Below are 57,671 nucleotides of genomic sequence, written 5' to 3' on the forward strand. Positions count from 1 at the left end.
TTTCGCCGGGCGGCAAGCGGCTCTATCGCACGGGGGATCTGGCACGCTGGAAGCACGACGGGACGCTCGAATTCCTCGGCCGTACCGATCATCAGGTCAAGATTCGGGGTCACCGCATCGAACTCGGTGAGATTGAAGCGCGTCTGGCGGCATGTGCCAACGTCGGGGCGGCGGTGGTCGTCGCGCACGAAGGGGCGTCCGGCACGCAACTGGTCGGATACGTGTCGTTGACAGGCGGAGTAGCGGATGCCGATGCGCTGCGGCGGGAATTGGCCGCGCAATTGCCGGACTACATGGTGCCGGCAATCATCCTCACATTGCCCGCGCTGCCGCTGACCCCCAACGGCAAGATCGACCGCAAGGCCCTGCCTGCACCGGATGTCGCATCACGACAATTCGCAGCCCCGCGCGCTGGCGACGAGGCGTTGCTCGCGGACATCTGGCGTGACGTGCTGGGCGTCGAGCGCATCGGTCGTGACGATAACTTCTTCGCATTGGGCGGCCATTCATTGCAAGCCATGCAGGTCGTTTCGCTGGTGGCCACGAAGCACGCGCGGGCGCTCGCATTGCGCGATGTTTTCGCTGCGGCGACGTTGTCATCGCTCGCCGAACGCCTTGGGCAAGCCTCGCCGGACAGCGATGCTCCGTTTGGCACTCCGCGAACGCCCGCCGTCATCGCGGCAATTCCCCCGCGAGCCGACCGCCAGCGTGCGCCGCTCACGCAGGGTCAGGCGCGTCTCTGGTTCCTTTGGCAGCTTGATCCGTCGAGTGCCGCGTATCACATGACAGGGGCGTTCCGTCTCGATGGGCAACTCGACACGCGGGCGCTGGAACTCGCCGTGGCCGACGTCGTCAAGCGTCATGACGTGCTGCACAGCCACTTCGAGGCAGTCGACGACACGCCGTGGCAGGTTGTAGATGCCGCCGATGCGTTCGGCTGGGCAGTCGAAGACCTTGAACACAGTGGCGCCGCGCTCAATGAGCGTCTTCAGGCACTGTCCTCCCGACCGATCGACCTGACGCATGGGCCGATCCTTCGGGTGACGCTGCTGCGTCTCGGCGCCACCTCGCATGTTCTGCACTTCGTGACGCATCACATCGTTGCCGACGAGTGGTCGGTCGGGGTACTGGCGCGGGACTTCGGCAATGCCTACACGGCACGGCTGGCGGGCGACGAACCCGCCTTCACGCCACTGGCAGCGCAGTACGGTGACTTTGCCGCATGGCATCGCGAATGGCTCGACGACGCGCGCGAGTCGGCACAACTGGCTTATTGGCGAGGCCGTCTGGGTGAGGAGCACCCGGTACTGGAATTGCCGGTGGCACGCAAACGGACCGGCTTGCGCGCCGATCGCGGGGCACGCATCACCGCCGAGTTGCCGGGCGATGTGAGCCATCGGGTCCGTGCGCTGGCGCGCCGTCATGGCACGACACCGTTCACGGTGCTGCTGAGCGCGTGGCAACTCACGCTCTCCCGTTATGCGGCGCAGAAGGACGTACGCGTGGGCGTGCCAGTGGCCGGACGTGTACACCCGGCCACCGACGATCTCGTCGGCTTCTTCGTCAACACGCTCGTTATCCGCAGCGAGTTGAACGGCCTGCAAACCCTCAGCGACCTGCTCGCGCAGACGCGCGACCGCATGATCGAAGCGCAAGCGCATCAGGACGTGCCGTTCGCGGGCGTTGTCGAGGCACTGCAAACACAGCGCAGCTTGAGCCACACGCCGCTGTTTCAGGTGATGTTCAATTACGGTGCCCGTGCCGACAAGCCGACGTCGTTACCGGGGGTTCAATTTGGGCTGCTGGCCAACGAAGCCGCCACCGCCCGGTTCGATCTGGTCCTCAACGTCTTTGAAGATGATGCGTTTGGTCTGTCGCTGACTTACGCGTGCGACATTTTCGAACGGGACACCGTTGGCGAGATGCTCTCGGGTTACCGCGCCGTGCTCGACCGGCTGGTCCGGGACGAAGCGATGCCGGTACCGCCGGAGGTTGCGCTGGGCGACGTGCGTCTGATCGACGCCCCCGAGCCTGTCAATGCTAAGCAGGGATGCAGCAGTGCAGCCGACAAGCCGTGGCGCCCGGTCACGCAGACGTTGATCGAAACGGCGCGCTCGCACGCCGGCAAGAACGCTGTTCACTGTGAAGGCGAATACCTGACGTACGCCGAGCTCGACGCATGGTCAGAGCGGATTGCCCGGCGGCTCATCGCCTCCGGCGTGAAGCACGAGGAACGGGTGGGGCTGTGCCTGCGGCGGTCTGCGGCGGTAGTGCCCGCGCTAATCGGCGTGCTGCGGGCCGGTGCCGCGTTCGTGCCGCTCGACCCGGAGTATCCGGCCGACCGTCTGGCTTACATGATGGAAGATGCGGGCGTCTCCCGCGTGTTGACTGACGCCGACACCCGCGAGGCGCTGGCAGCGCTGTTTGTGCAGCGCGATGCGATTGATATCGACCAACTCCGGCCGACACAGGGTAAAAGTGAAAACGATTCGCGGCGGGGTATCGATGTGCTCGCTGCCATACACGGCGACCAACTGGCTTACGTCATCTACACGTCGGGCTCGACCGGACGTCCGAAGGGTGTGGCCGTCAGCCATCGCAGCCTCGCGCTGCATCTGAATGACTTCATCACGACGTACGGCATTACTCCCTCGGATCGCCAGTTGCAGTCGTCAACCATCAACTTCGACGTGGCGCTGCATGAAATGCTGCCTTCGCTCATGCGGGGCGGCAGCATCGAAATGCGCGGTGCGAAGCCGTGGGATCTCGCGACCACCAATCGCCAACTGGTCGCGCAGCAAGTGACGTTCGCCCGGATTCCAACGGCGTACTGGCAGCAATGGCTGCACGAGCCGCCTGACCCGGCGTCGCTCGCCTTGCGTCAAATTACCGTCGGCGGTGAAGGCTTGCCCGGTGATGCTCTGCGGCAATGGCGCAACGGACCGCTCGCTCACATCCGCCTGGACAATCTCTACGGACCGACGGAGACCACCGTCGCCTGCATGTATCGGCCCACGCAGGACGCGGATTGTGCGCAATCCATCGTGTCCATCGGCGGCCCGTATCCGTCGCGCGACGTCTATGTCTGTGACGACGCGGGCAATGCGCTGCCTGCCGGTGCGCTCGGCGAGCTATGCATCGGCGGTGAAACACTGGCCCGGGGCTATCTTGGCCGCGCGTCGCTCACGGCTGAGAAATTTGTTCCGGACCCACACCGTAACGACGGCGCACGCCTATACCGATCCGGCGACCTTTGCCGTCAGCGCCCGGACGGGACCATCGACTTCCTCGGCCGTATGGACCAGCAAGTGAAGCTGCGTGGTTTCCGGATTGAACTGGGCGAGGTCGAGTCTGCGCTGCGCAGCGTTCCGGGCGTGCGAGAAGCCGTAGCCGAACTGCGCGGGCAGGGCGACGAGCGGCAACTGGTGGGCTACGTCACCGGTGATTCCTCGCTGGCCGATACCGGCTCGCTGCGCGAAGCGCTTCAGACACGTTTGCCCGGATTCATGATCCCGGGGGCGTTCGTACGGCTTGATGCGTTGCCGTTGATGCCCAACGGTAAGCTCAACCGCGCCGCGTTGCCGGAACCGACCGTGCGCAAAGCAGACGAGACGGCCCAAGGGCCGATGACACCTACGGAGTCGATGTTGTTCGACGTCTGGCGCGACACCCTCGGGCGCGACGGCTTCGACCGGCACGACAACTTCTTCGCCATCGGTGGCGATTCTCTTGCGGCGCTCAAGGTCGCCACTAACGCGCAACGTCGCGGCTTCGCCCATTTCTCACTGGAAGGGTTGTTCGCGCATCCGACGATTGCCGGGCTGGCGTCGTGGCTGGACGAGACCACGCAAGGGCGACCGGCCAATATCGTCACGCTCAACCGTTCTTCGGCGACCACGCAACTGTTCGCGATTCACCCCGGATACGGCCTCGTCGGCGAGTATCGGCCGCTGGCCAGCGCGCTGGATGACGTGGCACAGGTGCACGGCGTGCAATCCCCGATGTACACGGACGCCACATGGGCCCCCGCTTCGCTTCGGATGCTCGCAGAGGACTACGCGACGGCGATTCGCCACGTGCAGCCCAATGGCCCGTACCGTTTGCTGGGCTGGTCGAGCGGCGCGGCCATCGCGCGTCACGTGGCGGGCGTACTCGTGGAACAAGGGGAGTCCGTCGACTTCTTAGGCAGCGTGGATGGCGAAGCACCCCAAAATGCTGCATCGTCTGCTGAACCCGCGACTACCGTCGATATCACACAGGCCATGCAGGTCAATGACGCAGAGATCGATCGTTTGCTGGCCGCCATGCACTCCGACGCCGGGCGTTGGCAGGGTGTAGTGCCTGAAGGCGACGACGCACGGCAATGGCCCGCCACCGTACTGCGCATCGGCAAGCACTTCGACGCGGTGTCGGCGAGCGGGCACGACGCGGCGCCATTGCCGGTGCCGATGCACCTTTGGCTCGCACGCCGCGACGGTGACACGACGAATGCACTCGATGCAATCGCCGCAACTCGTGCGTGGCGGGAACAAGCCGGACACGTCACCGTCGAGACCTTCGATACCGATCACACCGGCATCGTGCGTCATCCGGATTTCATTGCGTCGCTGCATCGTGCGATCAGCTCGCTGCATCAACAGAACACCTCGGCTGGCAATCACTCATGACATTTCGCTTCAACCGTCCGGATCGTCATCGCCATGCCAGCGCACGCATCGTGCTGGGCGCGCTCTGTCTTGCCGTGCTGGGTGGCTGCGCGGCAGACGCGTCGCACTCGCCAGCGGTGGCAGGTAGTGCGGAGCCACAGCGTTATCGCGCACAAATCGAGCGGACGACGGACGGCATGCCGCATATCGTCGCCGATGATTGGGGAAGCCTAGGCTGGGGCGCCGCGTATGTGCAGGCACAGGACGACCTCTGCACGATGGCGCAGTCGTTCGTCACGTATCGGGGCGAACGATCGCGCTACTTTGGCGCAAAGGGCACACAACCGACCGATTCGACGCTGGGTGACATCGACAATCTGGATTCCGATGTCTTCTTCCGACTGGTGGCCGACGACGCGCGGCTACAGGCCTACCGCGAGGCCCAGACGCCGCAATTCCGTGAACTGGTCGATGGCTTTGCCGCGGGCTACAACCGCTATCTTCAAGACTGGCAACGCAACAAGACCGCGCCGTCGCACGCGGCTTGCCGCAGCGAACCGTGGGTGACGGCTATTTCACCAGACGACGTCTACCGGCGTTTGTTCGCCGCCAATCTCGCGGGCGGCATGGCGCGATTCGCAGGCCGAGTGGCGAGCGCGATGCCGCCGGGAAAAACGTCAGGGGTACTGCAACCGCAAGGCAGCACATCGCCGGTCGAGAAGCTTGCATTGCGTGAAGGGGAGCTCGACGTCGGCGGCGGGCGGGGTATCGGCAGTAACGCACTCGCGTTCGGCGCGCAGGGCAGCGCAGGCGCGCAGTCAGTATTGCTCGGCAACCCGCACTGGTTCCTCGAAGGACCCGACCGTTTCTATCAGATGCGATTGACCGTGCCGGGCCAACTCGACGTCAGCGGCGTGTCGTTTCTGGGCGTTCCCGTGGTCATGATCGGCTTCAACCACGACATCGCGTGGACGCACACGGTGTCCGCCGCGCGACGTTTCGGCTTGTTTCAGTTGTCTCTCGCGCCGAACTCGGACACCACTTATCTGGTCGACGGCAAACCTGTCGCCATGACACCCGTCACCATTACGGTCCCGGTCCGTGAGGCCGACGGCACAGTGCACCCCCGAAGCCGCACGCTCTACCGCACGGCGCTGGGGCCGGTCGTCAATCTCGGTGCGATGTCGCCCGCGTTGCAGTGGCGGGCCGGTGCGGATGGAAAGCCCGGTCAGGCGTTCGTGATTCGAGACATCAATGCCGACAACTACCGGGTGTTCGCGAACTTCCTTGCGTGGGGCCGTGCGACGTCGCTCGACGATTTCGTCGGAATTGCTCGCAGGGAGGCCGCAACGCCGTGGGTCAACACGGTCGCGATTGGCCGCGACGATCCGCGAGTGTGGTTTGGTGACGTCGGCGCGGTGCCGAACGTGCCCGACGCGCTGGCAGCACAATGCACACCGCCGCTCGGCAAGGCGTTCGCCGCGCAGGCGCCGGGCGTGCCGTTCCTTGATGGATCACGTTCGGCCTGCGGCTGGCAGTCCAGCCCGAAGGCTGCCCAAGCGGGGGCGTTGCCCGCCGACGCGATGCCGCAGTTGTTCCGCCACGATTACGTCGCGAACATGAACAACACGCACTGGATCGTCAACCCCGCGCAGCCACTGACCGGCTTTGCCGCTGTGACAGGCGGTGAGCGCTCGGAAATGGGGTTGCGGCCACGGCTGGGCTTCCGACTGGCCGACCAACGCATTCATGGCAGCGACGGCCTCGGCGCGCCCGGGGCAACGGCCGACAGCGTCGCACGCGCTGCGCTCGACGCACGTTCGATGTCCGCGCTTCTGTTCAAATCGCAGGCGGTGGCAAGCGCCTGCAAGCCCGACGGCGGTCGTCAGATTGTGTCGGTACAACCCATCGAAAAGGATCGCAACGCAACGCCAGCGCGAGATGTCGACATTGCCGAAGCGTGCCGCGTGTTGCAACGCTGGGACAACACCGCTGGTCCGTTCGCGCAGGGTGCCGTGCTGTGGGATGCATGGTGGGCACAAATCAAATCGGTTCCGGAAGACAAACGGTTTGCGGTGCCGTTCGACCCGCAGCGTCCGCTCGACACCCCCGACACGCTGAATGTCGACGGCAAGACGCTCGCCAACTGGCTCGGCATTGCGGTGTTGCGGCTGCGGGAGGGTGGTTTCACGCCGGACGTGGAAACCGGCTCCGCTATGTACGCAGTGCGCAACGGTGTGCGGATTCCGTGGTTCGGCGGCTGCGACGACGAGGGCTATTTCACCTCGGGCTGCAATAGCGACGCCCGCATTGAGAACGGTGCGCTCAAGATCGACGCGCACGCGTTCTCGAACAGCTATCTGCAAGTGGTCACGTTCGGTGCGAACGGCGGACCGGTGGACGCGCGCACGCTCATGGCGGGCTCACAGTCGGATGACCCGGCCTCGGCGCACTTCGCCGACGGCACGTTGCGCTACAGCAAGCAGGCATGGGTTGCCCGTCCGCTCGACACCACACGCACCGTTGACGGCGCACTTTGGCTCGACAGTACACAAGCAACACCGACATTGTTGTCGAATATGCCGAAGGGGAAAGACATCCCGGCGCGTTGGGGAGCCTTGTCAAAGCAGGGGATGCCAGCGCGCGAAGCCAGTGAACTGCTTGGCACGTCCGAAGCGGAACTCGTGGCCGCAGAGCAGGGTAGTGGGGTCGTCCCCCTGCGTGTCGCGCCCTCGGATTTGCGGGCAATGCTCGCCAGACTTCACCGATTGGGGCGCATCGAGGTGATGGTGCGCACGGAGCATGGCATTGCCGAGCAGGTCATCCGTTCGCCGAAGCCCCTCTTTGACGCGAGCGGCAAGGCGACCGGTGCACTGGACATGACGGTCGATGCGTCGCGCTGGGCATCCGCGTATGCCGTCACACGCTACTACGGCCCGAAGCGCGAACCCTATCGTCAACTGCAATTCTTCGACACGCAGGGGCGAAATATCGCCAAGATCACGTCCGTGGACGAGCAACACGTGACGGACTACGATGCATTCGTCGCCGCATTTCGTGCGCCGGGCACGCAGGGCCACGTCGTAGCCCCGCCCGGACGCACTGCGCCCGCCACGTCGCCGGACCAAGCGGCATATAACCTGTGCCAGCGCATGGATCAGGACGGGCGTCGAGCCAGACTGGCCTTGGCCGACGCGCTCGATGCCGCCAAGTCTGGCGGCTGGCCGGTGCGGATCGACGTCAGCAACGACGGGGCGTCGTTGGCGCAAGCCGGGCGCATCGAGCAAGTCAGGAATATCGGCGGCGGATGGCTGAGCGTACAGATTCGGGATTTCACGCTGCACGTGCGCGCGTTGGGTATTGCCGCGAGATGTGATGACCTCGGCAAGAACGACGGACAAATCACGTTGCTGGACAGCAGAGGCGTGCCGTCCGTCTCACTGTCGCTTACGCGGCAAGCCACCGAACAACAGCACCAACGCTGGCTTGCCCTGTGGCAGGAAAACCCTACGGCCAGCGGCAAACAAGCTATCTCGCAGAACGCCCCCACTAGATAACCCCCAATGACATTACCGCTCGCGCCGGTCTTATCGAACGCCGCTCGCGGACAAGAACCACTGGAAAGTTGCATGAAACGTCGTAGTTTTTGTGCCGGCGCGGCTGCCATGTTGGCGAGTGCCGGTCCTTGGGTCCACGCGGCCGGACGCCCGACGACGGCGTCCGCGCCCCCGTCCGGGTTGCGCATTCTTGCGCCCGATCGCGGCGCCGTGTCGTCGCTGCTCGCGCTGGGTATCGAACCCGTCGCGGGGGCCGATCGCGCCTTCTACGATTCGATGGGTGCCGAACCGCGCATGCCGCCGGGCATGAACATCGTCAACAGCGGCGACCCAATCGAGCCGAACCTCGAACTGATGATCGAGTTGGGCATCAACTGGTGCGTCACTGTGACCACGCCGCAAATCGCCCGCGAGCGCATGGGTGTCGTCGCGCCGGTCACCCATCTCGATATCTTCACGGGGGCGACCGGTGCCCTCGACCGTGCGGCCGAGGGGCTGCGCACGCTGGCGCGCATGACCGGCCGCGAGGAGCAAGCCGCCGCCTATATCACGCAGGTCGAAGCCCACATGACCGAGGTCGCCCGAACGCTGGCGGCGAGCGGTCGTCCGGCACAACGTCAGACCTATCTGGTAACACTCAACGACGGCGGCCGATCAATGGTCGCGTATGGCCGCAACAGCATCATGTGGGACGTGATGACCCGCGTGGGCCTGCGCAACGCGTGGACACGCAGCACCAACGAGTACGGGTTCAGTGTCGGTGGCGTAGAGCTACTGGCGGAAGCGCCGGACGCCGACATTGTCGTCGTGGATTTCGGGGCGTCGACAACGGCCGCGTTGCGCCAACTCGCCGTGAGCCCATTCTGGAACCGGCTGGCGTCTGTGCGGGCAGGCCGCGTCTACCGGATTCCGCTCATCGATCTGTTCAACTCGTATCCGTCGGCATCGACACTGCTGCGCGGACTTGACGGGCTCATCCGCCGGGAGGACTTCCGTCATGTCTAGCATGGTCATCCCGACCCCGATGCCGCCGCGCGAGAAGTCGCCGCTGTCGTTCGTCCTGCTCCTCTTCGTGCTTGCGCTGGGACTGACATGGCTCAATCTGCACAACGCGCTGCCGGCCACCGGCTGGCGCGGCCTGTTGCCCGGCGCCGATCCCGACGACATGAAGCGCGTGGTGATCGAGTATTCGTTTGCCCCCCGTCTGGCCGTGTCGCTGCTGGCGGGTGTCGCGCTCTCGCTCGCGGGCGGCCTGTTCCAGCACGTATTGCGCAATCCGCTCGCGGAACCGACGACGCTGGGGGTGGCGGCGGGCGCCAACCTCGCCATGACCGTCACGACGCTGTGGTTTCCGTCGCTACTGATCGAACATCGCGACGCCGTCGCGCTGGGCGGTGCCGTCGCCGCGTTTGCGCTGGTGTTCGTGATCGCCTGGGCGCACTCGCTCTCGCCGCTGGTGCTCATTCTGTGCGGTCTGGTCGTGACGCTGTGCGCCGGGTCCATCGGTTCGGTGTTGTCATTGTTCTTCCATGAAGGGCTGCTCGGCGTTTTCGTCTGGCAATCGGGCGCACTCAACCAGAACAGCTGGGCCATTGCCGAGCAGTTGTTGCCACGCGTCGCGCTGGGTGCCGTGGCCGCGGCGTTGCTAGTGCGGCCGCTGTCGGTGATGGCCGTCGGCGACGATGCCTCCCGCGCGCTGGGGGTATCCCTGCGCTGGTTGCGACTGGGCGCGCTCTTCGTCGGCACGTTGCTGTGTGCGTGGATCGTAAGCGCACTTGGTGTTATCGGCTTCGTGGGACTCGCCGGACCGGCGCTCGCGCGCCTTGCCGGGGCCCGCACGCTCGGAAGACGCCTCGCGTGGGGGGCCGTCATCGGCGCCTTGTTGCTGTGGCTTGCCGACCAGTTGGTGCAATGGCTAGGTCTGTGGATGCCGGAGATTCCGACCGGTATCGCGACGGCGTTGCTGGGCGCGCCACTGTTGTTGTGGCTCTTGCCGCAATTGCACGACAGCGCACACGTGCATCGCCATGAGGGCTCGGTGGCGCAGCGCGCACAGCGCAATCTTTGGGTCGCGGTGATTGGCGCGTTGCTGCTGCTCGTCGTCATGACGGTTGCCGCCATGCTCGTCTCGCGCGGCTTATCGGGCTGGCGCGTGGACACCTTCGAGTCGCTCGGCCGCCTGAGGTCGTTACGCATACCCCGCGTGGTCGGGGCACTCGCAGCGGGCGCCATGCTGTCGGTCGCGGGCATTCTGATCCAGCGTCTGACGGCGAATCCGATGGCCAGCCCGGAAGTGCTGGGGATCTCGTCGGGCGCATCACTCGGGCTGATCGTGCTGCTGTTCGCGGTGAATTCACCGTCTCAGGCGATGCAGCTTGGTGCCGCGTCAGCCGGGGCGTTTGCGGCGCTGGGGGCCATGTTTCTCTTGGCGCGGCGCAGCGGCTTTTCGCCTGAACGTCTGATTCTGACGGGCATCGGTATCAGCACGGTCTTCAGCGGCCTGGCGTCGCTGATGATGGCCAGCGGCGATCCGCGTATGGCGATGATGCTCGCGTGGATGGCCGGATCGACCTATGGCGTGGGCGCGACGCAGGCCACCGTGGCGCTGGTGATCGCGGTCGTACTGCTGCCGCTGGTGCTGATTGCTGCGCGTGCGCTCGACATTCTGCCGTTGGGCGAAGCCGTCGCCCGGTCGGTCGGCGTGAATGTCGGACGCTCCCGGTTCGCGTTGCTGCTGGCCGCCGCCGTGTTGAGCGCGGCTGCCACACTCATCATTGGGCCGATTTCGTTTGTCGGGCTGATGGGGCCGCACATCGCCCGATTGCTGGGGCTGCAACGTCCCGTGTCGCAGATCTTCGGGGGGGCCTTTGTCGGCGGCGCGATGCTGGTGCTGGCGGACTGGATCGGCCGAAATGCATTGTTCCCTGACCAGATGCCGGCGGGCCTGTTGGCCACGTTCGTCGGTGGACCGTATTTCCTGATGCTGATCTGGCGAGACCGCGCCTGACGCGACCGCCGACGATCGCATCGAACTGATTTAGATCGAACTGAGCAAGACCGGATGAAACGATGATGGAAGATACCGAATTCGCCGCCACGCCATCGCAGGTGGCCCAAGTGGCACAACCCGAGCGCGACGCCCACGCGGTGCCGTCGCCGATGTACGACCTGTGCGACGTATCGTTCAAGGCGGGCGAGCGCACGTTGCTGCAACCGCTCACGCTCACGCTGGCACCACGCCGCGTGATCGGACTGATTGGCCACAACGGGTCGGGCAAATCGACGCTGGTCAAACTGCTGGCCCGTCAACAGGCGCCGGCCAGCGGTGAGATTCGCTTCGAGAACACCCCGCTGGGCGACTGGCAAGGCAGGGCGCTGGCGCGCAAGATCGCCTATCTGCCGCAGCACACGCCGCCCGCAGCGGGACTGCGCGTGCGCGAGTTGGTGCGCTTTGGACGTTATCCGTGGCATGGGCCGCTGGGACGTTTCTCCGCGCAAGATCTGGCGCGTGTCGACGAAGCCATGGAGCTCACCGGCGTATCGCGCTTTGCCGATCGTCTGGTCGATACGCTCTCGGGCGGCGAGCGCCAGCGCGTCTGGCTGGCCATGCTCGTGGCGCAGGACGCCGACTGTCTCTTGCTCGACGAGCCCATCGCCGCGCTGGACGTTGCCCATCAGGTCGAGGTGCTGTCACTCGTCCAGTCGCTCTCGCGCACCCGAGGGCTGGGTGTGGTGGTGGTGCTGCACGACATCAACATGGCCGCACGCTTCTGCGACGAGATCGTGGCGTTGCGCGGCGGGCGCTTGTGCGCCCGGGGCACACCGGCCGAGCTCATGACGAGCGAGCGTCTGGAAGACATCTACGGCATCGCCATGGTGGTGATGCCGCATCCGCAGACCGGCGAGCCGGTTTGCGTCGTCCGTTAAGTTTCACGATTGGGGAAATTGCCATGACCGACCGTTCCACGGGTCAATCGACTGACTCGCCTGACAAGACGCGCATCGGCCACGCGTTGTTCCGGCTGTTCCGGCCCTTCCTGCCGATGAGCCTGTTCTCCACCGTGATGGGCGTGGTGGCAGGTCTCACCACGGCATGGTTGCTCGCGACGATCAACGACGGCCTTCACTCGCCCGACGGCATTACCGGCAAGACCATCGTCACCTTCGTCGTGCTGTGCGCGGTCACACTTTCGGGCAACGCCATCTCCGGCGTGGGCAACAGCGTAATCGGTCAGAAGATCATCGCGGCGCTGCGCAAGGACCTCTCGGCGCGCATCGTCTGTGCGCCGATCGCCGAAGTCGAGCGGTACCGCGTTCACCGCTTGCTTGCGACGCTCAACAGCGACGTCGATACGGTGAGCGCCGTGACCTTCAACTTTCCCGGCTTCATGACGGCCGTGGCGATTGCGCTCGGTTGCGTGGCCTACATGCTGGTGCTCTCGCCGCTGCTGTTCCTGTTTGCGCTGGCGGCGATCCTCATTGGCCTTGGTATCAATCACTACGCCTCGCTGCGCTGGGACTTCCACTACCGCGGCGTACGCGGTGCGCAGGACGAGCTCCAGAAGCAATACCGTGCCATTACGGAGGGTGCCAAGGAGTTGCGTCTGAATCGCGCGCGCCGTCAGCGTGTGTACGGCGAGCAGTTGTCCGGTGCCGCCGACCTGATCGGCGAACTCAAGAGCCGCGCCATGCGCCTGTACTACGCGGCCAACGCGATGGGCGGCATGCTGTTCTTCGTCGTGATCGGGCTCATTCTGCTGCTTCAGTCGAAGCTTGGCGTGGACTCGCGCGTGGTCAGCGGTTTCGTGATCGTGCTGCTGTATATTCGCGGCCCCATTGAAATGATTGCCGGCGGCCTGCCGACGTTGATTCAGGCGCGCGTCTCGTTCCAACGCATTGCCGAACTGACGAGCCAGTTCCGGAATCGTGAGCCGCGCCTGCTCGATGGCCCTGCGGCGGGCGAAGCGGCATTCCCCGCGATGCAGACGCTTGCCCTGCGCGGTGCTACGCATGCATTCCCGGCGGCGGGCGACAGTGCACCGTTCCAGCTTGGACCGATCGATCTCGAAATTCGTCGCGGCGAGACACTCTTCATCGTGGGTGAAAACGGCTGCGGCAAGACCACGCTGATCAAGACGCTGCTCTCGCTCTATACGCCGGGCCAAGGTGAGCTGCTGGTCGACGGCAAGCCGGTGCCAGCGGAACAGCTTGACGGCTTTCGTCAGCAGTTTTCCACGGTGTTCTCGGATTACCACCTGTTCGACGACCTCGTGGCGAGCGATGCCCAGACGATGGCGCACGCACAGGCCTATCTCGAGCAACTTGGGCTGGCGCACAAGGTGAGCATTGTCGACGGCGCGTTTTCGACCATCGACCTGTCGGCCGGGCAGCGCAAGCGTCTGGCGCTGGTGCACGCGTATTTGGAAAACCGCCCGTGGATGGTGCTCGATGAATGGGCCGCCGATCAGGACCCGACATTCCGCCGCTACTTCTATCAGGAGATGCTGCCGGACTTCAAACGTCAGGGCAAAACGCTGATCGTCATTTCCCATGACGACCGGTATTTCGGTCTGGCGGACCGCGTGGTGCGTCTGCATCAGGGACGCATCATCGAGGAAGCCAGCGGCAGCACGTTCGCCTACGAGACGCATGTCGACGGGCCAGTGAATGTGCAGGTTGATGCGCCGGTGGAGTGAGCCGGACGATGCGGGCACGACAGCTACTTTGCGAGAGCCGATGGCCTGCGGACGTTCATGTCTGGCATGTGGCGCTCGACGGCGTCTGCGACTCTGACGCGTATCGTTATCTCGATGCAGAGGAATTGGCGCGGGCAGGGCGGTTTCGTTACGACGTCGACCGCTATCGCTTTGCCATGACGCGGTCGGTGCTGCGGGAGTTACTGGGCGAGTACACCGGGGTGAGGCCTGCGTCAGTGGGCTTCACACTGGGCCAATATGGCCGTCCGGAACTGGCCACGCCCTTGGGGGAGACACCCATGTTGTCGTTCAACGTCTCCCATACGGGCGGCGATGCGTTGATTGCCGTCTCCCGGACACGCTGTGTCGGCATCGATATCGAGGTGAAACAGCGCGCGCTGGACTGGCGTGAGCTTGCACCGCTCGTCTGTACCGCCGCAGAGCGCGCGCAGATCGAAAGCTTGCCACCGGAGGCGCAGCGCGACGCGTTCCTTCGCTGCTGGACCGCCAAGGAAGCGATCCTGAAAACCATCGGTCTCGGCATTACGGAAGGCCTGCTGTGCCTGCACGTCGATGTTGAGCATTCCGCCGAGCAGCAACCCGTTGTCATCGAAGCACCGCGCTTCGAAGCTGCTGCCCGGCTGAGGTTTCGGTGGTTTGACGATCTTCCGGCTTGTCAGGCCTGTCTGGCTTGGGGACAAGACGCCTGAAATTTCCCTTCAGCCTCACGCATCGTTAAAAATCACCCTCACTTTGAAAGTACTCAGCGTCCCCGCCAGATTTGGCGGCGGGGGTGGCATTACCGCGTGCTGCACGGCGGCGACGGCGGCCTGATCCAGCGTTGCAACGCGCCCGGGACGGGAGACGTGCACGTTCGACACCACACCATCCCGATAGGCAAACTCGACGTCGATACTGGCTGTCAACCCCATGCCCCGCAACGCCATCGGATAAACCACGGCCGCTTGCACCGCAGCACGCAGTTTCGCGATAAAACGGTCGTCCGGCCCCGGTGCCACGTTCGACGGCGATGCCGCCGGCGTTGGCGCTGTGGCAGCCGATGGCGCAGGCGCGGCATCCACGCCGTCCACCGTCTTGATCGGCGGCGCCTCTGCGCTCACCGCTTCGTGCACGGGCTGTGCAGTCTTGTTCACATGCGACGTGACGGATTTTGGCGTCACTTCGCGCTTCACCGGCACGACCGGTTTAACCGGGGATGCCACGGGTTCCACCGGCTTCACGGCAGGTACTGCGACAGGCTCCGGCTCAACCATCGCCAACATCACCGGCGCATCGGCGCGAACGGGCTGTGGTGACGGACTGCCACGTGAAAGCCATCCGGTCGTCACGCCCAGCAGGATCGCTTCCAATGCCAGCGCCGTCGCCATGGCTCGCCACGGCCAGCGTCCCTGAGGCGTCGTTGGACCGGGGGAGGGCAATGCGCCGCCTGCCGCCTGCGGATTGCCCACGACCGCCGACTGAAAAATCGTGGTCATGGCGCCTCTTTCGCAGCGATGCCGATCTGCGTGACCCCTGCCGCGCGGCACGCGTCCATCAACTGGGTCAGTTGCTGCACATTGGCGGCCTTGTCGCTCGCGATGGTCACGACCGTATGGGCAGGATCGTGCGCACGCAGCGTGGCGCTCAGGGCGTCGAGCGTGACCGGATGTTGGTCGGCCTCAACGCTGCCGTCAGCGTGCAAGGCGACAAGTACCTTGGGGTGAGGCAGATCCTGCGCCGTCGAGCTTCCCGGCAGCTTGGCCGACATGCCCATCGACGGAATCATCTTGAGCGTGATCATGATGAAGAACACCAACAGGAAGAACATGATGTCGATCATCGGCACGACTTCGATGCGTGCCTTTCTCGTTTCGAAATATCGCATCGCGGGCTCTCAGGCCGAAGCACGTTCGTGGCGCAACACCACACCGGTCGGCTCAACCGCCTGCTGCGAGGCGCTGTGACGGTTGAGCAGCAGGCGCTTGAGCGTATCCATCTGATGCACGGTCTGACGCACGGTGTCCTGCATCGCGTTGAAGAACCACAGGTGGCTCATAGCGATGGCCAGACCGCACGCCGTCGCGATCAGCGCTTCGGCCACGCCGGAGGTCACTTGCGTAGGATCGCCCCCCGCAGCGCCCAGCACGTCGAACGCGTGGAACATGCCGACGATGGTGCCGACCAGGCCCAGCAGCGGCGCGACGGTGATCACCGTATCGAGCACCCACAGGCCGCGATCGACCCGCGGCACTTCCAGATAGATCGCTTCGTCGATCACCGCTTCCATATCGCCGCCGTGAACGCGCTTGAGGTTGTGCGCGTAGGCGTCGAGCAAGCGGCCGTGCGGCAAGCCTGCGGCGGCGGCGCGCAGTTCGTCGGCATCGTGGACGTCGATCATCGGTAGCGCGCTGACGGCCGTCACGATGCGCTCACCGCCCCGGAACGTACGACGCAGGCGCAGTCCGCGATCCACGATCACGGTGATGCCGACGAACGCCAGCAAGACCATCAGATAGAGCGTGCCGCCCGATGACATGGCCAATTGGTTGATTTGACTCAGATCCATGAAAATCTCCTTGCAATGAAATTCGCACCGGCCGCGACAACAGGCGGCCGGTTATCCGGCGACCGATCAGATTTCGGCGCGCAGGTTGACGTAGAAGCTGCGGCCCGGCACGAAGTAGTAGAGGAACTGGTTCGCGTCGGTGCCCTTGCTGGTATCGGTCGCGGCCGGGCCGAGGTTGTCGGTGATGCGGTGGGTGTCGAACAGGTTGTCGACGCCGAACGACACCCGAACCTTCTTGAGGACCGAGCTGAGGTTGGTGAAGTCGCGCGCGACCATCATGCTCGTCACGCTATAAGGGCCAACCTTGTAGATCGAACCGTCTGCCGCACCGTTGCTGCCCTGATACATCGAGCCGACGAACTTGGTGTTAATACCCGCGTGCCACGGTCCCTGATCGAAGTTGAGGGCGATGGCCGCGGTGTATTGCGGCACGAAGGAGATGCGCTGGCCGGACTTCCAGATCTGCGAGCCCGTGCCGTCCTGCGTGTAAGTGGCGTTGTTGAGCGAGCCGTTGGCGTAAAACGAGAAGCCGCTGCCGAGCAGCACGTTGCCTTCCGCTTCAAGGCCGGTGTAACGCACACCCCCGGCGTTGAAGTACGTGGCATTCGCCCCCGAGCCATTCTTCGTGATGTAGTTGCTGAACTCGATCAGGTACGCATCGGCATTGAACGTGAATCGATCCGCCTTGAACACCGTACCGATCTGGTAGGCCATCGAGGTTTGCGGCTGCACGTTGTTGTTGCCCGACGGATTGGCCGAGTACAAGGTGTTCAGATTCGGGCCGAGCGCACCGCGCGACACCTGGGCATAGCCCGACCACAGCGACGTGAAGCGGTAGTTGACGTCCAAGCTCGGCAGCACGCTGTCCCACGACTTGGTGGCGGAGGTGCCCGGCAGGTTGTTCTGCAACACGCCGGCCGACAGCGAGCGCTCGAAGTGCTGATAGCGAATGCCCGGCGTGACGGTCAGCGCGTTCGTCGCCTTCCACGCGTACTGCGAGAACGCCTGCGCCGTATTCACCTCATCGACCATGTCGTAGTAGGTGTTGCCGTAGGTGGCGTTCTGTTTGACCGACTGCCCGGTGGTTGCGTCGTACGCGAAACGATTGCGCGGATTGCGCGTGTGTTCGACCCAGAAGCCGCCGGTGAACGTGCCGTAGGCATCGGTGTGCGTCGCCGCCAGCGTGTCGCCATACGTGCGGTATTCATTGAGCTTCAACGCGCCCGCAATGTCGGTGCCCGACTGACCGGCAGCGAAGGGCTTGGCAGCGCTGAGCGCCGAGAGCGGCGACGACGTGTTGTCGCCGTTCAGTTCATGACTCAGGTTGTAGTAGTAATACGTGTACAGCTTGTTGCTCAGGCCCCAGCCGTTGTCAAAGTCGTGTTTGACGTCGATATAGGCGAATTCGGTGTTTTTGTCCTGATAGTTGTAGCCGTAATAGTTCGGGCTCTTCGGATCGGCGTTCAGGCCGTAGTTGTAGCCGTACTGCGCCACTTGATTAAGGGTGGCGCCGCCCGGATTGTTGAAGTGGATCTTGTCGTACGCGTAGACCCACGTCACGAGCGTGTTGCTGCCGATCGGCGTCACACCCTTGAGGAAGATGTTCGTGTTGCGCACGCCGCTGTTGCTCAATGCGCCGTTCGAGTCGGTACGCTGAATGTTCAGGAAGACATTCGAGTCGAGCAACCCGGGCATGATGCCGGTCGTGATGCCGAGGTTTTCCTGCCACGTCGCGTGCGATCCGATGGTCTGCGAGTACTCGATCTTGCGCACGGGGCTCAGCGTCGGCGAGAACAGGTTCACCGAGCCGCCAAAGGTCGCATAGCCCAGCGTGGTGGCATTGCCCGGGCTTCGGTCGATGGTGACGCTACCGATAGTGGCGGCCGGAAAATACGACGTGGTGTGGTGCGAGAAGTCGTTAGTGTCGCCAAACGGAATGCCGTCGTACGTCACATTGAACTGACCGTCCGGAAAACCGCGCAGCGTCTGGTTCTTAGCTTCCGACAAGCCAAGGCCGTTGGGCGAAGAACTGCTGTAGCTCGGCGCAATGCGCAGAATCGTGCCGTAGTCCGCCTGCGGATTGATCTGATTGGCGATGTAGTCGCTGCTGATCTGTGTCTGGGGCGACGTGGCTTCAAGCGGGGCTTGCGTGAGCGCCTTCGCGGCGGCCGCGGTCGGTGCATTGCGTGATTTGACGGCGGTGACGTTGACGGGCGCGCCCACGTCGGAGGCCGATACGTCACCGATGTCGGTCGTTTGGGCCTGCGCCGTGCTGGCCAGTACGGCAAGCGCAATGGCGGTGAGCGTCAGATGCGGCGTACTGATGCGATGAAGACTCGGTGTGCGCGTCGTGTTCGGTTTCATGGCTCGGGTTCGTTCTCTTTGGAAGTTGTGCCGGCCAGATGCGGCCGGCAGCCCTGATTCGTGGTGCTGCGTGGTGCTTCGTCGTGACGGGTGCTACGGAAGGTTCAATCGGTCCCTTTGCCGAAGTTCAAGCCCGGGAGCGAGGTCGTGCCTTCGCGGCGAACGGCGTCGAGGGCGGAGGGCTTGAGGGCCAGTGCCCGCAGCAACGTCGGGGCGACCTGACGTGTCGAGACCGGCGCATCGATTTCCTTCGCTTGGATGTCCGGGCGCGAGACCAGCAGCGCGACGTGACGATCGTCGTCGTGAAAGCCACCGTGCTCGGCGACCTTGCTGCCGTGTGTGTAGATCACGCCGTGCTTCGTCTCGATGGCGATATCGGGCACCCGGCTATCACGCCCGACGCGGCCCCAGCCCGTCGGCATGTCGTTACCCGCGTAGACGTGTTCGATACCCAGCGCTTCGGCGTTGGCGCGCAGCCCCTTGACAATGGCCTGCGTAAATTTCGGGGGTTTCGGGTGTTTCAGCCACAAGAGGCCGACATCGTCGAGCGTCGCTTTTGCGAGCGCGTCCGGCGCGCTTTGTGCGACAACATCGAGCACGCGCTTGCCATCGATACGATGAAGTTGCCCCGGCGCGATCGGCGACTGCCCGTGTTTGGCGGCAATGACGACGAGCGTCGACGTGTCCAGATGCCGTGCGGCGAGGGCGTCGAGCACGCGTTGCAGCGATCCGTCGATCTGATCGAGCGCAGCGCCAATGGCAGCGCCGGGGGTGGCATGGGCGTCGCGGTAACCGTCACCAGACTTTTGCGCCACGCTCAGTTGCTGAAAGTTCATGCCGAACAGACGCGGCACGCCCGGCGACGCGTTGCCAGTGGCGTCACGGCCATCGATCTGCTTGAGCAGCGCGTCGACCTTCAGATTGTCGTAAGCGGGGAAGGCGGCGAGCTTTTCGCCGACGGCGGCAATTTCCGGGGTGTAGAGATCGTCGACACCTTTTCCGCTCGGACCATGCACGAAGTCATAAGCGAGATGCTTGTCGGCCCAAGCGGTGCGCCCGCCAGCGGCGCGCACGACTTCGAATACGGTGTTCACGCGCAGGTAGTTGTGCGGATAGACCGGGGCGCACTGGCGCGCCGGGTCACGAGGCAGCCGGTCGGCATTGATGGCGCCGCCACCGTCGATGCGCTTCGGATCCAGATCGATGGAATCGTCGAAGACGACTTCGGCACCGCGCACGGGCCCCGTGCCGCAGTTCTCCCCTGCGGGGACAAGTCGCCGGTCGAAGCTGTCGTCGTAGTACACGCCCGAGTTGACAGGGCTGGCGCCGCTAATCAATGCGACCATGCCCGGGAATGAATCGGACGGTGTCGGCGTGAGTGCGTTGCGATACATCACGCCGTGATGCGCAAGCGAGGCAAGCGCAGAGGTCGGATGCACGGCGATGTAGCGGGAGAGATCCTCCTCGTGCATGCCGTCGATACTGATCAGCAGCACCCTTGCCGCCGGAGCGAGCGAAGTGGGTTGGTCAGCATGCGTCATGCCCGACGCCAGCGTGGCGCAAGCGAGCACCAAGGTCGGAACAACACTCGGGGCAAAGCGGAAGGTCTTGGAAGTCTGGGGCTTCATGGAGGTAATGCATCCTCGGCGCAAGGCGCTCGGTTGAGTGGACCGGCCTGCTCGCCGGTGATCAGCGAGGCGAACTTTAGGCGCTGCCCGTGATGCGTAGATGAAGCAAAACTTGCCAACATGAACAGACTGCCAAGTGACGCCTGGCGCGCACGATCAACCTGTCCGGACGGAAAGGTTGGCGCCATTGGCGGGTCACGGGAGTCTCGTAGCCTCCCTCGGCGCATTTACCCGAGAACCTGATCCCTTAAGGAATAGACCGATGCTTCCTGTTTCGACCCGCTACGGGCGTCCCTTCGTCGCAGCGTTGCTGCTGCTGAGCGCACTGCACGCTGTGCAAGCGGCTGAACTGCCCCATGCCGACTATCTGAGCGGCGCGGCCCCCGACCTGACCGTGCTGGTGGCGCCGCCGCCCGCGCCCGGCACGCTTGCTGCGGCTGACGATCTGCGTCAGGTGCTGGCACTTCAACGCTCGCGCACCGCCGCGCAGCTGGCGCTGGCCGATGGCGACACGCACAAGAGCGTGTTCCGCTTTGCGGATGTGATCGGCACGGACTTCCGCGCGGAGCGTCTGCCGTTCACCGAGGCCTTCTTCAAGCGTCTGGCGAAGGAGGGGGCGGGGCCGCTCAAAGCGGCGAAGGATTACTGGAAGCGCCCGCGTCCGTACAACGTCAGCGCCGAGGTGCACCCGGGCATTGTGACGGAGGGCACCTCACCGAGCTATCCGAGCGGGCACGCCACGTTTGCGTACCTGAGCGCGGTGATTCTGGCGAAGATCGTGCCGGAAAAGCGTGCGGAGATCTTTGCGCGAGCCGAGGCGTACGCGCAGGGACGCGCATTGGGGGGCGTGCATTACGTGAGCGATGTCGAGGCGGGGAAGGTGAGCGGGACCGTGATCGCCGCCGCCATGCTGGCCAACCCGGCGTTTCGCGACGATCTCATGCGTGCGACACGTGAGACGCGCGAAGCCCTGAGCCTGCCGCCACTTCAGTAAGCCGTCGATCAGACGCTTGCGGCTTCAGCTGTCCGAGTGTCTTCTGACGTCTCGGGCACTTCCGGCGAGACCGACGAGATCGGCGCCGCAGCAAACCTTAACGCGACGCGGCAGCCGGGGGCAGCATCGTCGATCCGCATCACGGCGTTGTGAATACGCGCCGTCGCAGCCACCACACTCAGCCCCAGCCCGTGACCGGGCGTCGGCATACCGCTGACGCCCGCTCCGCGATAGAACGGTCTCAACACGGCATCACGCTCGACGCTCGCGATCCCCGGTCCGGTGTCGCAGACTTCCACCACGGCATGCTGAAGCGTCGCCATCACACGCAGGCGCACCGTGCCACCGGCAGGCGTGAACTTCAACGCGTTGTCGAGCAGGTTCTGGATGGCACCAAAGATCAAATCGCTGTCACCCAGCACCGGCGCACAGCGTTGTGTCTCGACCAGCAACGTGACTGTGCGCTCTTCGGCCAGCGGCTCGTAGAGATCTACAACGTCTTCGGCAATACGTGCGAGATCAACGTGACGAAACTGCTCGCGACGCGAGTGGGCGTCGATTTCGGCGATTCTCAGCAGCGCCGAGAAGCGGCCGAGCACGTGGTCGGTTTGCTCGAGGGCTCGCTCGACGGCCATGTCGTATTCCTTGGCCGACGTCGCGCTACGGCGGGCACGTTCCAATCCGGCGCGCAAGCTGGTCATCGGCGTGCGCAGATCGTGCGCGATCCACGCACAGACGCCGCGCAGCTCCGAGACGAGGCGTTCAATGTCGTCGAGCATCGTATTGACGAAGCCCACGAGCAAATCAATGTCATCGCGGCGGCCGCGCGTCGGCAGGCGGCGCGTGAAATGACTCGAGATGATGTCCTGACACGACTCCCGCAACTGGCGAACCCGCTGATTGGCGGCGCGATGCAATGCGTAGCCGCACAAGGCGCCGAGCAGGATCGTCGCCAGCAGACCGCCAAACGCCACACGCACGAGCATGTGATCGAAGCGGTCGATATCGTCGACGGCCTGCCCGACGATCACGCGGTTGCCATCGGGCATGGTCGCGATCATGGCGCGGTAGGGGCGCGCCCACGTATCGCCTTCTTTGTCGACGACCGACTGGACGTAGCGGTACGCGTGCCAGTCGGGTTTGCCTTTCGGCATCGTGTCGATGTTGCCGGCCAGCCGTTGCCCGCTCGCGCTGAACAGGCCGTAGGGGCGCATGTTGGCCGCTTCACGGTGGCTGCGCTCCGTAATATTGGTACGGGCGTCGGCGGGTGTGCGCCGGATGAGTTGCGTGCTTTCGCGCTGGAGGCGGGCGTCGACCAGATCGGTCAGGTAGCCCATGGTGAGCCAGTAGACCACGGCGAACAGGGTGACGACAGACACGATGAAGATCGCGAAGATCGGCCCGGCGCCCCAAAGGCTGCGCAGAAAGCTGCGCTCAGTCATTGGCATGGAGAACATAGCCCGTCCCACGCACGGTGTCGATCATCGCCGAGCAGGCGCCGTCCAGAGAAATCTTCTTGCGCAGCCGGGCGATGTGCACGTCGATGACGTTGGTCTGCACGTCATGCTGATACTTCCACACCGATTCGAACAACAATGCGCGCGTGACCACCTGATTGGCGTTGCGCATCAAATATTCGAGCAGACGCATCTCGCGCGGCTTGAGCACGACCGGCACCCCCGCACGCGTCACGGTCCCGTTGTGGCTATCCAGATAGAGATCGCCGACGCGCAGCGTGGCGCTCACGTCCGTATCGCTGTGCCGGCGTAGCAGCACGTCGATGCGCGCGGTCAACTCGTCGAAACTGAAGGGTTTGGTCAGGTAGTCGTCGGCACCGTTGCGCAGGCCGCGCACCCGTTCGTCCGTGGCGCCAAGGGCAGACAGCATCAATACAGGCGTCTTGATGCCGACATTGCGTGCCGTCGTGAGGATCGACATGCCATCGATCTCGGGCAACAACCGGTCAAGCACCACGCAGTCGAATTGCCCGTGCAGCATTTGTTGCAGTCCGGCGCCACCGGCGCTGGCGAGTTCGACGGTAAAGCCATGCTCACCGAGTGCCGATACGATCTCGTGAGCGACCTTGGCGTCATCCTCCACCACCAGAACGCGGTTGGCCGCACAGGCCCCGCCAGCGTGCGTGAACTCAACGGTAGGCGCGCGCATGGGTCGTCTCAGGTCTGTAGGGTGAGCGCAGACTCTATGGCAACTGTGTGAAACATTCGTGACAGAACAGTTCGAAGTTACGTCGCAGAAAAGTATACGAATATCAATAATTGTATAATTCGCGCATCATTCACCCCTGCCTGGTGCGCGGCCTTCCGCGCGGACTTCCGTGACCACGAGCGAAACCGCTTCACTCTCCACCGCCGAACGCGCCTACGACGCCATTCGCCAGCAGATTCTGTCGGGCGAATTGCAGGAAGGGGCACCGATTCGTCAGGACGATATTGCCGCGCAAATGGGCGTGAGCAAGATCCCGGTTCGAGAAGCGCTGATGCGTCTGCAATCCGAGGGCTGGGTGACGCTCAAACGCAATGCGGGTGCGTTCGTGACGCCGCTCACCGCGAGCGACTGCGTCGAGATGCTCGACCTGCGCATCGCGCTGGAATGCCGCGCGCTCGAAATCGCCGTGCCCAACATGGCACCCAGCGATCTTGCCCTCGCGCAGGAGCTGCTCAAACGTTACGAGAAAGCCGATACCCCGCAATCGTGGAGCGACCTGAATCTGGCGTTTCACCAAGCCCTGTATGCGCCCGCCAATCGTCCCCGGCTGGTCGCCACCGCACAGGCCGCGCAAGAGCGTATGGGCCGCTTTCTGCGCACGCATCTCTCCGCCGTCAACGACCATCAACGCTCTTACGACGAGCACTTCGCGATTCATGAGGCCTGCGCCGCCGGCGATACGAAAACCGCCGTCCGGCTGCTGCGCAAACATCTGGAACAAACGCAACGCGAAGTGATGGCGTATTTCCGGCTGAGCGGCAAAACGTCCGCCTGATTCCCTGCATTTTTCCCACGTCTCGCACTTCACACCGCCCTCGTTTTCAGCAGTGTGAGAAATTGATTTATTCAAATCGTATACGAAATAAATAAATGATATACGGACGCAATTTTGTTCGCGTATAGTCGAGTCGACCGGGAGTCCACGTACCCGGGAGTTCGGGTCGTCCCGGTAGGGATTTCAGACCCGCGATTCGCCGCGTCTGCCTTGCTGCGCAAGGCGTTGCGAGTCGCCATGCCATTGCGCAAACATGCCTCGTGAGCCTGTTGTTTTCCGAGGCTAGGACTTTCCCTGATTGGACGTCGCTCCCGATTGTCGGACTTCAAATGATGGGTGTAATGTCCTTACATGTATATACAAAGTAAGGCGTACTACTCATCGCATCTATCAGGAGAATTTCATGGCCGAGTCGCAGAGTCTGCAAGGCGCCAGTGTTTGGCAGGGGACCGAAATGGTCAATCACGATCGTTGGGTGAAGACCTTCCCGGCCATCGTGCTCGAACAAATCGACGCCGCGCTGAAAGCGACGGAGAACGTCGATTGGCGCGATATCAACCGTCACAACTTCCCGCTGCCCGACGCCACGGCGTTCTTTGACGACGTGCGCGAAGAACTGGAAAACGGTTCCGGCATGGTCAAGATTCGCGGCCTCGACGTCACCCGTTACAGCACAGAGCAGCTGCGCCGCATGTGGTATGCGCTGGGCGCGCATCTGGGCACGCCGATGTTCCAGAACTACCGCGGCGAAGTCATGCGCGAAATCAAGGACGAAGGCATGGGTGTCGGCGCGAAGCTCTACGGGGCGACGGTCGATAGCTCGGGCAAGCAATTCCTGTCGTCGGGCGCTCGCACGCTCTCGCCGGGGCAACTGCGCTTCCACACCGATCGTTGCGACGTCGTCGGCCTGCTGTGCGTGCGACAAGCGTCCGAGGGCGGTGTGAGCAAGCTGGCGAGTAGCGCCACCGTCTACAACGAAATCCTCAAGCGCCGTCCGGACCTGCACGCGCTGCTGTGCCAGCCGATCCCGCGCAGCCGCTTCGGCGAAGAGGCCGGTGGCGAACACGTCGCCTACGATCTGCCGATCTTCGGTGTGCGCGACGGCAAGCTCACCAGCCATTTCTCGCTGACCTACATCGAGAACGCCCAGATGCTGCCGGGCGTGCGCAAGCTCTCCGAAGCCGAACACGAAGCCATTCGCATGCTGATGGCCGTGGCGGAAGAACAATGCTTCGAGATGCGTTTCGCGCCGGGCGACATCCAGTTGCTGAACAATCACATCGTGTATCACGGCCGCACCGCCTTCAAGGACGATGTGCAAACCGGTCAGGACCGTATGCTGATGCGTCTCTGGCTGTCCATGCCGAACTCGCGCGCGCTGCCGGAAGACCACGCGGTGCTCTGGGGCGACGTCGCCTCGGGCAAGCCGCATGGCGGCATTGCTCAACCGGCCGCAGCACTGCCCGCATGACCGATCGACTCAACCCCAAGACGCTAGGAGACACCCCCATGAAACTGATCGAACGGCAAGACAAGACTCGCGCAACCCGCAAGACGGCGCCTGCGCGCATGCTGCTCGCCGCGCTCATGCTCGGCGGCCTCTGCACGACGGCCGTCGCGGCCCCGGACTTCGGCAAATGCGAAGTCACTGGCACGCGCGGCTCGGTGAAGCTGGAAACGGTCACGCCGGGCGCGCTGTCGGTACGCCCCGTGCTGCCGGCACCGGGCTGGTGGAACGGCGACTCGCCGGAGACCATCAAGGACGGCTTCGAATACTGCATGGCCGCCAACATGGCCTATCGTGCCGGGCTCGACCGCGTGATCGTCGTCAACCGCTCGTTCGCACAGGTGATCGGCGGTCAGGCTAAAGGCTTCGACATCGCGCTCAGCGAGATCACGATCACGGACGATCGCAAGAAGGTCGTGAACTTCACCGATCCGTACTTCAATTCCGATCAGGGCATTCTGGTCCAGACGGGTACGAAGGTCGACAAGGACAGCATCAAGAAGCTGCGTCTGGGCGTGAAGCAGGGCACCACCATCCTGCCGTATCTGACGGACAAAGTGAAGGTTGCCGAGCACCCGAAGGTCTATCCGGACGCTGCCGCGATGTACGCCGCACTCGCCGCCAATCAGGTTGACGCCGTGCTGTACGACACGCCGAACGTGCTGGCCATCGCGAAGAAGTCCGGCGGGCGCTTCGAAGTCGTGGGCCGTTACGACACGAGCGAGCAGTGGGGCGGTCTGGTGAACAAGGACTCGCCGAATCTCGCCGCGTTCAACAAGCTGATTGCCGAGATGAAGAAGGACGGCACGTTCGACCGTCTGGCCACTCAGTATCTGGTGCCGAGTCTTGGTGCCGATCCCGCGAAAGTGCCGGTACTGACGCCCTGAGGTCACCGAGTCCATGAGCGAACCCTCTTCTCAAAAGGCGCCCGGCGCGCTGATTGGTGCGATAGGACGCGAGCGGCGGCTGAACATCGGCGGCATGCCGTCGTCGCCGTTCACGCTGTTTCTCATCGCATTGGTCGGCGCGCTCGTCGCCATCGTGGGCAGCGCCTTCACGATTGCCGCACTGCGTGAAGGCCTGCTCGGGAACCAGCTCGACGGCTGGTGGGTGCCCGTGGGCGCCGTGCTGCTCGGCCTCGCCTCGCTGATCGTGCTCGCACCGCTGGCGCGTGCCTTTCAGCGCTGGCGCGCGTTCAGCGATGCCGCAAGCCGTCGTGACATTACGGCGGCACGCGTGGCGCGCGCCGAGGCGGACGTGCAAAGCTGGATCACGCTGGGCTACACGCTGGCTCAACTGATCGTCGTGCTGGCGTTGCAGTTCGTGCTGGCGAACCATCTGGCCGTTGCGAAGACCTTCATTTTCCTGCCGCTGATCATCGAGACGTTCCCGCTCGTGCTCACCGCGTTCTGGGTCAACGTGAAGATCTTCCTGATCGCCGAAGTCTTCGTGCTGATCTGGGGGCTGATCGTGGCGCTGGCGATGTTTGCGCCGGGCAGGGCAGGCAAGCCGCTGCGCTTCATTGCCACGGCCTACGTCGATATCTTCCGCGCCATGCCGGCGGTGCTGGTGATCTATCTGGTCGGCTTCGGCTTGCCGCTCACGGGGGTGCCGATTCTTAAGGATCTGTCGCTCACGACGTATGTCGTGATCGCGCTGACCCTGACGGTCGGAGCCTACGTGGCGGAAATCTATCGCGCCGGGATTCAGGGCGTGCACTGGAGTCAGGTCGCCGCCTCGCGCTCGCTCGGGTTGTCGTACACGCAGACGCTGCGCTTCGTGGTGTTGCCGCAGGGTATCCGGCAGATCATTCCGCCGCTGCTCAACGCTTTCATCGCCTTGCAGAAGGACACAGCGCTGGTCAACGTGGTCGGCGTGATCGATGCTTTCAATCAGTCGATGATCATCGCGTCGAATCACTACAACCTGTCGGCCGCCACGACCGTGGCCGTGCTGTTCATCATCATCTCGATTCCGCAGGTGCGTTTTGTGGAACGGATGGCGCAACGCGACCGGGCCCGCATGCGTGCGGGCGGGGCCTGAAGGAGCGAACGACATGTCATTCATCGAGATTCGCGACATCGCCAAGTCTTACGGCGAGGTGCCGGTCATCAAAGGGCTGACCCTGACGGTAGAAGAGCATCAGGTGGTCTGCCTCATCGGCCCGTCGGGTTCCGGCAAGTCGACACTGCTGCGCTGTATCAACGGGCTGGAACCGATCGAGTCAGGCGAGATCCTGGTGCACGGCGACCGCATTACAGGGCCGGGCGTCGATGTCAATTCGCTGCGCCGCGACATCGGCATCGTGTTTCAGGGCTATAACCTGTTCCCGCACATGACGGTGCTCGAGAACATCACGCTGGCACCGATCCGGGTCTTGAAACAGCCCCAACGCGACGCCGAGGCGCGTGCGATGGCGCTGCTCGAGCGCTTTGGTCTGGCGCACAAGGCGAAGGAGTATCCCGATCGGATGTCGGGCGGACAGCAGCAGCGCGTGGCAATCGTGCGCGCACTGGCCATGGACCCGATGGTGCTGCTGCTCGACGAGATCACGTCGGCACTCGATCCCGAACTGGTGTCGGAGGTGCTGAACATCGTTCGCGATCTGGCGCAGGAGGGCATGACCATGTTGCTCGCCACCCACGAAATGGGCTTTGCACGCGAGGTGGCGTCGAAGGTCTGTTTCCTGTGTGACGGCGTGGTTTGTGAGGAAGGGCCGCCCGAGCAGATTTTTGGTGACCCGCAGCAAGAGCGCACCCGCGCATTTTTACGTAGCATCCGGCAGGCCAAGCGACTCTGAGTACGAGATTCGACTGACCGGCTCACCCATATTGGGGGACCTTCGGGTCCCCTTTTTTTTTACGCCTAATTTTTGCGCCCAATTCGGCGAAAGCAATTTCATCGCGACGGCATAAGCAAGTGCCAATCGATTGGCACGCCGCCTCGCCTCCCTGTCTATAGTGGGTCGTCTCTTCCAACTAGAAGAATGGGGATTTCAATGAATCGACTGCTTCGTCCGCTCGCCATCCTGACGGCCTTTGGCGCCTTGGCGTTTTCCACGACTTACGCCGCGCCTGCATTCGCGCAGTCCAAAGAAGTCGTGATTGCGTATCAGGACATGGTGGTCCCGTGGCGCTATGCGCAAGCGACCGGCGAAGTCGAGCGCGCTACTGGCTACAAGGTCACCTACCGCAAGCTCGGGAGCGGCGCCGACGTCATTCGCGCACTCGCTTCCGGCTCGGTGCAGCTCGGCGAGGCCGGCTCCAGCCCGATTGCTGCCGGTCTGTCGCAGGGCGTCGATCTGTCGCTGTTCTGGATTCTCGACAACATCAACGACGCCGAAGCGCTGGTGGCTCGCGACGGCTCGGGCGTCACATCGGTCAAGCAGTTGAACGGCAAGAAGATCGGTGTGCCGTTCGTTTCCACGTCGCACTTCCACACGCTGGTGGCCCTTCAGGCGGCGGGCGTCGACCCGGCGAAGGTCAAAATCGTCAATCTGCGTCCGCCCGAAATCGCTGCTGCATGGGAGCGGGGTGATATTGACGCGACTTACATCTGGGATCCGGTACTCGCCAAGGTGAAGAAAAACGGCAAAGTGCTGACGACGTCAGGCGATGTGGCGAAATCGACCGGCAAGGCCACGTTCGACGGCTTCGTGGTCGATCGCAAATTCGCCCGCGACAACAAGGACTTCGTCGACGGCTTCGTCAAGGTGCTGGCCGCGACCGACGCGAACTATCGAGACCACAAGGCAGCGTGGACGGCTGGCTCAACGCAGGTGGCCGCCGTCGCCAAGGAGTCTGGTGCCAATGTGGATGACGTCCCGGCGAGCCTCGCGCTGTATGCGTTCCCCACAGCGGCGCAGCAGGCGTCGAATGTCTGGCTGGGCGGCGGCGCGCAATCCGGTGCCGCCAAGTCGCTCGCCGCGACGGCAGCGTTCCTGAAGGCGCAAGGCACGATTCAGACGGAACTGCCTGACTATTCGGTCGGCGTGGACGCCAGCTTCGTCCAGCGTGCGGCACGCTGAGCCGAGTGATATGAGCGTGGCGATTGATACTTCGTGTTCTCCGGAGGCACAGCCCAGCGTGAAAAACGGCGGGCTGGATATCCGGCGGCTTCGCGTCGCGTATGACGGCGTGGGTAGTGCAGGCGGTGCGGGCGGTGCGGGCAGCTCAAAAGGAGGCGGGCAGGGAAGCGCCGCCACCCAAGTCGCGCTCGACAACGTCAACCTGCGCATCGATACGGGCGATTTTGTCGTCGTACTCGGCGCGTCCGGCTGCGGCAAGACCACGCTGCTCAACTGCATCGCGGGGTTTGTTCAGGCCAACGAGGGCGAGGTGCTGCTCGATGGCGTACCGGTCTCCGGCCCGGGGGCCGAGCGCGGTGTGGTGTTCCAGCGCTACGCCTTGCTGCCGTGGTTGAACGTGGTCGATAACGTCGCGCTCGGCCTTCGCTTTCAGGGTGTGCCAAAGGCGCAGCGCCGGGCGTCGGCACGTCGCACGCTGGCGCTAGTTGGCCTTGAGCGGCATGCCGAGGCCCGTGTGGATACGTTGTCGGGCGGCATGCAACAGCGGGTCGGCATCGCGCGGGCACTGGCCAACGATCCGCGCGTGCTGCTCATGGACGAACCGATGGGCGCGTTGGACGCCATGACCCGGGAAACGATGCAAGAGCTTGTGCTCGATATCTGGGAGCGCACGCACAAGACGATCTTCTTCATCACGCACAGCGTCGAAGAGGCGCTGTTTCTCGCAACAAAAATCATCGTCATGACACCCAGCCCGGGGCGTATCGCCGAGAGTCACGACCTGCCGTTTTCGCGGCAGTATCTGGCGTCCCGCGATGCCCGCGCGGTCAAATCATCCGCCGACTTCATTGCGTGGCGCGAAAGACTGGTGCACCGCCTGCGCGAGTCTGTCCCTGACGCTTCGACCGCTTCGACCGCTTCGACCGCCTCGACAGTCTGATCTCCATGGCATCCGAAACTACCTTGTCAAACGTGGCGACCGTGCCGAACACGCACGTGGCGCATCCCGTGCAGCAGGCATCGCAGACCATCACCAAGCGGGTGCGCATCTGGCGCATGCCCGGCGAAGGGCCGACGGCTGGCCTGAGCGTTGCCGCGATCGTGGCGATCGGCGCGCTGTGGTGGTTATCGACGCATTTCCGCTGGATTCCCCCGCTGTTCCTGCCGGCGCCCGAAGCGGTGTGGCGCGCGTTCCTCGACGCCACTCACGGGCGGATTCAGGGCGGGCTCCCCTTATCCGAGCATTTCGCCTGGAGTGCCTTGCGCGTTTTCGGGGCTTTTTTACTGGCGACGGTAACGGCCGTCCCCGTGGGCATTCTGATGGGGGTGAGCCGCGTCGCCCGTGGGTTGCTCGACCCGGTGCTGGAGTTCTACCGGCCGCTGCCGCCCTTGGCCTACCTGCCGCTGGTCGTCATCTGGTTCGGGATCGATGAGACCGCCAAGATCGTGGTCATCTATCTGGCGTGCTTTGCGCCGATTGCGATGGCGGCGCGCGCCGGCGCCCGAAGCGCCACGACCGAGCAGATCCACGCGGCATACTCGCTCGGTGGAAGCTTCGCGCAAGTGGTTCGCCACGTGATCCTGCCGGCGGCATTGCCGGAGATCCTCACGGGGTTGCGCATTTCGATCGGCTTCGGCTGGACGACATTGGTGGCGGCAGAAATGGTCGCGGCAACGGCGGGCCTCGGCCAGATGGTGCTCAATGCGTCGAGCTTCCTTCGCACCGACGTCGTGGTCATGGGCATTGTGCTGATCGGCGGCATCGCGTGGTGTTTCGATCTCGGTATGCGTGCTCTGGAACGACGTCTCGTGCCATGGCGCACCCGCTAACCGGCTTCACCAACCGCTCACATCACGTTTGACGGCGATGTTGTTCGCCTTGGGACAACCGCCAGCGCACCAGATCGTCCGCGCCCGGTCCTTCCTTGATGGCCAAGTCCTCGGCGCTCACCGGCTCGCCCGTCGCCTGATCGACAAAGGTCCACCTGACCTCGGCCCCGGTGTTCCGGTTCACGAATGTCATCGGCGGGGCCGAGGCACCGGACACCTCCAATTTGTCGCCAATCTGGGCGAGCACCGGCATTAACGCGGCAACCTCTCTTCCGCTGGGCGTCAGCAGATATTCGAATCGCTCGGGGTTCAACTGATAGCGCCTGCGCTCGACGAGACCGTTAGTCTCCAGATGCTTGAGACGGTCGCTGAGCGTCGCATTGGTGATGCCGGACGACTGACGTAGCTCGTCATATCGCCGGAGCCCCACGACTAGATCGCGCAGGATCAGCACGCCCCATCGGTCGCCGAGCGCCGCCATGACACCGGCGATCGAACACACCATGCCGTCGAAACCTTTTGAGCGCATGCGCAGTTTTCCCTGAGTAGGCCGACCGTCGTCAGTCAGCGGGTCTCATTATAAGAGTCACGTTCGCTTCGCGTCATCGAAAGTGCTTGCGGTGCGAATTAGTCACTCTTATTATAAGAGCAACAAATTCACCCGGTGATTTGGCGTTCGCTTCGGGTGGCACCCCGTCCAACTACGTAAGGAAACACGCATGTCTTCCCATCCCATCTCCCGGATCTTCGTCGTCGGCGGCACCGGCGCACAGGGCCTGCCCATCATCAGCGCGCTCGTCGCCGACGGTAAATACGCCGTTCGCGCGCTAAGCCGCGACCCCGAGTCCCGGCGGGCCAAGGCGCTGCTCGCGCTCGGCAACGTATCGATCCTGAAAGGCACGTTTGCCGACGAAGCGGTGCTGCGGGAAGGCTTCAGAGGCTGCGATGGGGCCTACATCAATCTCGACGGGTTCAACACTGGAGAGAAAACAGAGATCTACTGGGCCATTCGGGCCTACGAAATCGCACTGGAGGAGGGCATCAAGTTCTTCGTGTACGGCAACCTTGACTACGCATTGAAGAAGGCTGGCTACGACTCGCGCTTTCGCGTCGGCCACTACGACGGCAAAGGCCGCATTGGCGAGTGGGTGCTGTTCCAGAACCAGACCAACTGCGAACGCATGGGCGCGGCGGTGTTCACCACCGGGCCGTATATGGAGATGGCCATTTCAGCCATGACGCCGATGATGCCGTTCGTGGAAGCGGGTGTACTGACGTGGCGCGTGCCGCTCGGCAACGGCGCGGTGCCGCACGTCGCCTTGGCCGATTGCGGCTTCTACGCGCGGTGGCTGTTCGACAATGCCGAGCGTGCGAACGGGATGAACCTCGAAGTCGCGATCGAGCCCGTCGAGTACCGCCGACTCGCCGAGGCCTTCGAGCGTGTGACCGGGCATCCGGCGCGGTACATCGACACCGATCTGGACACCTACTGGAACGGCCCACTCAAGACCGCCGCACTCCGTCCCGCCGGCTACAACGCCGATCCGAACGACAACAGCACGATGAGCTTCCGGGACAACTTCACCGGGTTCTGGAATGTCTGGAAACACAACGTGATCCAGCGCGACTACGCGTTGCTCGACGAAATCCATCCGAACCGCATCCGGACGGTTGAACAGTGGTTGCGGCATGAGGACGCGCGTGGCCGGCAGCAAGGGCTTGGGAGCCTCTGGGAACGCGTGCAACCGGAGACGATGTTCAAGTCGCCGCCGCTCCTGAAGTTGCTCGAAGACGGCGGCAAGGGCGCGCTGTGATACCCGGAGTGCGCGCCCGTGCGGTTCAACCGGCGACGTCAGAACGTATGACGCACCCCGGCCATCACCCCTAACTGGTTCACCCCCGCGTTCGGCGAGGCCCCCGCGCCACCTTGGCTGAGGGTGTACGCCGCGCGTGCGCTGTTGAACAGATAGCCGGTTTGCAGGTACACGGCCGAGCGACGTGAGAGCAACCACGTGCCGCGCAATGCGGCAATGGTCCCGCGGGTATCGTGTTGCGCGTTCACGATGCGATACACGCCGCCGTCGATCACATACTGCGGTGCCAATGTGTACGACGCCGTCAGATAGAACATGTCCGAGTTGACCCCGGGCAGCCCGGCCGCGTCGGTACTCACGCGCCGTCCGAGCCACCCGCCGCCGACTTTCCAACTGCCGCCTTTGACATAGCCATTGATCTGAATGCGGGTGTCGGTCGCGCCACTGCCTGCGATTGCGACGGGGGCCACACCGTCGAAGAAGTTTGCCGCCGCACCCGGCCCGCCGCGCTGTTGATCGTAGGCGGTGGCAACGCCGAACGACGCCGTGTCGTAGCGCAGCATGGCCGACCACTGGCGGCACGCCGGGGAGCCGTTCGCCCCGGTGCCGTTCCCCGCGCAGGTGCCTTGCCCCGGCGAGTTGCCCGTGCCGCCGTTGTCGCGCCCGAACGACCATGTCGCGCCGAACGTCAGGCCCTGCCACGTCTGTTTGTAGGCAACGCTGTTATCGCTCCGGGCATTCGGGATGTACGCGTCGAATGACCCGAGCCCGCCGTAGATGTCCGGCCCGAGAATGTCCGCGTCGGACAGCGCCCAGAACGTCATCGAATACTGGCGCCCAAAGCTCAGCGTTCCCCAGTCGTTCTGTAACCCGACCCACGACTGGCGGCCGAACAGCCGTCCGCCCTGATTCACATCGCCAGCGCGCACATTGAACCCGTTCTCAAGCGTGAACAACGCGTGCAGACCACCGCCGAGATCCTCGTTGCCACGAATGCCCCAGCGAGAGGGCATCGTCCCTGTGATGCCGGGTACACGCCAGAGGCTATCGCCCGTCGGTCCGGCATGCGTGACGAATTCGATGCCCGTGTCGAGCACGCCGTATAGCTGGATGTTGCTCTGTGCGAATGCCGGACTCGCGTTCAAACAGGCGAGCGCCGTCGCCGTTACGCCCATCAGGCGCACCGTTGCTGCTTTCATTGCTGTCTCCTCAGTCGATGCCAGTGTGTCTGGTCTGTTGTGCCGACGCGCTCAGGCGCGGGGGGTGTCGGCTATCGTGCCGGTGGCGGTATCGGTATTACGGATGAAATCGGCGGGCACCTCGGGGCCCCACAAGTACAGGGAGTCTTCCGGGTCGAAGTCGCCGGCGGGCCATGTCTGGTCCTTCGCGACGTAGTCGATGTCAGCCGAGTACTCACTGAACGATCCCCACGGGTCCTGCACGTAGTGGAAGTAGTTCGAGCCGAGCACGTGGCGCCCTGTGCCCCAGCCATGGCGGTAGCCCGCCGCCGCCATCTGCGCAGCGCCATTGCCGACTTCGTCCAAGCTCGCAACGTCCCAAGAGCAGTGATGCCAGCCGCGCGCGTGACTCTTCGCGAAGGCCACCAGATGGTGGTCACAGCCGTGCGGCGCATGCGTGAAGGCGATGAGATCCTGCGAGCGGTCCGACAACCGAAGGCCGAGCGCGTTGCTGTAGAACGCGAGCGAACCCAGAACGTCAGGCGTAAAGAGCAGCACATGCGACAGGCGACGCGGCCGTACCTGCACTACGTCGTGCCGGCAATGCGTGCCTCGCGCACCGTTGGCGGTGGAATTCAGCGTGAACGACGGTTTCACGTCGGGCGATGTCTTCACACCGACCCGCACGCCGATCAGGTTGCCGTCGGGGTCGCGGAACCAGAAACCGGTGTCGGGAGGGCATCCGCTGGTGGCCATGAGCGATGCCGGGGCGTCCGCAGCGGTCGCCCCCGCTCGCACTACCTGTTCGCGCAGCGCATCGAAATCCTGCGCAAAGCAGTTGAATTGCAGATACGCAAGCGACTTGCCGTCCGCCGGCAGCACACGCGCCCAGCGATGGCCGTCCGCCGCGCGAAGCTCAAGTGCTTGACCGGGCGCGGCGGCTTCGCTCACTTCCAGACCGAATGCGGTGAAGAAATGCTGTGCTTGTGCCAGCGACGGCACGTTGAGTGCAAAGTGATCGATCGAATGCACGGCGCACGGCGTGCCGGGCAAGGGCGATGCAGTCATGACGTCCTCCGGGCAGAGACCTGCCGGGATCGCACGCAGTTCGCGCGATGCCGGCAGCAGGTAAGCATCAGGCGCGCGACTTGCGCAGCGTCACTTCATCGGCAATCGCGTTGCGCAACAGGCCCACGCGCTCGATTTCGACTTCGCATACGTCGCCTTCGCGCATCAGCAGCTTCGGCGTGCGCGCCCAGCCAATGCCCGAGGGCGTGCCGGCCACAATGACGTCGCCCGGCTCCAGCGTGATGGCCTGACTGATGACCTCGATCAGCGTCGCGACATCGAACACCATGTCGTCGGTGCTGGCCGACTGCACGACTTCGCCGTTCAGGCGCGTTTGCAACAGCAAGCCACGCGCGCCCGCCGGCAATTCGTCGGCCGTCACCAGATCGGGGCCGAACGCGCCGGTGGCGTCGAAGTTCTTGCCCATGGTCCATTGGGGCGTCTTGAACTGGTATTCGCGAATGGACCCGTCGTTAAACACCGAATAGCCCGCGACGTGATCCAACGCGTCTTCGTGACGGATATGGCGGCCGCCGCGACCGATCACCACGGCCAACTCACCTTCATAGTCGACCCCCTCGCTGTCGGGCACGTCCGGCCGGACGATGGGCGCGTCGTGTGCGACGAGGCTCGTGTTCACGCGAGTAAAGAGCGTCGGATAGTCCGGCTGCGCGTATTGGCTCTCGGCGGAATGGTCGCGGTAGTTCAGGCCGACGCAAAGGATCTTCGGCGGGCGGCGCAACGGCGCGAGCAAACGCACGGTGTCGGCACTGACGTGACGCGAGGACGTATTGGCCTTGGCGAACGCGACGAGATCGACGCCGTCGGCAAGCAGGTCTTCGAGGGCATATTCGCCAAGCACGCGGATGCTCTCGGCATCGCGCACACCGAGGCAGGACTTGCCGTCGAGTTCAAAGCTGACAAAACGCATGGTGACTCCAGAGAAAGAAAGATTGAGTGTGGGGAGCGATGGCCGCAGTTACGCGGACGCCATCTGACGGCGGTAGCGCAAACCGTTGGCGATCATGGCAATGCCGGCGATCACGGCCGGCACCGCGAACACGACGAACGACACCTGAACAGACGACAAGGCGGCGAGCAGCAAGCCACCGGTCATCGACCCGATGATCGAGCCGACACGCCCGACGCCAAGCGCCCAGCTCACGCCCGTGGCACGCGCCCGGGTGGTGTAGAAGCCGGCGACGAGCACGTTGGCGCCGGTCTGCGCCCCCGACAAACCGAACCCGGCGAAGAACACAGTGACGAAAACCAGCGTCGTCGAATGCAGCGACGTGCCGATGAGCGCAATGGAGACGGCGGCGACGACATAAGAGAAAGCGAGCACGACAAACGGATTGAACCGGTCCATCAGACGCGCATTGAGCAACGAGCCGAGCGTGCCGCCGATGGGCAGCATCGCGCCCACTTGCGCCGCATGTGCCACGCCGATACCGCTTTCGGTGAGTACCGTCGGCAGCCAACTGCTGATCTGGTAGTAGACCCACAACGTGCAGAAGAACGCCAGCCACAGCAGCAACGTGCCGGTGCGGTAGTGGGCGTTGAAGAGCGTCGCCACCGGGCGCTCTGCGACGGCGTTCGTGCCATTCGCACCATTCGCCCCTTCGGCCTGCTTGCGCTCCGCCGTGGCTTCCGCCGCAAAGGACGCTGCGCCACGCTCGCCCAGACGGGCCAGCGTGCGTTGCATCTGCTTCGCGAACGCCGGTTTACCGGCCATGAAGCGCAGCGACTCGGGCAATTGCCACGCCACGACCGGCACCAGCACGAGCGGCGCTAGGCCGCCGAAGATAAAAACGCCTTGCCAGCCGAAGTGCGGAATCAGCCATGCCGCGACATAGCCACCGCAGGCGAGTCCGAGCGTGAAGCCGCAAAACATGAGGGTGACGAGCCATGCGCGGTTATGCGCGGGACTGTATTCCGACGACAGCGTGATGGCGTTGGGCATAGCGCCGCCCAGTCCAGCGCCGGTCAGGAACCGGAGAAAGACGAGCCAGCCGACAGAGGGCGACCACGCGCACGCGAGGCTGCCGATACCGAACAGAAACATTGAGATAAGAATGACGCGCTTGCGGCCGATGCGATCGGCGAGCGGGCCGAAGAGAAAGCTGCCGATGGTCAGACCGAACAGGCCTGCCCCAAAGACCGGCCCGAGTTCGGCGGGGCTCAACGACCACTGGTGTTTGAGCAGCGGCGCAACATAGCCGACGCTGGCCACGTCGAAGCCATCGGCCGCGACGATCAGAAAGCAGAGGAAAAGGGTGAGCCGTTGCAGTGCCGTCATGCGCTCGCGCGTCTGGCTGCGCACGGCGGTGCCGGCACGCGTGGACGTTTGTGACGTCGAATCTACGTACATCGTTGTCTCCTGAAGGTAGCCGGCAGTGAAGCCACCGGTCTGCGACTGCCAGCGTCTGTTGTTCAAGCGCTTGGCCGGCATGTCACAACTGAATGCAACTGAAAAGCGATTAATGGAAGTGAGTCAGCGTTCCTGTCGTTGTTTGGTCAAGACTGCAAGATCGAATCCGCGGTGGCTTGTGCGGTGGCGGTAACCGGATCGAGCGGCTCCAGCGCAAGACAGCGGCGGGCGGCGTTCACGAAGGCGCTCTCTAGCGCATCGCCGCGCCACGCGACGTGAAGGTCAGGGCGGATCAACACGTAGTTGCGTTCGTAAAGCCGCTTGAGCAGCGCGGCGTCAGCGGACGCCGGGACGACAACGGCAACGTCGCCGAGCACGTTACGGGCGGTTTCCACTGCGCTGGCGTCCGGTGTCTGACCATCCACACAGAGCAGCGTGAACTGCGGTCCCATCGCGTCATACAGAGAGCTGCCGTCGGCAAGCCACGCGTGCGGTGCGCGGTGCCCGGGGCGCGCGCATGGCACGTAGAGATTGGCGTTGTCGGCGGGCGGGCTGCCGGGTTCCGCTGTCAGGAGCGGTGACGACTCATATCGTGTGCCCAGATGGACACCGGGAATCACGAACTCGTGGCGCGCGTGAAACGCGAGGTACTCGCCGACCGCGCGCCTTGCCGCGTCGCCTGCCGGGCCTTGTTCGTAGGCTTCGCGGGGCAGGGCGACGTAGCCGATGCTGTCGGCGAAGTTGCGTGCGAACGCGGTGTTGCGCTCCCCGGCTGGGCGTCGTTCGGCGTCGTAGCTCTGGGCGAGTGCGTCACCGGCACTGCCGCGCACCAGCGCGACGAGCTTCCACGCCAGATTGGCGGCGTCGTCGATGCCGGTGTTGTAGCCCAGCCCTCCGGTCGGCGTGAACAAGTGCGCCGCGTCACCGCAGAGAAATGCGCGGCCGACGACGAGGCGCTCCGCGACGAGGGCGTGTCCCGCCGTCCACGTGGACGAACTCTTCACTTCGAACGGAATATCGGCACCGAGCGCCTGCGCGATGCGTGAGCGCACGACATCCTCCGACGGCGTTTCATCGTCCTGAAGTTGCACGTTCATGATGAAGTGACCCCGGCCGTCTACGGCCACGATCAAAGCACGCTGCGTGGGGCCGAACGTCCAGTATTGCCAAGCCGGTGCCTTGCCGCTCGCGTCGACGAGCGTCGGCGCGTAGAAATAGACGGCCTCCATTTGCCCGCCCATGAACGATCGCTTCTCACTGGCGACGCCGCCGTAGCGAAGCCCCAGCGAGCGCCGCACGAAGCTGCGCGGGCCGTCGCAGCCGACGACGTAGCGGGCGCGTACACGACGCACCTGCGCCGGGCGATCCGGCGTGTGAGTCAGCGTAACGACCGCGCTCACGCCATCGGCATCTTGTGCAAGGTCGGTGACCGTCGCGTCGAAATGGACGTTACACGTCGATTGGCGACGTGCCGCATCGAGCAGCACCGGTTCTATATAGAGCTGCGAGCAACGATGGGGCGGCTCCGGGGTGGGCCACGTGAAGCTGTGCGCCTTGGCATAGGCCACGGCATCGCGCGACGCCGGTTGCGAGAGCCGGGCCAGTTCGTGACCGGAAATCGTCGTGAAGTAAGCCACGTCGGGGGACTGCTCCGGGGGGAGCCCCAACTGGCGAATATGGGCAGACACGCCGATGCGCCGGAAGTGTTCCATCGTGCGCGCGCTGTTGGCATTCGCGGCGGGGTGCTGGCTGGTGCCGGGCTTCGTATCGAAGACTTCCACACGCAGGCCCTGTTGCCCGAGCGACGCCGCCAAAAACAAACCCACGGGGCCAGCGCCCACGATCAATACATCGCAATCCATCGCCATCGTCTCCTGATGCTCATCTTTGTCACGTCTGTCACGACGTGTTGATGCAAAGGTACGCGGCCACGATGTATAAATCTATAAAATGAAAATCATAGAGATTATGAATTCAATGCATATTGTCGCGATGGCATAGTGGCGGCATCGCGGCGCACAGACGCCATCAGGAGACACGAGTGGAATACCCCGATCTGAACTTTCTCTATGTCGTCGAAGCGCTGATGGCAGAACGTAGCGTGTCACGCGCCGCACAGCGCCTCGGGCTGACGCAACCGGCGGTGAGTCACGCGCTAGGGCGGCTGCGCACGCGATTTGGCGACGATCTGTTCGTGCGGGCGGGCGCGGTCATGGCGCCGACGCCGACCGGTGAGCGCGTGGCGGATGGCGTCTCCCGCGCATTGGCATTGATCCGGCAGGATGTGCTGGGCGCACGCGCGTTCGAGCCGACGGACACGCGCCGCACGTTCTCGGTCTGTCTGAGCGACATGGGCATGATCGTCCTGCTGCCGAGGCTGCTCGCGGCGTTGGCCGAACATGCCCCGATGGCGACGCTGCGTCCGATTCAGGTACCCGCCGCCGAACTCGGTGCGGCGTTACAGGACGGCGAACTGGATCTGGCCATCGGCTATCTCGACCGGATGGGCGAGCATCTGCACCAGCAACGCCTGTTCACGCGGTCGCTGGTGGGCATCCGTCGCGCCGGGCAGAGCAAGCGGGGCAAAGCGGGGAGGGTGGCGGCCATGGATGCCGAGACATTCATGAATACGCGGCATGTGGTGGCCGCCACACTGGCGATGACCAACGAACTCCTCGCGAAAGAGCTACACAAGCGCGGCACCCGGCTGAACGTGGGGGTCGAAGTGCCTTACCTGCTGGCGGTGCCGAGTCTGGTCGCCAATTCGGACTTCATCGCCGTGATTCCGAACGAGTTGGCCGACCTGTTCGGCAAGATGGCCCACGTCGATGCGTTCGCATTGCCGATTGCCCTGCCGGACCTGACCGTGCGGCAGTTCTGGCATCCCCGGTTTCACAACGACGCGGCGCACCGCTGGTTCCGCAAGCTCGTGGCGGATGCCTTGCGGTGATCGCAATTAGCCGCAACGTGCGTAGTCTTACTGTGTGACACAGGAATAAACATGTCGATATGCCCATTCTCATCCTGCGGCTTCCAAGCGCTCGACCGTGGGACTGCGTTACAATCCGGGCCTCGCGTCACTCGGCAACCGGCATCGCATCTGAGCCGCCGACCCTAAGACGTCTGCCAGTGTGGTAAGGGCAGGCGCCCATGAGAGAAGAACGCATGTGAGAGGAGACCGCTTGTCCCCGGGACTGTTTGATCCGGCGACTCCACACGGTTTTTTTGAAGGTGATTGATTCTCATGGATAAAACGGACAACAAGACGACGCCTGATGGCGGCCGCAAGCCCTTCTCACGACGCAAATTCATTGCCGCCGCAGTAGGGGCCGCCGCCGTCTGGGGCGGATACTCGTACCTGTTTGGTAGTCAGTATCGTGCCGCCAAGGCAGATCGCAAGGTTGACGTGCTGCTCATCGGCGGCGGCATCATGAGCGCAACGCTGGGTGTTTATCTGTCCGAATTGGAGCCGAACTGGACCTTCGAGGTCTTCGAGCGCCTGGACAAGGTTGCTGAAGAAAGCTCGAACGGCTGGAATAACGCCGGCACCGGACACTCGGCGCTTTGTGAGTTGAACTACACCCCGATGGACGACAAGGGCAATGTTCATATCACGCAGGCCATCGGCATCAACGAGAATTTCCAGATTTCGCGCCAGTTCTGGTCGCATCAGGTGCGCAAAGGCGTGCTTGGCAACCCGCGTGAGTTCATCAACTCGACACCGCACATGAATCTTGTCTTCGGACAGGAGAACCGCGAGTTCATCCGCAAGCGCGTGGAGGCATTGAAGGCGTCGCCGCTGTTTGCCGGGATGGAAATGACGACCGACCCGGCGAAGATCGCCGAGTGGATTCCGATCATGATGGAAGGCCGCAAGCCGGAGGAAGTCGTTACCGCCACGCGCTCGCCGCTCGGTACCGACGTGAATCTGGGCGAAATCACGCGCCAGTTCTACAAGCATCTCAGCGGCAATTCGGTCAAGGTGACGACCGGGTACGAAGTACGCTCGATCACGCGTAACGAAGATGGCTCGTGGCGTGTGTCCGCCTTCGACGTCAACGACAGCTCGAAGATCCAGACGGTCGATGCGAAGACGCTGTTCATCGGTGCGGGTGGCGCTGCTTTGCCGCTGCTGCAACTGTCGGGCATTCCGGAAGGCAAGCAATACGGCGGTTTCCCGGTCGGTGGCGAGTTCCTGGTGACGGACAAGCCCGAGATTGCCTCGCGCCATCTGGCAAAGGTCTACGGTCTCGCGGATACCGGCTCGCCTCCCATGTCGGTGCCCCATCTGGATACCCGCGTGCTCGATGGCAAGAAGGTCATCCTGTTTGGACCGTTCGCGACGTGGTCGAGCAAGTTCCTCAAGAACGGCTCTTACTTCGATCTGGCCAAGGCAACGACGCCGTCCAACGTGATTCCGCAGTTGCAGGTCGGTGCCCATGAGTTTGCGCTCGTGAAGTATCTGGCGCAGCAGTTGGCGTTGTCGCAATCGCAAAAGATGGATGCGCTGCGTCACTATATGCCTGAGGCCAAGGACGCTGACTGGCGTCTGTGGGAAGCCGGTCAGCGTGTGCAGATCATCAAGAACGATCCGGTGAAGGGCGGCATTCTGAAGCTCGGCACGGAAGTCGTGGTGTCGGCAGATCGCTCGGTGTCGGCGCTGTTGGGTGCGTCGCCGGGTGGCTCGACCTCGCCGGCGATCATGCTGTCGCTGCTGGAGCGTGTGTTCCCCGATCAGATGAAAACGTCTGCGTGGCAGCAAAAGATTCGTGAGATCGTGCCCAGCTACGGCAAGAAGCTCAACGAAAATCCGGAGTTGCTGGCGAAAGAATGGGCGAGCACGGCCGAAACGCTGCAACTCGCCATCGCGTCGCCTAGCCTTGATGGGTTCGTCCCGAACACTGCACCGGTCGCGAATCCGGGCGTGATCAAGAAAGTGCCGGACATGGCGCTGTAAGGGTTGACGCGGCGCCTGCTTGGGGCGCCAGTGGTAGCACTAAGACAAAGGGTTGCGAGTTTTCTCGTAACCCTTTGTCGTTTGCGTGGCGCTTAAGTCGGGCTTAAGTGGCGCCATCACGGGGTCGCGCACACCTCTCGCACCAGCGCTCGCAGCCAGACGTGCGCCGGGTCGGCGTCCATGCGTGGGTGCCACAGCATCGAGACCGTCAACACCGGCGTCGCGACCGGCAGTGTGAAGGTGTGCATATCGGCACGAAGGCTGCGGGTGTGCCGCTCGGGCACGCCCGCGATCAGGTCCGATGCGCGGGCAATCGCCAGCGCGGTAGAAAAGCCGCCAACGATGGCCGCCACGCGCCGTTGCAGTTGCATGGCGTCCAGCACATCGTCAACCGGACCGCGATCGAGCCCGCGTCGCGATACCAGCACATGGTCGCCGGCAGCATAGCGTTCTGGCGTGAGCTCGCCACGGGTCAGGGGATGACCGAGACGCACCACACCGACGAAGCGATCGCGGAACAACGCCTGTGTATGCACTTCCGGCCCGGTGTCCTTGCCAATCACGCCCGTCTCCAGATCCACGATGCCGTCACGCAGCGCGTTGCTTTGCTTGTCGGGCTTTTGCACGAAGCGCAGTCGTACGCCGGGCGCCGTCTCCGCCGCGCGGGCGATCAATTGCGGCCCGAAGGTTTCGACGAAGCCCTCATTGCAACGCAGCGTGAAGCTGCGTTCCAGTGTTGCGAGATCCACCTGCCGGGCGGGGCGCAGCACTGCCGTGGCGTCCTGAACGAGCTGACTGACCTGATCGCGCAAGGCGAGCGCGCGCGGCGTGGGCACCAGACCACGCCCGGCGCGCACCAGCAAAGGGTCGCCAGTAGTCTCACGCAGTCGGGCCAGCGCCCGGCTCATCGCGGAGGGGCTGAGCTGTAACCGCCGCGCAGCCCGTGCCACGTTGCCTTCGGCGAGTAAGACGTCGAGGGTATGCAGGAGATTGAAGTCAGGCTTTTGCATGGTCGAGATCGGGCGCGAGGGCTCGTCATAGGATTGAGAGATGGCGTCTGATGCATTTATAAAGTGCAAATGCTGCGTCTTCCGCCACATATTAAGCGCCGATATGCTTTGTTGCATCGTCAATATGAACAGGCGCCACCCATGCAACCCAAGACAGTCACCGTTCCCCCCTCGACGCTTCCCCCCGTCGCAGCCACCACGCGCATGGCGCTGGCGGCGTTATGCCTTTCGATGTTGATGTCGTCGCTGGATACCAGCATCGCCAATGTGAGCCTGCCGACGCTGGCTCAGGTCTTCGGCGCGAGCTTTCAGGCCGTGCAGTGGGTGGTGCTGGCCTATCTGCTGGCGATCACGTCGCTGATCGTGAGCGCTGGGCGTCTGGGGGATATGGTCGGTCGTCGCCGCTTGCTGTTAGTCGGCATCGGCTTGTTCACCGTCGCGTCGATCGGATGCGGCTTGGCCACGAATCTGCCGTTGCTGATTGCGGCGCGCGCGCTGCAAGGCGTGGGCGGCGCGGTCATGATGGCGCTGACCATGGCGATGGTAGGTGCCACCGTCCCCAAAGAGCGCACGGGTAGTGCCATGGGGTTGTTGGGCACCATGTCGGCTGCCGGCACGTCGCTGGGACCATCGTTGAGCGGCATCGTGATTGGTGCGGCCGGCTGGCGGGCGATCTTCCTGATTCAGGTGCCGTTGGGTTTGCTGGCCTGGTGGCTCGCCTATCGCTATCTGGCTGAGGATGCACGCCGCACGACGCCGCGCCCGGGCTTTGACCACGCAGGCACACTGGTGCTGGCGTTGACGCTGACGGCTTATGCCTTGGCAATGACGCTGGGACGCGGCCATTTTGGCGGGCTTAACGTGGGATTGCTGCTGGCGGCGCTGGCGGGTGCGATCGTGTTTGCGGTGGTGCAGGGCAGGGCACCGGCGCCGCTGGTGCAACTGGCGCTGTTGCGTCAACCACGACTCATTGCCAGCCTGATCATGAGTGCAGTGGTCGCATGCGTGATGATGACGACCTTCGTGGTCGGTCCGTTTTATCTGTCCCACGGGTTGGGGTTGGCGGCAACGCTGGTGGGGCTGACGATGTCGGTAGGGCCGTTGTCATCGGCATTTTCGGGGGTACCGGCGGGACGCCTCGTGGATCGTTTTGGTGCGCAACGCATGACGATCGTTGGCCTGAGCGGCATGTCACTCGGTGCGGGTTTGCTGGCGTGCATGCCGTTGCGTTTCGGGGTGCTGGGTTATCTGGCACCGCTGGTGCTGATGACGATCCATTACGCCACGTTTCAGGGGGCCAACAATACGGCCGTAATGCGCCAGATCGACCCGGCGCAGCGGGGTGTCGTCGCCGGCATGCTGAGCCTGTCACGCAACCTCGGCCTGATTACCGGTGTGTCGGTGATGGGCGCGGTGTTCAGTGCCGCGAGTGGGAGCGTGGCGTTGGAAGAGGCTTCGGCCCAATCCATCAGCGGGGGCATGCGCGTGACGTTTGCAGTGGCAGCGGTGATGTTGATTGGGGGGTTGGTGATGGCGGTGAGGGTAGGGAGGAAGGTGAGACAGGCGCCTCACGGGGCGTGATGTTTCGCAAGTTGGGGGGAATGAAGGTTAGGCATTGAAAGGTCGCCATCGCTACCGTGACTAGGAACAGTTGGCTAAGGACACTGGAGTACCTGTTACACTGCGCCAGTTCGCGAGTCGCCTCAGCTCCAGTCATCTGCTCACCTGTTGACCATAGCTTGTGTTGTGCAACCCACGGTCAGTATCTCAAGCGAAAGCATTGCCACGTAGCGGCGAAAAGCCTTAGGGCCGTCGGTGTGGCGCTTGAATTCGCCCTCCAACGTTGGCCCCCAGAGGGAAAACTCACCGTGAAACGCCTCAGCCTCGCGCTCATCGTGGCGTTGCTACGCGTATTGTCCGTACTGCCGTATCCGTTGGTCGCAAGGCTCGGGATGGTGGTCGGTACAGTCCTGTATGCACTCCCGAGCCGCCGCAAGCATATCGTCCTCGTCAATCTGCGTCTTTGCTTCCCCGACAAGACCAGCGCCGAACATCAAACGCTCGCCAGAACCCACTTCCGCCATGTCGTTCGCAGCTATCTTGAGCGCGGCATCCAGTGGTTCGGCAGCGCCAAGTCGATCCAGAATATCGTTCAGCTCGACAGCAAAATCGATCTCGACGACCCCAACGCGCCGCCTACGATCTTCATGGGGTTCCACTTTGTGGGCATCGAGGTCGGGTGCATGCTCTATTCGACGCATCTCCCCGTGGCATCGCTGTACACGCGCATGTCGAGCAAAGGTCTGTGCGATCTGGCCAAGAAGCAACGCGGCCGGTTCGGTGCCGAGATGATCGAGCGCGCAACCAGCGGCAAAAAGATTGTGGCGTTGCTGCGCTCCGGCAAGCCGGTCATGATCGCCGCCGATATGGATCAAGGCATCGACAACTCCGTGTTCGTGCCTTTCTTCGGCGTCCCGGCCTGCACACTCACGGCCGTTTCGCGTCTCGCGAAACTGGGGCGTGCGCGGGTAGTGCCGTTCGTGACCGAGGTGCTCCCGGATTATCAAGGGTACAAGCTGACGATCTTCGAGCCGCTCGCCGACTTCCCGTCAGGAAGCGATGAGATCGACGCGCGTCGTATGAACGCGTTCCTTGAGGAGCAGGTGGTCCGATTTCCCGAACAGTATTACTGGGTGCACCGGCGCTTCAAGCATCGACCGACAGGCATGGCACCGGTTTATTGACAGCACCGGAAGTGGGGCAGTGAAGCGCCAAGCGGCGTAATGTCCGCGTTGCATCAGTATGAAAAAAGCCACCTCTTCGAAGGTGGCTTTTTTTGTACGCATCAGGGCTCGAGTCAGTTCCACTCGCTACATACTCACTTCTCACCGGCGGGTGGTACAAGCGCCGCGTCGGGCGCGCCGTCGTGTGAGATGAGGATCGCCAGCCACCGGCTGCTTTGAAACTGCGCCGCGATCACCATGACGAGAACGGTCAGCGGTGTGGAAAGAATGGCGCCCGGCACGCCCCAGACCAGCGTCCAGACACCGAGCGCGAAAATCCCGACCAACGGGTCCGTGTTGGTGCTTTTCGCCTGAAGTTTGGGTTGCACGAGGTTGTGCGCAATCTGGAAGATGGCAAGCGTGACGACAAACACCGCGAGCGGCACCGAAATCGAGTCGCTATGGATCGCGGCAAACAGAGCGGGCACAACACTGGCCACGAACGGCCCTACGACCGGCATGAACGCGAGCAGGAAGACCGTCACCGCCCAGAACGCCGTGTTGGGCAGTTCCGCAACACGGAAGACCAACGCGGAGATCACGGCAATCGCCAGATTGATCGCCGTTTGTGAGATCAGGTAAGCCTGCACGCCGTGCACGATCTTGTTGAGAACGATGCGCTGGGAATTCGCTCGGGCCTCACTCGTCGTGATGCGCAGAATTTTCGGCTCAGTGTTGCGCGAAGCGCCAAGCAACATGAACACGAGAAACATCAGCGTCAGAAACGCCATCGACACAGCGTCTCCCAGCCACGTCGCGATGGTGTGTTCAAACTTCGGCAGATCGATCAACCCGAGCACTGTCGCCAGATCAAATTTCCGCCCGAAGCCCACGGTGGCCGTCCGAATGAGGCGATCGAGCTGGGCGGGAAGGTCAGCCGCTTGCTGGATCAGATCGCTGATGCCCTGAAGCGTAATGATGAAAATGCTATAGGCGCTGAAACCCACAATCGCTGCCGTCGCCACGAGGATCAGCCATTTCGGCGCACGCGGCAGGAGGCGAACCACCACCAGGACGATGCCCGAAATGAGAATTCGCAGAAGGACAGCGAGAAAGAAAGGGATGAGTACCGGGCGAAGGAAATACAGGAGTGCCAGACCTGCGGCGACGCCCGTTGTCGTCTGTGCAACAGACCCAGGTGTTGAATTCATTGGTGGATGTTCTTAACGGTAAAGGCAGAAAACGCGCCTCAGATCGCGCGCCTTTCGTCCGCAAGAATATCAGGCAAATTTGTTTCCGGGGTTTCAGGGCGGTGGTGTCGCCACCACGGAGCCATGATGCCGCAGAACCATGGCAGATCGGCGCGCGACCTGCCATGGCTCAGCCAACGCTCAGGGTTACTGCACTTCCTCGATTTCGCTCGGCTTCCACGTCTTGTCGAACCATGCGTCAAGCGGGCCATACAGTCGCAGGATCGTGAACCAGCCTTTGCCCGGCACGGTCTGCATCCAGTTGGCTTCCTTGCCCTTGGGCGCCACCGGCCCGAAGTACAGGTCGACTGACCCGTCAGCGTTGGTGATCAGCTTGTCACGCTTGTTGTTCTTGCTGGGGAACGGCTGCGAGGTCTGTAGCTCGGAGCGGGTCTGCGGATCATAAATAACCACGGACCAGAAGTCCTTTGCCGGCACGTTGGCGGGAATGCGCAGCCGGTAATGCTTCGCGCCGTCAAACGGTTTGCCCGTCGAATCCGCGCTGGAGAGGGCATATTGCGACCCTTTGCCGACCAGTTTCGCGGCCATCGCCGGCGTATTGACCGTGGCGACATAGAAGAAGCCTGTGCGGGCATCGAGGTCGCGGCCCGGGGTGCCGTCACCGCCGAGCCAGCGGTAGTCATCGCCGATAAAGCCGACTCGCCACTGGCTGTTGGGATACAGATAGGCGCGCGGATCGCGATTGCGGAAGCTGATGGCTCTGGCCGTGGCGTTACCGACGGCGACCGCTTCGGTGAGCGTCTTCGTCATGCGCTCATCCGGCGCGAACGCCTTGCCTTTGCGGATGCCGATCGAGGCGACCAGTCCACGCAGTTCGGGATCAATGAAACCGATGGGTTCCTTCTGGATGACGTGATCCAGTTCCTTGAAGAACTCGAAGTTGTTGGCATGCACCGTGTTGAACGCTTGCTTCGAGGAATTGATGAACTCCATCTTTGGCGGGTTCTTTGCCTTGCTGAGTGAATAGACCTTGAAGCCGTCGCGGAACATCTTCGACGCCACGTCAGGTTTGCCATCCACCAGGAAACCGCGCAAGACCACGATGTTCACATAGGACGGCGAGCGCGCGATGTAGTACTCGCCGCCATCTTTCACATCCTTCGGTAGCTTGCCTTTGTAGTCGGCGGGCACGATCAGGTACTTGCCACCCTTGCCGCGATCCGGCCCCGGCACGCCCATGTCGACGACGAAGCGGAAGAATGCGTCGTTGACAGTCCCCGGACCACTGCCCGGCGGCACTTCCACCACGGTCGGACCGTCGGTCTCGAGGTCTAGCACCCCGAAGGCGTAGACGGTATCAGTGTTGGCGGTCAGCAGTAGCGGATTGGAATCGGCCAACTGATCGTAGATCGTGGCCTGATGGCTCTTGGTTGCCCCAAGCGCAACGCTTGAGCGGCGGATCGCCTCAATGCTCGCAGCAGGCATGAGGTTGAGGAACACTTCCACGCCACGAAGGAAATCGAGGTTGTCGAAGGCCCGTTTGGCCGTGTCTTCGGTCGGCACGCCATCCACAAAGTTGAGCGTGCCGATTCGCGTCTGGACGGTGTCGGGCGTCAGGACATCCGGCGGGATGTAGGTATTGAACCCTTTCGTGGGGGCGGCTCCATCCGGGGCCTTCTGCGCATGGGCGATCTGGACGCACAGCGCCCCGATCAGCGTGGCGGTGACAAGCCCGCGGGTGCCGTTGAAAACCATTCACTTCTCCATCGCTTATTCGAAAAATAGCCACAAACCGTTCCGTAGAACTGGCTGTGGCAGAGGTTCCCGGACTGTACTCCGGGACCTCTCGCGAGAGACGGGGCTTACCGTGAAATGAGGCAAATTGGCGATAAGAATGAGACGAAATCGCGGAGCGCTCGCACTGGCTATCCCATGGACTCACTTTCCAGTCGCACGTTGCCCCAAGCACTACAGCTTGTAGCTGAGCGAAACCATGACATTGCGCGGCTCACCATAAAGGGCCTGATTGTAGAAACCTGTCATGGCGTAATACCGCTTGTCGAAGACGTTATTGACGTTCATCGATACCGTCGCGTGCTTCGTCAACGCGTATCGCGCCATCAACGACGCGGTGGCGTAAGCGCTTTGTCCCACTTCCACGGTTCCGTTGGGGCTGACGGCGGACTGATAGAACCGGCTTTGCCAATTGAGCCCGCCGCCGACCGTGAGTCGAGCCCAAGCCCCGGACAAGCGGTAAGTGGTGAACAGCCGAGCGGTGGTGCGTGGAATCTGGCAGCTCATCCGGCTGCCATCGCCATTAGATGCTGTGAAGTGTGAAACTCCCGCGTACACGTTCCAGCCTTGTGCCACCTCGCCTTGAACATCGACATCCATGCCCTTCGATTCGGTGCCGCTGGCCGCGTAATAGGCTTGTGTTCCATCAGGCAGAAGCCGGCCAGCGTCGATCTGGGCGACGTTATCGAGCTTGGCTTGGAAGAGGGCGATCGAGGCATTGAGCCGGCCATCGAGGTATTCGCCTTTGAGGCCGACTTCCGCATTCTTTCCGGTTGTCGGCGCAAGAATGTTGCCGTTCCTGTCGCGGTATGTCTGCGGGTTGAAGATCGCCGTATAACTGGCATAGGCGGAGTACGTGTCGTTGAGGTCATAAACCAGCCCGACATATGGGACAAACTTCGCGGCCGTCTTGTAATGGAATGAGCTGGTCTCGGAATTCTGATCAACTTCGTAATTGCTGAATCGACCGCCTGCGATCAGCTTCGCCCGATTAGACAGCGAGAATCGCGCGGCACTGTAGAAGCCGCTTTGCTTCACGCGAGTTCGCGTCAAGGTATAAGACGCCGCGTTGAAATCGGGTTCCGGATAGTTGCCGTTCCAGTCATAGAAGTTGCCGATCGGCGTGCCGGGAAAGACGAAGCCGGTTTCGTGATCGTCCGAGTTAAGGTTTGACGCAATGGCCCCAATGACCAGCTCATGTTTTCGGCCGAAAAGCCGGAATGGGCCGGTGGCCATGACATCGAAGTTGTTCTGCCGGGTCTCGAGCAGCCCGGCGGCTGCCACGGGAATCAGCCCCTGACCGGTGAGCTTATCGGGATAGCCCAACACCGACAGCAGCCGGGAATCCGCATTCGCCCGCTTCTGACTAAACTCCGCCCGCAGTTTCCAACCGTTATCGAATCGCTGCTCAAGATCGGCAAAGGCGGTTTTCAGGGTGCTGTCCCACGTGCTCCAGTTCGCCGCCATGTTGGTCGAACGAGGCCATTGCGTGGTCGACCCATCGCTGAAAAACAGCGGCTGGCCGCCCCAAGGCATTCCCTTGGGCACCGAGTGTGAATACTGGTAACCGACGGAAAGGGTCGTGCTCGACGTCAGGTCTGCGTCCACCACGCCATAGAGCGATTGGCGCTTCAATGTGTAGCGATCCAGAAACGAGTGTGAATTCTGATTCACGGCCACGAGGCGAGCGCGGATGCGCCCATCGGCACTCAGTGGCGTCGATAGATCGACGGCCTCGCGGTAGTTATCCCACGAACCCGCGCTTATCGATGCTGACGCGGCAAAGTCTTTCGACGGTCGTTTGCGCACCAGATTGATGGATGCCGACGGGTTGCCGGTCCCGCTCAGCAACCCCGTTGCGCCCCGGACAATCTCGACCCGGTCGTAAAACGCAGCGTCCTGAATACCGTCTCCCGGAACGAAGGTATTGGGGAGTGCCGCCGTGGGCACGCCGTCGTAATTGAATTGGGTGATTTCGAATCCGCGCGAATAGAACGACACGCGACCACCGCCGCCATCGAGCGCGTAAGACGAGATACCCGTGCTGTTGTTGAGCACATCGGTGATGGCGGTCATCCGCTGATCCTCCATGCGCTGTTGGGTCACGACCGTCACCGATTGCGGCGTGTCGCGCAACGACAGCGGCAAGCCGGTTGCCGCCGAGGTCTGGCCGGTGGTGTAGGAGAGGGTGCCTTCCGTCGTGGCTTCCGGCTTGGCGGCGCTGACCTCGACCGCCGGCAAGCTGACCACCGCCGTCTCGGCTGGCGGCGCTTGTGCAGCCTCCGTGTCGCCGTCGGTGGGTAGCGCCCATCCCGGCACCGGTGCGGCGAGCGCCAGTGCCAACGCAGCAGCCAAGCGAGTGTTTTGCAGCGAATGGCGCGTGGCGGGTTGCGCCGCACGCCGGTGGCGAATCAGAGAGTTGGTCATGGCAGATGTCGTTAATATTTCGTTAATGCAAACGACAATCATTCTCAAGTTCGAGGCAAAGCGGGTAAATGCCGCGCCATGCACTCCATGATTGCGCCAGACGCATCGGTTTCAAATTGGCGTTTTATGTTGTGATCTAATGGAGTCCGCAATATCTGTGCTTTTGATGTTTCAGTACGTCATCGAATACCTCTCTGTGTAAATCCGGTGCCGCAAGGCGCCTATCAGAACGCCGGTGTTTCAACACTGGCTTTGACACCAGGAGCGAGCGCAATGGCAGAAACTCTCATCAAGGTCGACCTGAAGCAGTCCGCGTACGAAAACGAGCAGGTGCATAACCGTTGGCATCCCGACATTCCGATGGCGTGCTGGGTGAAGCCCGGCGACGATTTCATTCTGGAGACGTACGACTGGACGGGCGGCTTCATCAAAAACGATGACAGTGCAGATGACGTGCGCGACATCGACCTATCGATCGTGCATTTCCTGTCGGGCCCTGTCGGCGTGCAAGGTGCAGAGCCCGGCGATCTGCTTGTGGTCGATCTGCTGGACATCGGTGCGAAGGCCGACAGTCAGTGGGGCTTCAATGGCTTCTTCTCGAAGACCAACGGTGGCGGTTTTCTCACCGATCACTTTCCGCACGCGCAAAAATCCATCTGGGATTTCCACGGTCTGTACACGAGTTCGCGCCATATTCCGGGCGTCAATTTTGCCGGGCTGATTCACCCGGGGCTGATCGGTTGTCTGCCTGACCCGAAGCTGCTGGAGACGTGGAACGAGCGCGAAACCGGGCTCATCGCGACGGCACCCGAGCGTGTCCCGCCGCTGGCGAATCCGCCGTTTGCCGCGACAGCGCATATGGGGAAGCTGTCGGGCGCGGCGCGTGAGAAGGCTGCGGCAACGGGCGCACGGACCGTGCCGCCGCGTGAGCATGGCGGCAACTGCGACATCAAGGATTTGTCGCGCGGCTCGAAGGTGTTCTTCCCGGTGTATGTCGATGGCGCGGGCCTTTCCGTCGGCGATCTCCATTTCAGCCAAGGCGACGGTGAGATAACGTTCTGCGGCGCCATTGAAATGGCCGGGTGGGTTCACATGCGCGTGAACATCATCAAGGGCGGCATGGCGAAGTACGGCATTCGCAACCCGGTGTTCCAGCCCAGCCCGATGACACCGTCGTACAACGACTATCTGATCTTCGAAGGGATATCAGTGGACGAGCAGGGCGGTCAGCACTATCTCGACGTGACGGTGGCCTATCGTCAGGCTTGTCTGAACGCCATCGAGTATCTGAAGAAGTTCGGTTATTCGGGCTCGCAGGCGTATTCGATTCTCGGCTGCGCGCCGGTGCAGGGGCATATCAGCGGGGTGGTGGACATTCCAAATGCCTGCGCGACGCTGTGGCTGCCGACGCAGATCTTCGACTTCGATATTCGCCCGAACGCCGATGGACCGATCCGGCATGTGAAAGGCGGCGTGGATATGCCATGTTCGCCCGATCTCGTGAAGTCCTGACGCGTTGCATCAACCGGAGGCAGACATGCCGATTTACGACTTCGAATGCGGGCGTTGCGGGCCGTTTGTGGTGATGCGGCGGATCACGGATCGCGACGCACCGAGTCATTGCCCGGACTGTGGCGGCGAAGGGGCTCGGGTGATTTCGGCCCCGTCGCTGGCGTTGATGGGGAATGCGAACCGTACCGCTCACGCATCGAATGAGCGTGCGGCGAATGCGCCGCGTCAGTCGGGCGATGGCGCCTCGAGACGCCACCGGGCCGGATGCAGTTGTTGTTCCGGTGGCAAGGTGGCGTTGGCCGGGGCTAGTCAGGAAGCGTCCGGTGGGCTCAAACGGCCTGCTGGCAGGCCTTGGATGATCAGTCATTGACACGTTGTTTTGCACGGCGCAACGCCCGAGCCATCGGCGTTGCGCCGTTTTTGTTCCGTCCGCCATTTCTCTACAATAGTGCCGGCGCCGATCCCCCTCGGACGCCTCGACGATCAGGAGACATGCGGTGCACAAGAGAAGAATTGCCGGGTTGGGACTGAGCCTTATGACGATGCTTGCCGCGCCCGCCATGGCGCAAAACACAACCGACGCCACCACGGCCACGGCCACAGCCACTGCGCCGCAACGCGACGCCTTCTTTTGGCTGGGAGAAATCAACAAGGCTTCGCTGGTCATCAATACCCGGCAGGGCTTGCTGGATGCCAAGCTCGCACCGCACATCGCCAGCGGGCTCGATACGGTGCTGCGCGCGGGCGATCAACCCGGCGGTGCACGTCCCGATCTGGTCATCACGTTTGAGCCGTTGCTGATCAAGGCTGCCGGTGTCGAAGCCACGCTGTTGCACGCAGGCCGCTCCAGTCAGGACATGTTGGCGACGGTGCGCGCCGCGATGTACCGCGACCGGTTGCTCGTCCTCGCCGCGCAGTTGCGCACCACGACGGCGACGCTGCGCCGGCTTGCCCAACAGTACGAATCGACCATCGTGCCGAACTACACCAATGGTGTGGCGGCGCAACCCAACAGCTACGGCCACTATCTGCTGGGCCACGTAGCGGGGCTTCAGCGCGATGCGCAGCGCCTGCATGAGTTGTATGCGCGTGTCGATCTTTCGCCGATGGGCACGACGGTGCTCAATGGCACGAGCTGGCCGCTCGATCGCGACAAGATGGCGCATTCGCTCGGCTTTGCCGACAAGGTGGATAACGCCTACGACGCGTCGCAGATTGCGGCAACGGACTTGCCGGTCGAGATCGGCGCGCTTTCGACGAGTATTGCGCTGCATACGTCGGCCTTCGTTCAGGACGTCATGGTGCAGTACGCGCAGCCGCGGCCGTGGATCTTGCTGCGTGAAGGCGGCGGCAATACGTACGTCTCAAGTGCCATGCCGCAAAAGCGCAATCCGGGCCTGCTCAACGACACGCGCACCGCAGCGTCAATGGTCGTGACGCTCGGCGTGGGACGCGCGATCGCCGCGCACAACATTCCGCCGGGCATGAACGACGCGAAGCATATCGACGAAAACATGGCGGTGCTGGACCGGACCACGGCGCTGCTCAAGCGCTGGGATCGCGTGCTGAACGCGCTGGTGATCGACCCGAAGCGCGCGCTCGAAGAGCTCGACAGCGACTGGACCGCTTCGCAGGAAATTGCCGACGTGCTGATGCGCGAGCATGGCCTGCCGTTCCGGGTGGGGCATCACTTTGCATCGGAGATCGTCGACTACGCGAAGGCCAACGACCTTCGTCCGAGCAACTTCCCTTATGCCGAAGCGCAGCGCATCTTCAAGCAGACTTTGACGGAGATGCAGGTGAGCGGCGGCGATCTGCCGATGAGCGAAGCGCAATTCCGCGCAACGCTCGATCCGACGGCGATCGTCATGCATCGTGCGACGTCCGGAGGCCCTCAGCCTGCTGAAATGAAGCGCATGCTGGCACGCACCGATCGTGAGCTGGATGCCGACGGTAAGTGGATCGATACCCACCGCCAGACCATCGACCGGTCGCTGGCGTCACTCGACAGCGACTTTCAGCGGTATTTGCCGGCGAAGTAGGGGATGAGGGGGTAGCGAGGAGGGGCGGGGCAGGCTGCCTTGACCGCGTCGATGTTCAGGGCATAAGGTGATGGCTCATCCGGTCTTTGCGGATGATCCGACGATAGGAGAACACCATGTCCCAGCCGTCATCTACGCTCACCCCCGCTTTTATCGAACAGCAACGAAAACGTCTCGAAGCCATGCGCCAGCAGTTGCTGGGCGGCGAAGAGAACACGATCGCCGACGAGGCGTCGTTGCAGTCCGAGCACGGCGACGAAGCCCAAGAATTCGAAGACGATGCACAGACGCTGGCACAAGACGAAGTCAACCAGAACCTGCGCAACGTGAACAACAACCGTATTGGCGATATCGAACGTGCGTTGCAGAAGATCGCCGACGGCACCTACGGTTTCTCCGACGAAAGCGGTGATCCGATTCCGAAGGCAAGACTTGAAGTGGCGCCGGAAGCCGTCTTAACTGTCGCGGAGCAAAGTCGTCGTGAAGCCGGGGATTAATGCCGACGTCAGTTGTGATTTGCGGCTTCCGCCTCGGTCTGCTCGATGGCTTTGATGATGATGTGCAGCGTGGCGTCCAGGTGATCGACCGTGTGACGCCGGCAAGCCGTAACATCGCGCGCCCGGTATTCGTCGAGCATCTTCTGATGTTCTTGATTGCTCACATCGACGTGCACGGGGCGCATATACAACGACAGGGCAATGTAGGGCCCCGAAGCATCACGCAAGGTCTTGATCAGGTGGGCGAGACGCGACTCGTCTTGCGACGCCCAGAGCGCCGCGTGAAACGCCTGATTCAACTCAGTCCATTTGACGACGTCCGACGTCGCCACCATCTCGAGGTGCAACGCCTCTGCCTGCGCGATATCTTCTTCCCGAAGCGTGGCCATCGCTTGCTCGGCCATCATCGGTTCGAGTGTTTTACGCAGACGGTACAGCTCGTTGACATCGTCGATCGTGAGACCGCGCACCACGGCACCGCGGTGAACGTCGAAAAACACCAGCCCCTCGGAGACCAGCGTGCGCAGCGCTTCGCGCACGGGCGTCGTCGACATATCAAGACGACGCGCGAGATCGTCCTGCCGAAGGCGGTCTCCCGCCTTCAACTTGCCTTGCAGAATCTCGGTGCGTAGTGTCTCGATGGCATATTGATATGCCGTGAGTCGACGACGGCCAGACGAGCCGGACGCGCTGGCAGATGCGGAGGACATGCTTTTCAAAGGGGTGCCATGTGAAGATTATTGACGCGTGAGTTTACTCCAATTTGCCAGCGCTTCTCCGAGCGCTCCGGGCGCGACGCCCGAGGCAATTAGCGCCACGACCAACAACCGCGCCTTGAGCGCAGACAGCCAGCCGGACAGATGCGCACCACGCCGGGCAAGATCAATTTCGGCGCCGACATAGCCGTAAGTCTTCGATGCGGTCGACCCGCTTGCCGCACGGCTGGCGATCACCACCGGCACTTGTGCTGCCAGACGGCTGATACGCTCGGCGAATCCGAACGAGACGTGGCCGGCACCCAGCGCCGCGATCACAACGGCCTCGTAGCCACCGTTGACCGCCATCTCCGCCAGTTCGCCGTCGTCACCCAAAACCGCCGTCACTAGCGCGACTTTGGGCCAATCACGCACCGGGCGCGCCAAGGGTTGGGGGCGAACCGGCTTGGCGTGGAAAAACGTCGGACGCCCTTCAACGATACGCGCCGCGACACCGCCGTCGTGCGACACGAATGCCTGCACGGCCAGCGCATCG

General features: G+C 63.1%; 44 protein-coding genes (2 of these 44 running past the window's edge). 25 read left to right on the top strand and 19 right to left on the bottom strand.

The window, feature by feature from the left end; genetic code table 11:
- From AT302_RS12430 to AT302_RS12460, 7 genes are all read left to right on the top strand, one after another.
- On the top strand, window positions 1-4,667 hold the end of the coding sequence (locus AT302_RS12430) for a non-ribosomal peptide synthetase (RefSeq protein WP_058378714.1). 9,013 nt of this gene lie to the left of the window's left edge; the window shows 4,667 of its 13,680 coding nt (coding positions 9,014-13,680); its start codon lies off the left edge, out of view; it ends in the stop codon at window positions 4,665-4,667.
- Window positions 4,664-8,203 (top strand): penicillin acylase family protein, encoded by a 3,540-nt coding sequence (locus AT302_RS12435; protein ID WP_058378715.1) that lies wholly within the window; start codon window positions 4,664-4,666, stop codon window positions 8,201-8,203. The genes AT302_RS12430 and AT302_RS12435 overlap by 4 nt, the downstream gene beginning before the upstream one ends.
- A gap of 72 nt (window positions 8,204-8,275) precedes the next feature.
- Window positions 8,276-9,208 (top strand): ABC transporter substrate-binding protein, encoded by a 933-nt coding sequence (locus AT302_RS12440; protein WP_058378716.1) that lies wholly within the window; start codon window positions 8,276-8,278, stop codon window positions 9,206-9,208.
- Window positions 9,201-11,210 (top strand): Fe(3+)-hydroxamate ABC transporter permease FhuB, encoded by a 2,010-nt coding sequence (fhuB, locus tag AT302_RS12445; protein ID WP_058378717.1) that lies wholly within the window; start codon window positions 9,201-9,203, stop codon window positions 11,208-11,210. The genes AT302_RS12440 and fhuB overlap by 8 nt, the downstream gene beginning before the upstream one ends.
- A gap of 65 nt (window positions 11,211-11,275) precedes the next feature.
- Window positions 11,276-12,130: an ATP-binding cassette domain-containing protein gene (locus AT302_RS12450; protein WP_084656195.1), complete on the top strand. Its 855-nt coding sequence runs from the start codon at window positions 11,276-11,278 to the stop codon at window positions 12,128-12,130.
- Between the two features lie 23 nt (window positions 12,131-12,153).
- Window positions 12,154-13,899 (top strand): cyclic peptide export ABC transporter, encoded by a 1,746-nt coding sequence (locus AT302_RS12455; RefSeq protein WP_058378718.1) that lies wholly within the window; start codon window positions 12,154-12,156, stop codon window positions 13,897-13,899.
- A gap of 68 nt (window positions 13,900-13,967) precedes the next feature.
- Window positions 13,968-14,609, top strand: coding sequence for a 4'-phosphopantetheinyl transferase family protein (locus tag AT302_RS12460; protein ID WP_058378719.1), 642 nt, complete (start codon window positions 13,968-13,970; stop codon window positions 14,607-14,609).
- Between the two features lie 15 nt (window positions 14,610-14,624).
- On the opposite strand, the gene AT302_RS12465 is transcribed toward AT302_RS12460, so the two are convergent.
- The 5 genes from AT302_RS12465 to AT302_RS12485 form a co-directional block, all read right to left on the bottom strand.
- Complete coding sequence (locus AT302_RS12465) at window positions 14,625-15,395, bottom strand: TonB family protein (protein ID WP_058378720.1); 771 nt, start codon at window positions 15,393-15,395, stop codon at window positions 14,625-14,627.
- A complete protein-coding gene (locus AT302_RS12470) occupies window positions 15,392-15,784 on the bottom strand; it encodes an ExbD/TolR family protein (RefSeq protein ID WP_058378721.1) in 393 nt (130 codons plus the stop codon). Before AT302_RS12470 ends, AT302_RS12465 begins: the two co-directional genes overlap by 4 nt.
- 9 nt (window positions 15,785-15,793) lie before the next feature.
- The gene (locus tag AT302_RS12475; protein WP_058378722.1) at window positions 15,794-16,465 is read right to left on the bottom strand and encodes a MotA/TolQ/ExbB proton channel family protein; all 672 of its coding nucleotides are present in this window, start codon (window positions 16,463-16,465) and stop codon (window positions 15,794-15,796) included.
- A gap of 66 nt (window positions 16,466-16,531) precedes the next feature.
- Window positions 16,532-18,829, bottom strand: coding sequence for a TonB-dependent receptor (locus AT302_RS12480; protein WP_058378723.1), 2,298 nt, complete (start codon window positions 18,827-18,829; stop codon window positions 16,532-16,534).
- Window positions 18,830-18,933: 104 nt separating this feature from the next.
- Window positions 18,934-20,457, bottom strand: a complete 1,524-nt coding sequence (locus AT302_RS12485; RefSeq protein ID WP_084656197.1) for an alkaline phosphatase family protein — start codon at window positions 20,455-20,457, stop codon at window positions 18,934-18,936.
- Window positions 20,458-20,719: 262 nt separating this feature from the next.
- On the opposite strand from AT302_RS12485, the gene AT302_RS12490 reads away from it, so the two are divergent.
- Window positions 20,720-21,451, top strand: a complete 732-nt coding sequence (locus AT302_RS12490; RefSeq protein WP_058378725.1) for an acid phosphatase — start codon at window positions 20,720-20,722, stop codon at window positions 21,449-21,451.
- A gap of 8 nt (window positions 21,452-21,459) precedes the next feature.
- Here the strand turns inward: AT302_RS12490 and AT302_RS12495 are convergent, their stop codons facing one another.
- Window positions 21,460-22,899, bottom strand: a complete 1,440-nt coding sequence (locus AT302_RS12495; RefSeq protein WP_167365800.1) for a sensor histidine kinase — start codon at window positions 22,897-22,899, stop codon at window positions 21,460-21,462.
- A complete protein-coding gene (locus AT302_RS12500; protein WP_058378727.1) occupies window positions 22,886-23,617 on the bottom strand; it encodes a response regulator transcription factor in 732 nt (243 codons plus the stop codon). Before AT302_RS12500 ends, AT302_RS12495 begins: the two co-directional genes overlap by 14 nt.
- 169 nt (window positions 23,618-23,786) lie before the next feature.
- Between AT302_RS12500 and AT302_RS12505 the strand changes: the two genes are divergently transcribed.
- The 8 genes from AT302_RS12505 to AT302_RS12540 all read left to right on the top strand — a co-directional run bounded on the left by AT302_RS12505 (window position 23,787) and on the right by AT302_RS12540 (window position 31,816).
- Entirely contained in the window at window positions 23,787-24,452 is a 666-nt protein-coding gene (locus AT302_RS12505) for a GntR family transcriptional regulator (protein ID WP_058378728.1), read from the top strand.
- A 403-nt stretch (window positions 24,453-24,855) separates the two neighbouring features.
- Entirely contained in the window at window positions 24,856-25,923 is a 1,068-nt protein-coding gene (locus AT302_RS12510) for a TauD/TfdA family dioxygenase (RefSeq protein ID WP_058378729.1), read from the top strand.
- A 38-nt stretch (window positions 25,924-25,961) separates the two neighbouring features.
- Window positions 25,962-26,846: an ABC transporter substrate-binding protein gene (locus tag AT302_RS12515; RefSeq protein WP_058378730.1), complete on the top strand. Its 885-nt coding sequence runs from the start codon at window positions 25,962-25,964 to the stop codon at window positions 26,844-26,846.
- A gap of 13 nt (window positions 26,847-26,859) precedes the next feature.
- Complete coding sequence (locus AT302_RS12520; protein ID WP_058378731.1) at window positions 26,860-28,002, top strand: amino acid ABC transporter permease; 1,143 nt, start codon at window positions 26,860-26,862, stop codon at window positions 28,000-28,002.
- A 13-nt stretch (window positions 28,003-28,015) separates the two neighbouring features.
- Window positions 28,016-28,759 carry an amino acid ABC transporter ATP-binding protein gene (locus AT302_RS12525; protein WP_058378732.1) on the top strand — a complete coding sequence of 248 codons (744 nt, stop codon included), beginning with the start codon at window positions 28,016-28,018 and terminating at the stop codon, window positions 28,757-28,759.
- Window positions 28,760-28,957: 198 nt separating this feature from the next.
- Window positions 28,958-29,986 (top strand): taurine ABC transporter substrate-binding protein, encoded by a 1,029-nt coding sequence (gene tauA / locus AT302_RS12530; RefSeq protein ID WP_058378733.1) that lies wholly within the window; start codon window positions 28,958-28,960, stop codon window positions 29,984-29,986.
- 16 nt (window positions 29,987-30,002) lie between these two features.
- Window positions 30,003-30,926: a taurine ABC transporter ATP-binding protein gene (locus tag AT302_RS12535; RefSeq protein WP_407668837.1), complete on the top strand. Its 924-nt coding sequence runs from the start codon at window positions 30,003-30,005 to the stop codon at window positions 30,924-30,926.
- Between the two features lie 5 nt (window positions 30,927-30,931).
- Window positions 30,932-31,816 (top strand): ABC transporter permease subunit, encoded by an 885-nt coding sequence (locus tag AT302_RS12540; RefSeq protein WP_084656199.1) that lies wholly within the window; start codon window positions 30,932-30,934, stop codon window positions 31,814-31,816.
- A 22-nt stretch (window positions 31,817-31,838) separates the two neighbouring features.
- Here the strand turns inward: AT302_RS12540 and AT302_RS12545 are convergent, their stop codons facing one another.
- Window positions 31,839-32,345 (bottom strand): winged helix-turn-helix transcriptional regulator, encoded by a 507-nt coding sequence (locus AT302_RS12545; protein WP_058378735.1) that lies wholly within the window; start codon window positions 32,343-32,345, stop codon window positions 31,839-31,841.
- A 190-nt stretch (window positions 32,346-32,535) separates the two neighbouring features.
- Here AT302_RS12545 and AT302_RS12550 point away from each other — a divergent pair, with 190 nt between their 5' ends.
- Window positions 32,536-33,630 carry an NmrA family NAD(P)-binding protein gene (locus AT302_RS12550; RefSeq protein WP_058378736.1) on the top strand — a complete coding sequence of 365 codons (1,095 nt, stop codon included), beginning with the start codon at window positions 32,536-32,538 and terminating at the stop codon, window positions 33,628-33,630.
- Window positions 33,631-33,668: 38 nt separating this feature from the next.
- Here the strand turns inward: AT302_RS12550 and AT302_RS12555 are convergent, their stop codons facing one another.
- The 5 genes from AT302_RS12555 to AT302_RS12575 form a co-directional block, all read right to left on the bottom strand.
- A complete protein-coding gene (locus tag AT302_RS12555; protein WP_407668848.1) occupies window positions 33,669-34,805 on the bottom strand; it encodes a porin in 1,137 nt (378 codons plus the stop codon).
- Window positions 34,806-34,880: 75 nt separating this feature from the next.
- Window positions 34,881-35,876, bottom strand: coding sequence for a VOC family protein (locus AT302_RS12560; RefSeq protein WP_058378738.1), 996 nt, complete (start codon window positions 35,874-35,876; stop codon window positions 34,881-34,883).
- Window positions 35,877-35,943: 67 nt separating this feature from the next.
- Window positions 35,944-36,807: a fumarylacetoacetate hydrolase family protein gene (locus AT302_RS12565; protein ID WP_058378739.1), complete on the bottom strand. Its 864-nt coding sequence runs from the start codon at window positions 36,805-36,807 to the stop codon at window positions 35,944-35,946.
- 48 nt (window positions 36,808-36,855) lie between these two features.
- A complete protein-coding gene (locus tag AT302_RS12570) occupies window positions 36,856-38,247 on the bottom strand; it encodes an MFS transporter (RefSeq protein WP_084656589.1) in 1,392 nt (463 codons plus the stop codon).
- A 146-nt stretch (window positions 38,248-38,393) separates the two neighbouring features.
- Window positions 38,394-40,109 (bottom strand): FAD-dependent monooxygenase, encoded by a 1,716-nt coding sequence (locus AT302_RS12575; RefSeq protein ID WP_058378740.1) that lies wholly within the window; start codon window positions 40,107-40,109, stop codon window positions 38,394-38,396.
- A 179-nt stretch (window positions 40,110-40,288) separates the two neighbouring features.
- Here AT302_RS12575 and AT302_RS12580 point away from each other — a divergent pair, with 179 nt between their 5' ends.
- Both AT302_RS12580 and mqo read left to right on the top strand, forming a co-directional pair.
- The gene (locus AT302_RS12580) at window positions 40,289-41,197 is read left to right on the top strand and encodes a LysR family transcriptional regulator (RefSeq protein WP_058378741.1); all 909 of its coding nucleotides are present in this window, start codon (window positions 40,289-40,291) and stop codon (window positions 41,195-41,197) included.
- 294 nt (window positions 41,198-41,491) lie between these two features.
- Window positions 41,492-43,204: a malate dehydrogenase (quinone) gene (mqo, locus tag AT302_RS12585; protein WP_058378742.1), complete on the top strand. Its 1,713-nt coding sequence runs from the start codon at window positions 41,492-41,494 to the stop codon at window positions 43,202-43,204.
- A 116-nt stretch (window positions 43,205-43,320) separates the two neighbouring features.
- On the opposite strand, the gene AT302_RS12590 is transcribed toward mqo, so the two are convergent.
- Window positions 43,321-44,214: a LysR family transcriptional regulator gene (locus tag AT302_RS12590; protein WP_058378743.1), complete on the bottom strand. Its 894-nt coding sequence runs from the start codon at window positions 44,212-44,214 to the stop codon at window positions 43,321-43,323.
- 141 nt (window positions 44,215-44,355) lie between these two features.
- Between AT302_RS12590 and AT302_RS12595 the strand changes: the two genes are divergently transcribed.
- Together AT302_RS12595 and AT302_RS12600 are read left to right on the top strand one after the other, a co-directional pair.
- On the top strand, window positions 44,356-45,795 hold the full coding sequence (locus AT302_RS12595) for an MFS transporter (RefSeq protein ID WP_058378744.1): 1,440 nt from the start codon (window positions 44,356-44,358) through the stop codon (window positions 45,793-45,795).
- Between the two features lie 287 nt (window positions 45,796-46,082).
- The gene (locus AT302_RS12600; protein ID WP_058378745.1) at window positions 46,083-46,958 is read left to right on the top strand and encodes a lipid A biosynthesis lauroyl acyltransferase; all 876 of its coding nucleotides are present in this window, start codon (window positions 46,083-46,085) and stop codon (window positions 46,956-46,958) included.
- A gap of 134 nt (window positions 46,959-47,092) precedes the next feature.
- Here the strand turns inward: AT302_RS12600 and AT302_RS12605 are convergent, their stop codons facing one another.
- The 3 genes from AT302_RS12605 to AT302_RS12615 all read right to left on the bottom strand — a co-directional run bounded on the left by AT302_RS12605 (window position 47,093) and on the right by AT302_RS12615 (window position 52,453).
- Window positions 47,093-48,148 (bottom strand): AI-2E family transporter, encoded by a 1,056-nt coding sequence (locus AT302_RS12605; protein ID WP_058378746.1) that lies wholly within the window; start codon window positions 48,146-48,148, stop codon window positions 47,093-47,095.
- 186 nt (window positions 48,149-48,334) lie between these two features.
- Entirely contained in the window at window positions 48,335-49,903 is a 1,569-nt protein-coding gene (locus AT302_RS12610; RefSeq protein ID WP_058378747.1) for a DUF1254 domain-containing protein, read from the bottom strand.
- A 213-nt stretch (window positions 49,904-50,116) separates the two neighbouring features.
- On the bottom strand, window positions 50,117-52,453 hold the full coding sequence (locus tag AT302_RS12615; RefSeq protein ID WP_237172143.1) for a TonB-dependent siderophore receptor: 2,337 nt from the start codon (window positions 52,451-52,453) through the stop codon (window positions 50,117-50,119).
- Window positions 52,454-52,642: 189 nt separating this feature from the next.
- On the opposite strand from AT302_RS12615, the gene fmdA reads away from it, so the two are divergent.
- The 4 genes from fmdA to AT302_RS12630 all read left to right on the top strand — a co-directional run bounded on the left by fmdA (window position 52,643) and on the right by AT302_RS12630 (window position 56,420).
- Window positions 52,643-53,881, top strand: coding sequence for a formamidase (fmdA, locus tag AT302_RS12620; protein WP_058378748.1), 1,239 nt, complete (start codon window positions 52,643-52,645; stop codon window positions 53,879-53,881).
- 25 nt (window positions 53,882-53,906) lie between these two features.
- Entirely contained in the window at window positions 53,907-54,251 is a 345-nt protein-coding gene (locus tag AT302_RS27280; protein WP_084656202.1) for an FmdB family zinc ribbon protein, read from the top strand.
- Window positions 54,252-54,417: 166 nt separating this feature from the next.
- Entirely contained in the window at window positions 54,418-55,923 is a 1,506-nt protein-coding gene (locus tag AT302_RS12625; protein ID WP_058378749.1) for a lyase family protein, read from the top strand.
- Window positions 55,924-56,039: 116 nt separating this feature from the next.
- The gene (locus tag AT302_RS12630; protein WP_058378750.1) at window positions 56,040-56,420 is read left to right on the top strand and encodes a TraR/DksA family transcriptional regulator; all 381 of its coding nucleotides are present in this window, start codon (window positions 56,040-56,042) and stop codon (window positions 56,418-56,420) included.
- 8 nt (window positions 56,421-56,428) lie between these two features.
- Here the strand turns inward: AT302_RS12630 and AT302_RS12635 are convergent, their stop codons facing one another.
- Window positions 56,429-57,130: a GntR family transcriptional regulator gene (locus AT302_RS12635; protein WP_058378751.1), complete on the bottom strand. Its 702-nt coding sequence runs from the start codon at window positions 57,128-57,130 to the stop codon at window positions 56,429-56,431.
- Between the two features lie 27 nt (window positions 57,131-57,157).
- Window positions 57,158-57,671, bottom strand: partial view of an asparaginase gene (locus AT302_RS12640; RefSeq protein ID WP_058378752.1) — the 3' portion only. The gene runs 497 nt beyond the window's last position; only the last 514 of its 1,011 coding nucleotides appear in the window; the start codon falls outside the window, past its right edge — the gene reads right to left on this strand; the stop codon is at window positions 57,158-57,160.

Source organism: Pandoraea norimbergensis (assembly GCF_001465545.3).
GTDB lineage: Bacteria > Pseudomonadota > Gammaproteobacteria > Burkholderiales > Burkholderiaceae > Pandoraea > Pandoraea norimbergensis.

Bases quoted from the DNA above. Each gene is read 5' to 3' on its own strand.
- AT302_RS12520 (WP_058378731.1), top strand. From the start codon at position 26,860: ATGAGCGAACCCTCTTCTCAAAAGGCGCCCGGCGCGCTGATTGGTGCG.
- AT302_RS12500 (WP_058378727.1), bottom strand. From the start codon at position 23,617: ATGCGCGCGCCTACCGTTGAGTTCACGCACGCTGGCGGGGCCTGTGCG.
- fmdA (WP_058378748.1), top strand. From the start codon at position 52,643: ATGGCAGAAACTCTCATCAAGGTCGACCTGAAGCAGTCCGCGTACGAA.
- AT302_RS12605 (WP_058378746.1), bottom strand. From the start codon at position 48,148: ATGAATTCAACACCTGGGTCTGTTGCACAGACGACAACGGGCGTCGCC.
- tauA (WP_058378733.1), top strand. From the start codon at position 28,958: ATGAATCGACTGCTTCGTCCGCTCGCCATCCTGACGGCCTTTGGCGCC.
- AT302_RS12545 (WP_058378735.1), bottom strand. From the start codon at position 32,345: ATGCGCTCAAAAGGTTTCGACGGCATGGTGTGTTCGATCGCCGGTGTC.
- AT302_RS12570 (WP_084656589.1), bottom strand. From the start codon at position 38,247: ATGTACGTAGATTCGACGTCACAAACGTCCACGCGTGCCGGCACCGCC.
- AT302_RS12575 (WP_058378740.1), bottom strand. From the start codon at position 40,109: ATGGATTGCGATGTATTGATCGTGGGCGCTGGCCCCGTGGGTTTGTTT.
- AT302_RS12590 (WP_058378743.1), bottom strand. From the start codon at position 44,214: ATGCAAAAGCCTGACTTCAATCTCCTGCATACCCTCGACGTCTTACTC.
- AT302_RS12595 (WP_058378744.1), top strand. From the start codon at position 44,356: ATGCAACCCAAGACAGTCACCGTTCCCCCCTCGACGCTTCCCCCCGTC.
- AT302_RS12610 (WP_058378747.1), bottom strand. From the start codon at position 49,903: ATGGTTTTCAACGGCACCCGCGGGCTTGTCACCGCCACGCTGATCGGG.
- AT302_RS12450 (WP_084656195.1), top strand. From the start codon at position 11,276: ATGGAAGATACCGAATTCGCCGCCACGCCATCGCAGGTGGCCCAAGTG.
- AT302_RS12510 (WP_058378729.1), top strand. From the start codon at position 24,856: ATGGCCGAGTCGCAGAGTCTGCAAGGCGCCAGTGTTTGGCAGGGGACC.
- AT302_RS12635 (WP_058378751.1), bottom strand. From the start codon at position 57,130: ATGTCCTCCGCATCTGCCAGCGCGTCCGGCTCGTCTGGCCGTCGTCGA.
- AT302_RS12480 (WP_058378723.1), bottom strand. From the start codon at position 18,829: ATGAAACCGAACACGACGCGCACACCGAGTCTTCATCGCATCAGTACG.
- AT302_RS12435 (WP_058378715.1), top strand. From the start codon at position 4,664: ATGACATTTCGCTTCAACCGTCCGGATCGTCATCGCCATGCCAGCGCA.
- AT302_RS12465 (WP_058378720.1), bottom strand. From the start codon at position 15,395: ATGACCACGATTTTTCAGTCGGCGGTCGTGGGCAATCCGCAGGCGGCA.
- AT302_RS12555 (WP_407668848.1), bottom strand. From the start codon at position 34,805: ATGGGCGTAACGGCGACGGCGCTCGCCTGTTTGAACGCGAGTCCGGCA.
- AT302_RS12565 (WP_058378739.1), bottom strand. From the start codon at position 36,807: ATGCGTTTTGTCAGCTTTGAACTCGACGGCAAGTCCTGCCTCGGTGTG.
- AT302_RS12495 (WP_167365800.1), bottom strand. From the start codon at position 22,899: ATGCCAATGACTGAGCGCAGCTTTCTGCGCAGCCTTTGGGGCGCCGGG.
- AT302_RS12525 (WP_058378732.1), top strand. From the start codon at position 28,016: ATGTCATTCATCGAGATTCGCGACATCGCCAAGTCTTACGGCGAGGTG.
- AT302_RS12485 (WP_084656197.1), bottom strand. From the start codon at position 20,457: ATGAAGCCCCAGACTTCCAAGACCTTCCGCTTTGCCCCGAGTGTTGTT.
- AT302_RS12540 (WP_084656199.1), top strand. From the start codon at position 30,932: ATGGCATCCGAAACTACCTTGTCAAACGTGGCGACCGTGCCGAACACG.
- AT302_RS12470 (WP_058378721.1), bottom strand. From the start codon at position 15,784: ATGCGATATTTCGAAACGAGAAAGGCACGCATCGAAGTCGTGCCGATG.
- AT302_RS12625 (WP_058378749.1), top strand. From the start codon at position 54,418: ATGACGATGCTTGCCGCGCCCGCCATGGCGCAAAACACAACCGACGCC.
- AT302_RS12550 (WP_058378736.1), top strand. From the start codon at position 32,536: ATGTCTTCCCATCCCATCTCCCGGATCTTCGTCGTCGGCGGCACCGGC.
- AT302_RS12455 (WP_058378718.1), top strand. From the start codon at position 12,154: ATGACCGACCGTTCCACGGGTCAATCGACTGACTCGCCTGACAAGACG.
- AT302_RS12490 (WP_058378725.1), top strand. From the start codon at position 20,720: ATGCTTCCTGTTTCGACCCGCTACGGGCGTCCCTTCGTCGCAGCGTTG.
- AT302_RS12630 (WP_058378750.1), top strand. From the start codon at position 56,040: ATGTCCCAGCCGTCATCTACGCTCACCCCCGCTTTTATCGAACAGCAA.
- fhuB (WP_058378717.1), top strand. From the start codon at position 9,201: ATGTCTAGCATGGTCATCCCGACCCCGATGCCGCCGCGCGAGAAGTCG.
- AT302_RS27280 (WP_084656202.1), top strand. From the start codon at position 53,907: ATGCCGATTTACGACTTCGAATGCGGGCGTTGCGGGCCGTTTGTGGTG.
- mqo (WP_058378742.1), top strand. From the start codon at position 41,492: ATGGATAAAACGGACAACAAGACGACGCCTGATGGCGGCCGCAAGCCC.
- AT302_RS12515 (WP_058378730.1), top strand. From the start codon at position 25,962: ATGAAACTGATCGAACGGCAAGACAAGACTCGCGCAACCCGCAAGACG.
- AT302_RS12475 (WP_058378722.1), bottom strand. From the start codon at position 16,465: ATGGATCTGAGTCAAATCAACCAATTGGCCATGTCATCGGGCGGCACG.
- AT302_RS12560 (WP_058378738.1), bottom strand. From the start codon at position 35,876: ATGACTGCATCGCCCTTGCCCGGCACGCCGTGCGCCGTGCATTCGATC.
- AT302_RS12440 (WP_058378716.1), top strand. From the start codon at position 8,276: ATGAAACGTCGTAGTTTTTGTGCCGGCGCGGCTGCCATGTTGGCGAGT.